The following is a 57,671-nucleotide window of genomic DNA, read 5'->3' as shown; positions in this document are numbered from 1 at the left end:
GGCGGTGGTCTACGCCATGGTGGCCAACGTGTCGGTGGGCAAGCTGCTCTTCGGAGGGATCGTCCCCGGATTCCTCATGGGTGCGGTCATGATGCTCTATGTCTTTGTCTGGTCTATCCGTCATAACGGGCCCAGGCTGGAGTGGCAGGGCTGGCGCTATTATCTGACCCACCTGCTCCATTCCTTTATTTCCTGCATCCTGCCCCTGCTGACCCCGGTGATCCTTCTGGGCGGCATCTACCTGGGTGTGGTCACCACCACCGAGGCCGCCGCAGTGGCGGTACTTTACGCCCTGATCCTGGGCGTGATCATCTACCGCACAATGGGGATCAAAGATCTGGCGGAGAGCCTGCAAAGCGTCTTTATCGCCAGCGGCTCGGTATTGCTCATCATCCCCGCCTCCAAATGCTTTAGCTTTGTGCTCACAGCGGAAAACCTTCAAGAGCGCCTTTTTGCGGTTTTCTCAAGCTTCGCCGGGGACAGCAAGTTCCTTGTGGCGCTGTGCGTGACGATCCTCTTCCTGATCCTTGGCTGCCTGAGCGACCCCAACGTGAACATTATGGTCTTTGTGCCCATGGTGCTTCCGCTGCTGAACAACGCTGGCTTTGACCCCGTCCACGCCGGCATCTGCATCATCATTATCGCGATGATCGGCAACATCACGCCGCCGGTGGGCGTGGTGCTGATGACCACCTGCAGCCTGCAAAAGCTGAGTATCGAACGGGTCAGCAGAGCCCTTATCCCATGGATCTTGGTACTGATGGCCGAGGTGGTCATTCTCTGGGCCTGCGAGCCGTTGGTCACCTTCCTGCCCAATCTGCTGATGGCGTCGCCCGTAGCGGGCTGACCCGGGAGGCGGATATGGACAATATCGTTATTACACTAGATATCGGCAGTACCTTTATCAAGGCTGCGGTCTTTGACGTGGCAGAGGAGAAGATCCTGTATACCGAGAAGTGCCACACGCCAGAGAAGCGGCCCCACCCCGATCCCACAGTATTTGAAAACGACGCCCAGGCCCTGCTGAAGGCGGTGAAGGAGACCGTCCGCCGCTGTGCCAAGGCCCATCCCGATGCGGGAGGACTGCTCATGTCCACCCAGCAGCACGGGTGTGTGCTATGCCATCCCGGCCTGGCAGCAGATACCTATATCTCCTGGCAGGACACCCGCTGTCTGCGGACAGATCCAAAGACAGGGAAGAGCTACCTGGAGGGGCTGGAGGAGCTGCTGCCCACTAGTGTTATGGAGAATACCGGCGTACCGGTAAAGCCCGCTCTGGCCCTGTGCAACCTCTACGCGCTGTTCCGCGGGGGAGACCTGGACAGGGGCGCGGAGACCAGCGTCTACACGCTTGGGGCCTATCTCATTGAAAAGCTCACTGGCAACAGCATCTGCCACATTACCAACGCCGCCCCTATGGGTTTTGCCAATATTCTGGAGGGCACATGGCGCCGCGATATCCTGGCCAGAGTGGGGCTGGATTTTTTCCGCCTTCCCCGGATCACCAGGGACTTGGAGTGCTGCGGAGTCTATCGGGACGGCGAGGTGGAGCTGAAGGTATACCCCGATGTAGGGGACGTGCAAACCAGCGTCTACGGAACAAATGCCAAGACCGGAGACATGGTGGTGAACATCGCCACCAGCGGTCAGCTGCTCTACCTCACCGATCAATATATCCCGGGTACCTATGAGATCCGGCCTTACTACGACGGCAATTACTGCAATGTGATCTCCCGGATGCCGGGCGGGCGCAACTTTGACGTGCAGATCGATTACCTTCGGGACGTGGGGGAGCGCATCTTCGGTCAGAGTCTCTCCCGGGAGGCGGTGTGGGAGCGCATCCAGGCCCTTGGCTCCGACTGGCGGGAGGACGGTGGCCTGACGGTGGATTGCAGCTTCTATGAGCTGCCCGACCGGCTGGCGGGAGGCTCTATCGGGGGCATCGATCACGTAAATTTGACGCTGGAGCACGTGATTCATGCCACCGCCAAGGACTTCGGCCGGCAGTACCGCCGCTTTGCCGAGTTGCTGTGCGACTATGCCCGGTTCTCCGGTTCCCTCTATCTGACCGGCGGCGCGATTCTAAAGAATCCGATCCTCCGTCAGGCTGTCACCGAGGCCATGGGCGCCCCCCACACGGTGGCCGCCTCCGCCGACGAGGTGTACGGAGGTCTTTTTAAGCTGGCAAAAAAATGTGTTTATGGGAGAGAGTGATTATGAGTTTTAAAGAGCGTATTCAAAACAATGAAATGGTGCTGGGCGCGTTTCTTTCCGAGATCCCAGCGCCTAATCTGACCCGCCTGATGCAGGCTGCGGGTCTGGACTATGTGGTCGTGGATTGCGAGCACGGCTATTTCGACTATTCTCAGGTGGCCGCCCTGGCCGCTGTGGCCGGCGGCGTGGGCTTTCCCCTGATCGTCCGGGCCCCCCATATTTCCAGAGAGTGTATCCAGAAATACCTGGATGCTGGTGTGGATGGGATCTTGATCCCCATGCTGAATACGCCCCAGCAGGCCGAGGAGCTGGTGCGCTTTGGCAAATATGCCCCCCAGGGGGAGCGGGGCATTTCCACGATGCGGCCCCACAGCAATTACAACCCCGGCAAGCTGTCTGAATATACGCAGAAGGCCAACGGCCGCACCATGTTCTTTGCCCAGATCGAGACCGTCCAGAGCGTGGAGAATGCCCAGCGTATCGCCGCCGTAGATGGGATCGACGGCCTGTTTGTGGGCCCCAACGATCTGGCCTGCGCACTGGGTTGTACCGGCAATTTCGACACGCCGGAGATGGAGGCGGCCCTGGCAAAGGTAGTGGCCGCGGGTAAGGCCGCGGGCAAGCCCACCGGCGTCATCGCATCCAATCCCGCTTTTCTGCGCCACTGGCAGGCCCAGGGAATGACCTTGTTCAGCTGTGACAGCGAATTGGGCTTGCTAAAGAAAGGAATTCAGGCTATGATAAAGGATGTGAAAGGGACGAAGTAAACGGATAGAGAGGGGGCAGGAGCAGGTATGTGGGATGTGATATGGAAGGCGGCGTCCTTTCTGCTGGTGATCTGCGCAGGGTATTTTCTTCGTCAAAAAGGGGTTTTCGGCCCCAAGGAATATACTGTGGTACAGCGGATCGTGATGAACCTTACCATTCCGGCCTCCATTGTTGTCAGCTTTAACGGCTTCCAGATGGATCTGTCTCTTTGGGGCGTGGCGGTGCTTGGCCTGGGAATGAATCTGGGTATGATCGCGCTGGCGGCGCTGTTTTCCCATCGAAAGAGCCGGAACGAGAGAGTGCTCTACCTGATGAGCTTCTGCGGCTATAATGTGGGCTGTTTTGCGCTGCCTTTTCTGCAAAACTTTTTAGGGGCTTACGGGGTGGCGCTGGCGTGCCTGTTCGATATGGGCAATTCCACCATTGCCACCGGCGGCGGATATGCCATCGCTTCCAACATAGTGGACAGAAAGACGGGCGCGGGCTTTTCCCTGAAGAAGATGGTAAAAAAGCTTTTCCATGTGGTGCCCTTTGTTACCTATCTCTTTATGATCGTCTACACAGCGGTGGGGCTGAATGTTCCGCAGACGGTGGTCACCCTGCTGACGCCGGCCGCCAACGCAAACGCCTTTGTCTCCATGCTCTTTATCGGCATGATGGTGGACTTCCGCATGGAGCCGGGAGATGGGTTCAAAGTCTTCAAAGTGGTGATCAGCCGGGCGGCGGTCAGCATCCTGTTGGCGGCGGGGCTCTATTTCCTGCTCCCAGTGGGACTGGAGACCCGGCGGGTACTGGCCATTCTGGCGCTGTCGCCCATTGCGGTGCTCTCGGCCAGCTTTACCGATGAGTTGGGCGGCCCTGTAGCCATGGCGGCGTCAGTGAATTCCACCTATGCGCTGATCAGCGTAGCGGCCATGTCGGTGCTGGTGGTGCTGTTCGGCATATCCTGAATCAAACAAAAAGGGCGCGGAGCCTCCGCGCCCTTTTTCGTTGCCTCTGGGGTCGATTTGTGTTACCATAGAGACACAATCAAGTGGAAGGGAGGCGCCTGCGATGGTGCTGGATACCCCGCTTCAGTCCTTTCCCGGCGTCGGCCCCGCCAAGGCCAAGGCCCTGGCCAAGCTGGGCCTGGAGACAGTGGGCGATCTTTTGACCTACTGGCCCCGCGCCTATGAAGACCGCACCAAGATCTATCTCATCGCCCAGGCCCCGGAGGCGGAGCCGGTGTGCGTGTCCGCCCTGGTGGCGGAGACGCCCAGCGTCTCCTATATCCGCAAGGGCCTCAACATCACCAAGTGCAGGATCGTGGACGGCTCCGGAGCCGCCCAGGCGGTCTTTTTCAACCAGGACTATGTCCGCCGGGCCCTGCGGGCGGGGGAGAGCTATATCTTCTACGGCCGGGTGGAGGGCGCGGGAAACCGCCGGCAGCTGACCAACCCGGTCTTCGAGCGGGAGGACAGGATCCGCTTCACCGGCCGCATTATGCCGGTCTACCCCCTCACCGCCGGGGTGAGCAACAACCTGCTGGCGGGACTGGCCCTCCGGTGTGTGGAGGACTGCGCCGGACTTTTGCCTGACGAGCTGCCGGGCGCGGTGCGGCAGGAGCATACCCTTTGTACCATGGAGTACGCCTGCCAAAACCTCCACTTCCCCGTGGATCAGGAGGCGCTGGCCCTGGCCCGGCGGCGAGCGGTCTTCGAGGAACTGTTCACCCTCTCCTGCGGCATGGCGTTTCTCCGCTCCCGCCGCGCCGCCCTGACGGGCCAGGTCTTTCCCGGCCGGGCGGTGGAGGAATTTCTGAAGCTGCTGCCCTTTGTGCCCACCGGGGCCCAAAAAAGAGCCATGGAGGAGCTGTTGGCCGACCTGACTTCCGGCCGGGCCATGAACCGGCTCATCCAGGGCGACGTGGGCTCCGGCAAGACGGCGGTGGCCGCCTTTGCCGCCTGGCTGGCCCACGCCGGGGGCTTCCAGAGCGCTATGATGGCCCCCACGGAGATCCTGGCCCACCAGCACTATGAGACGCTGCGGGAACTTCTTGCCCCTGCGGGTATTAAAGTTGGGCTTCTTACTGGAAGCCTGACATCAACAGAGAAGAAGACCATGTATGCGTCCTTGGAAAGCGGATTTATTGATCTGGCCGTTGGCACCCATGCGCTATTGTCAGAAAAAGTGGGCTATCAAAACCTGGGCCTGGTCATCACCGACGAGCAGCACCGCTTTGGAGTGGGTCAGCGCTCCGCCCTCAGCTCCAAGGCCCAAAACCAGCCCCACGTGCTGGTCATGTCGGCCACGCCCATCCCCCGCACCCTGGCTCTGCTCATTTACGGCGATCTGGATGTGACCATCATCGATGAGCTGCCCCCGGGCCGCACCCCGGTGGAGACCTATCTGGTGGGGGAGGACAAGCGCCAGCGGATGTACGGCTTTGTCCGCAAGCAGGTGGCCGAGGGCCGCCAGGTGTATATTATTTGTCCCGCCGTGGAGGAGGGGGAGGCCGGTGAGCTGAAGGCGGTCACCGCCTTTGCCCGGGAGCTTTCTGAGCAGGTCTTTCCCGACCTGCGGGTGGCCTTTGTCCACGGCAAGCTGAAAAGCAAGGACAAGGAGGCGGTCATGTCCGCCTTCGCCCGGGGCGAGGTGGACGTGCTGGTGTCCACCACCGTTGTGGAGGTGGGGGTGGACGTACCAAACGCCAGCCTCATGGTCATTGAGAACGCCGAGCGGTTTGGCCTGTCCCAGCTCCACCAGCTCCGGGGCCGGGTGGGCCGGGGCCGGTGGCAGTCCTACTGTGTGCTCATCAGCGACAACCGCGCCCCGGAGACCCGGGAGCGGCTGCGCTACTTCTGCCAGACCACCGACGGCTTCAAGATCGCGGAGAAGGACTTGGAGCTCCGGGGCCCCGGCGACTTCTTCGGCCAGCGTCAGCACGGCCTGCCCGTCCTGCGCGCCGCGGATCTGGCGGGGGACACCCGGGTGCTCAAGGAGGCCCAGCAGGCCGCCGAGGCCCTTCTGCGGGCCGACCCCGCCTTGGCCGACCCGGAGAACCGGCCGGTGATGGAAAAGATCCGCCGCCTCTTCCGGGAGGAGGGGGACATTTTCAATTGAGCCGGCGGCGTGCCCTGGGGAAGGGGAACAGGATAGGAAAAAGGGAGGCGACGGGTATTCCGTCGTCTCCCTTTTTGTCTTTTGCGCTCAGAAAATGCTTCCCACCCCGGTGAGCTTTTCCAGCAGGTCAGCGCGGAAGATGCTGTCTTTGGGGCTGAGGCTATTGAAGGTGACCCCGTCGTCCCCCGCCCTGCCGGTGGAGTGGATATACCAGTTATCTCCCATGTACATGGCCACATGGCCGGGGAAGAAGAGCAGATCGCCGGGGCCGGCATCCTTCAGGTCGATGGGGTGGATGGGGAAGCCCTCCTTGATGGAGGCGTCCCGCCAGATGACGATGCCGTTCAAAAGATAGCTCATGGACACCAGCCCCGAGCAGTCCACGCCCAGAGGGGTCTTGCCCCCCCAGCGGTACTGGGTGCGGGTGAAGAGGTGGGCGGTGTCCACCAGCCGACGGCGCAGCTGCTGCTCCGGCAGATCGATGGGCTTGTCGTAATAGACATCCAGCCAGCTGGAGCGCACATAGCCCTCCTGGCCGTCGGGAAGGGTGACCATCTGCCAGCCGGTGGGCGCTCCGGTCTCAGGATCCGTCTCCGGGGGCTCGGTGACGGCCACCACCGCTCCCAGAGGCAGGGTGACCAGGGGCCAGGACTGCACCTTGGGCGCGGCCATCACATCACAGGTGCTCTTATGGAGCACCACCTTCTTGGGCAGGGCCTCCCAGTCCTTGGCGCTCCGGTCGCCGATCACCAGCCCGTGCACCGGGGCGTAGCCCTCGTAGCGGTAATGGGTGCGCACCTTCCAATAGCCGGGCGTGGTCTGCTCCAGCACCTCCAGCACCATGCCGAACAGGGCCTCGTCGGCCAGCTCGCAGTCGCAGCGGGGCTGGGTCATGAGGGGGCAGATGGGGGAATTGACAATGGCCTTCATACCCGAACCTCCTTATAGGTGTCGAAAATGGCCTTGGAGAGCCGGCCGATGAACCGCTTCTGGCCGCTGTCGCCGTCGGGGCTGGGGCCCTCCCAGGTGAATACCCCCAGAAAAAGAGGCGGGGTGGAGGACAGGAACAGGCCGCAGTCGTGGGCCACGCCGTCCAGCCCGCCGGTCTTATGGGCGAAGAGGAGCTCATCGGCGATATAGCGCAGGGCGGAACTCTGACTGCGCTGGCGGCAGAGGATGGAGATGGCCGTGCGCCGCAGGTTGGGGTTGAGGATGCAGTTATCCCGCAGCAGGCAGTAAAGCCGCCGCTGGTCGGCGGCGCAGGTGATGTTGTCGAAGCCCTGGCCGGCGGCCTCAAAGTCCAGCATCTTCCGCTGGCACAGGGTATGCTTGAGCCCCAGCACCAGAGCGGAGTATTCGTTCACCGCGTCGAAGCCCAGGATATCCAGGATCACGTTGGTGGCGGTGTTGTCGCTGTTGACGATCATCCAGAAGAGAAGCTCCTGGAGGGTGCAGCGGCAAGGGCCCTCCTCAAAGACCGCGGTGTCGGGCAGGATGGCCTGCTGCGGCACCTCCAGCATATCGTCCAGGGCCAGCAGGCCCTGGCGCACCTGCTCCAGGGCGGCCAGGAGAATGGGGGTTTTGATGAGGGAGGCGGAGGGGAAGACCACCTCCTCCATCCTGGCGTGGAGGGGGGCGTCGGACAGGGTGTCCGCCACCAAATAGGCGCATTTTCCGGGGAAGGCGTCGGCCTGGGCCTGGAGCCAGGCGTCCAGCTCCTTGGGCGCCATCATACGCAGACCTCCAGCGTTTTAGCCTCGGCGTCCATTGCTACCACCGCCCCCATGGGCAGGGAGAGGGTGGGCAGCACATGGCCCGCCGGCAGGGCGGAGAGCACCGGCTTGCCCGCGGGGAGCACCACCTCCCGGAGGATCTCCTCCAGGGTGAGGGTGCGCTCGGGATGCTCGGGCACGCAGTTTGTCCAGGCCCCCAGCAGGATACCGGCGCAGTCGTCGAACTTGCCGGCGTTGCGCAGCTGGGTGAGCATCCCGTCGATGCGGTAGGTCTTCTCGTCGATGTCCTCCAGGAAGAGGATCTTCCCCCGGGTGTTGATCTCCCAGGGCGTGCCCAGGCTGTCCCGCACCAGGGACAGGTTGCCGCCGCACAAAACGCCCCTGGCCATGCCCGGCGAGAGGGTCTCCGCCCCCGGCAGCAGGGGCATGGGGCCGGTGAGGGCGCCGAAGAGGGCCCGGCGGAGGTAGGTGGCGGTGTACTTGTCCAGGCCCTGGTACCACTCGGTGGAGGGCATGGGGGTGTGGTAGGTCACGAACCGGCAGCATTGGTTGAAGGCGATGTGGAGGGCGGTGACGTCGGAATACCCGGCAAAGAACTTGGGGTGCCGGGCGATGTCCCGCAGGTTCAGCAGGGGCAGCAGCCGATTCGCCCCGTAGCCGCCCCGGATGCACACCACGCCCTGGATATCCGTGTCGGCGAAGGCGTCCTGAATGTCCTTGGCCCGCTGGGCGTCGTCGGCGGCAAAGTAGCCGTGGCGGTTAACATAATAACAGGAAGGGAAGACCACCGGCTCCAGGTTAAAGGCCTTCACCGCGTCGATGGAAGGCTGGAGCCGCTCTTCCGGCACAGCGGATGCCGGGGCGACAAGCGCCACGCGGGCGCCGGGATAGAGAGAGCTTGGAGTTAACATAATATTATCACCCGTCTAAACGTTTCCGGTACCCGTCCAGCTCCCGCCGGCTGCCCCGGACAAAGTGGCCCGGCTCCAGTTCCTCCCAGAGGGGCGGGTCACTTTCAGTATACCCATGGAGGGTGGGGTCGTAGACCACCAGCTGCTTTTCCCGTTCGCTCTCCGGGTCGGGCATGGGAATGGCGGAGAGGAGGGCGCGGGTATAGGGATGGAGGGGGTGGGCGAAGAGCTGTTCGCTGGCGGCCAGCTCCATGAGCTTGCCCCTGTAGATGACCCCGATCCGGTCGGAAATGAAGCGAACCACGCTCAGGTCGTGGGCGATGAAGAGGTAGGTCAGCCCCCGCTCCTTTTGGAGCCGGGACATGAGGTTTAGAACCTGGGCCCGGATGGACACGTCCAGGGCGGAGATGGGCTCGTCGGCGATGATGAACTGGGGCTCCATAATGAGGGCCCGGGCGATGCCGATGCGCTGCCGCTGGCCGCCGGAGAACTCGTGGGGGAAGCGGCTGGCGAACTCGGGGAGAAGGCCCACATCGCTGAGGGCCTTGGACACCTTCTCCTGCCGCGCCTCTTCGCTGAGATGCTCTCCCAGGGCGTAGAGCCCCTCGGAGACGATGTAGTCCACCTTGGCCCGCTCGTTGAGGGAGGCCATGGGATCCTGGAAGATCATCTGGATGTTCTGGATGATGCGCCGGTCGGTCTCCCGGCTCACCTTACCGGAGATGACCTCGCCCTGGTACTTGACCACGCCGCCGGAGACCGGATTGACCCGGATAATGGCCCGGCCGATGGTGGTCTTGCCGGAGCCGGACTCGCCCACCAGGCCGAAGGTCTCTCCCTTGTAGATGTCGAAGGAGACCCCGTCCACGGCGGTGAAGGGGTGCCGCTTGGTGCCGAAGGTGACCTGGAGGTCTTGTACCTCCAGAAGTTTTTCCCGTGTCTCAGCCATGGGGATAGCCCCCCTTCTGCCGCAGCTGGCGGATGTGCTCCGGGGGCTCCACCTTGGGGGCCCTGGGATCCAGGAGCCATGTCCGGGCCTTGTGGGTGGGGGAGACCTCGAAGAAGGGAGGCCGCTCCACGAAGTCGATGTTCAGCGCCTGGGGATTGCGGGGGGCGAAGGCGTCTCCGTGCACCTCGTAGAAGAGGTTGGGCGGGGTGCCCTGAATGGAGTAGAGCTCTTGGCCCTTTACCCCCAGCTGGGGCAGGGAGCTGAGCAGGGCCCAGGTGTAAGGGTGCTTGGGGTCGTAGAAGACCTCTTCGCACTTGCCCACCTCCACGATGTCCCCGGCGTACATGACGGCGATGCGGTCGGCCACATTGGCCACCACGCCCAGGTCGTGGGTGATATAGACGGTGGTGAGCTCCAGCCGCTTCTGGAGGGCCTTGATAAGATCCAGGATCTGGGCCTGGATGGTCACGTCCAGAGCGGTGGTGGGCTCGTCACAGATGAGCACCTTGGGCCGGCAGGCCACGGCGATGGCGATGACCACCCGCTGGCGCATACCGCCGGAGAACTCGTGGGGATACTGCTTATAGCGGCGCTCCGGCTCGTCGATGCCCACGGCGGAGAGAGCCTCGATGGCGGCGGCCTTGGCCGCGTCACCCTTCAAGTCCTGATGGAGGCGCACCGCCTCGGTGATCTGGTCGCCGATGGTCTGGAGGGGGTTGAGGGAGGTCATGGGATCCTGCATCACCATGGCGATCTCCTTGCCCCGGATGGACAGCCACTCCTTTTCCGTGGCGTACTGGGTCAGATCCTTGCCGTCGTACCAGATGTGGCCTCCGGCGATGAAACCGTTGGCGTCCAAAAGTCCCATGGCGGACTTGGTCAGCACGCTCTTGCCGGAGCCTGACTCGCCCACAATGGCCAGGGACTCGCCCCGCATCACGTCCAGGGAGACCCCGCGGATGGCGTTGAGCACCTGCCCCCGGAGGGTGAAGCGGATCTCCAGCTCCTCAAAGGAGAGGATGGCATTTTCATTTGGCATAAAAAGGGCCTCCTCTCAGTTCACGTGATTCTTGGGATCGGCGGCGTCGGCAAAGGCGTTGCCAATGATATAGAAGGAGATGGTGATGGTGGCCAGAATGACGACGGGAATGAACAGCTGGTAGCGCAGGGCCGCCTCGCCCATGACCTTGCGCCCCGCCTCCACCAGGTTGCCCAGAGTGGGGGTCTCCAGGGGCACGCCCAGGGAGATGTAGGTGATGAATACCTCATTGTTGATGGCCGCCGGGATGGCCAGGGCCATGCGCATGGTAATGATGCTCACCAGGTAGGGCAGCAGGTTCTTGGTGATGATGCGCCAGGTGGAGGTGCCCAGGCACCGGGAGGCCAGGTTGTAGTCCCGGTCCCGAATGATGACCACCTGGTTGCGGATAAACCGGGCGGTGGCCAGCCAGGAGGTGATGCACATGGCGAAGATCATGGTGCCCATGCCGGGGCGGAGCACGTAGGACAGGATGATGACAATGAGGGTCTGGGGCACATTGTCAAAGATGTTATAAAGCTCGGTAAAGAAGAAATCCAGCTTGCGTACATAGCCCCACAAAACGCCCATCAGGATCCCCAGAAGGGCGTCCACACAGGCCACGGCGAAGCCGATGAACAGGCTGTTGCGGGTGCCTGCCCAGATCTGGCTCCACAGATCCTGGCCGATGGAATTGGTGCCGAACCAGAACTCTTCCCCGGGGGCGCGGTCGGTGGCCCGGGAGACCTTCATCACCGGGTTGCCGTTCTCATCCAGCACCGGCTTGCGGGTGAACAGGTTGATCTCCGCCTGCTCCACATAGTAGATGGTGTTGGGCTCCCGGTCATAGGGGATGAGAGGCTCCAGGAAGGTGAAGAGCAAGGTGGCCAGAATGACGCACAGAAAGAACATGGCCACCCGGTTCTTGCGGAAGGCCCGCAGGGTGGAGCGCCAGTAGGAGTAGTCGGAATAGCCGCCCCGCTCTCCGGCGTCGGGATCGTAGGGGGCAAACTGGAACAGCTCCTCCTGGGAGAACTGCCGCCGGGTCTGCTGCTCCAGGCTGTTGGACAGGGACTGGGTCTTGCTGTCCTTGATGCGGAAAAGCGCCATTACCGACCACCTTCTTTCTTGCCCAGCGTAATGCGGGGATCCAGCACAGCCATGAGGATATCGCCCACCAGAAGTCCCAGGATGGAGATGGCGGCGTAGAGGAGCACCAGGGTCTGCACCAGCGTGTTGTCCTGGAGCTGGATGGCGTTGACCAGCAATCCGCCCATGCCGGGGATGGAGTAGAGGCTCTCCACATAGAGCGAGCCCATCAATGTCAGGATCACCGAGGTGGGGATGAACTGCACCAGGGGCACGAAGGCGTTGCGGAACACGTGCTTCCGGGAGATCTCCGAAGTGGGCACGCCCTTGGCCCGGGCCAGGCGCACATAGTCCTTGTTGCTCTCGTCCACCATGTACCGCCGCAGCCACATGGCGTAATATGCGATATTGCCCAGAGCCAGGGAACAGATGGGCAGGATCCAGGTCAGGGGCCGCTTGGCGTCAAAGAACATGGAAAAACCGGGCAGCTGGGAACAGTAGAACTGGATGAAGATGTAATAGATGGCGGCGGGGATGGCCTGGATGACCACCACGAAGACGGTTCCCAGCTTGTCTCCGATCTTCCACCTTGTCCGGGTGGAGCGGGCCATGAGGATACCCAAGGGCAGACCGATGGCCAGCGCCAGCGCCAGGGAGGTCAGGCCGATGGCCAGGGACAGGGGAACCTTGCCGGCGATGATCTCCACCACGTCTACGCCCACCCGGTACTTGTGGGAGACCCCGAAATCCCCCTGGAGGGCGCCCTGCCAGAAGTGGAGCAGCTGGACGGGGAGAGGGTCGGTAAGGCCCAGCTGCTGGAGACCTACCTGGATCTGAAGGGTACTCATCTTCTCAAAGTTCTGGAAGTAGCCCTCGATGGGCATGAGCCGCAGCAGGGCGAAGACGATGGTGATGATGATGAGCAGGGTCAGCAGCGAGCGCAAAAGCCGCTTGCCGATATATTTCACCATAAGGGATGCCTCCTTCAAGTGGGAGTGGGAGATGAAGCAGATAAATCCGCCTCCCGGCAGGCCGGGAAACGCATTTATGCGCTCCATCCGGGGCGGGCGCATAAAACACGGGGAGGGAAGGCCGCCCTTGGGCGGCCTTCCCCTTCCTCGTTGAAGAGCTTACAGTTATTGCGCGGCAGAACGTTGGGCTTACTGCCCAGCAGCCTCCAGAGCGGCGGCGCGCTCGGTCTGCCACTGCTCGTTCAGGGTCTCGAACTGCTCCATGTTCATGGGGGTGTCCAGCAGGTGCTGGTACTTGAAGCGCTGGAGCGCCAGACCGTAGGGGGCGTACTGGCCCTCGAAGGGATTGAGGCGGGTGGCCACGTAGCCGCTGGTGGAGATGGAGAAGGGCACGATAATGGCGTGGTCGATGAGGTGCGCCTCAGCCTCGGCAAAAGCGGTATAGCGCTCGGCGAGCTGATCCACGGCGGTGAGGCCCTTGGCGGTTGTGATGAGGGACATATACTCGTCCACAATGGCCTGGGTCTCGGCGCTCTTGTGATCCATGTCGGTGGAGGTGTGCATGAAGTTATAGGTGTTGTTGCCGGTGCCGGTGGGGGTAAAGGGATTGGTCCAGGTCTGGGGATCGGCGTAGTCGGCGCCCCAGTTGCACTTCATCAGACCGAAGTCGCCGGCCCGGCGGACAGAGGCCAGGAAGCCGGTGGAGGGGCCGGCCTCCACGATGATGTCGATATAATCGGTGCCCAGCACGCCCTCCAGCTGCTGCTCCACGATCTGGCACTCCTTGTCCCAGTTGGTGGTGGCGGGGTTATAGCGCATATAGACCTTCACGGGGAAGGTGGCGCCGGCGGCGGTGAGCTCCTCCATGGCCTTGGCCTTGTAGTCCAGGGCGGCGGCGGTGTCGAAGCTGTCCCGCTCAGAGATAGCCTTGAGGGCGGGGTACTGGGTGAAGTCCAGGCCCTCGGCGGAGGCGAAGGTGGCGGGGGTGACGGTGTTGTTCACCAGGGTCTCGGGATTCTGGGGATCCTGGATGGCCAGGGCATTGACCCGGTCCAGGGCGTGCATGATGGACTGGCGGAAGTTCTCGTTGTTTACAGCCAGGATCCAGTTGTCAGGCTCCAGAGACTCGTCAAAGCGGGGCTCGAAGTTAAAGGTATAGAAGTAGGAGTAGTCCACGCCAGGACGGCTGGGAGAGACCATCTCGTACTTGGCGTCGTCCTGGAGCCAGGAGGTCAGCAGGGCGGCGTCCAGTTCGGTGTAGTCCACCTCGCCCCGGACGAACTGCTCGGGGCCAAGGGTGGAGGCGGTGGAGTTGTAGCGCCACTCCATCCGGTCAATGAACACGTTGTCCTTGTCCCAGTAGGTGGGGTTCTTCACCAGGGTGCGGTGATCCTGGGGGGCGAACTCCGCCATGAGGAAGGCGCCGTTGTAGAGGATGGTGTCGGGGCCGGTGGCGGCGCCGAAGGAGTCGCCCATCTCGGTGAGGAAGGGCTCATAGACGGGCATATAGCTGTCGTAGCTGAGCACGGAGGGGAAGTAGGAGCAGGGCTGCTCCATGGTGTAGACCAGGGTGTAGTCATCCACGGCCTTCACGCCCACGTCCTCAAACTTCACCTCGTCCACGGGGGTGATCTCATTGCCGTCGGCGTCCACGGTCTTGGTGCCGTTCTCGCTCTCCAGCAGATAGGCGGTGTACTCGTAGTAAGCCTGGGCGTTTTTCACGATGCCGTCGTACATATACTGGTTGCTGGCCTCATTGGCGGCGGTGTTCACCCACTTGGCGGCGGTCACCCAGTCGTTGGCGGTGACGTCGGCCACCTCGTTGCCCTGATAGTCCACCCACTTCACGCCTTTGCGAATGTGGAAGGTCCACTCAGTGTTGTCCTCGTTGGGCTCCCAGCTCTCGGCCAGGGAGGGGATCATCACGCCGTAGTTGTCATATTCCACCAGGCAGTCCACGCAGTTGGCGGACATCTGGAAGTCGTTCTGGGTGCCGGTGTACAGGTAGTTAAAGGTCTGCACCTCGCTGGAGTAGAGGTAACGGTAGACCGCCTCGCCACCGGCGGCCTGAGAGGCCGCGGGATCGGCGGCGCCGCTCTCGGCAGGCGCAGGATCCTTAGAGCCGCAGGCGGCCAGAGAGAGGGCCATGGCGGCGGTGAGGGTCAGAGCTAACAGTCGGTTCCTTTTCTTCATTGTCATTCCTTCCTTTCTTGGATATGTATCGTAAAGAGGTAGTGCCTCATTGCACTTACGGGAAAATGGGCTTAGCGCCAGTTGGTGCAGGGGATGTCCCGCACGCCGACGCCGGGGTCGGCGGTCATGGTGATGCGGGCACCCTCAAAGCGGGGGCCGCCGGGCATGGGGGGCGTGGCGCACAGGGAGGGGCCGTCCAGGTCGGCCATGGTGATGACCTCCTGGGCCGCGCACAGGTGGGCCGCGGCGGCCACCGACACCTGGCTTTCCAGCATGCAGCCGATCATACACTTGACCCCATGCTGCTTTGCCAGCTGGCAGATATTCAGGGCGTTCCAGATGCCGCCGGTCTTCATCAGCTTGATGTTGATATAGTCGGCGGCGTGGATGGCGATGAGGTTGGCCGCGTCGGTGGGGGAGAAGACCGCCTCGTCGGCCAGGATGGGGGTGTCCACCTGACCGGTAACGTATTTCAGTCCGGCTATGTCCAGGGCGGGCACCGGCTGCTCCACCAGCTCAATATCCAGGCCCTTGTCCTCCATGGCCTTGATGATGGCCACGCTCTCCGCCGCCGTCCAGCCCTGGTTGGCGTCCACCCGGAGCTTGATCTCCGGGCCCACGGCCTGGCGGATGGCGGCGATGCGCGCCACATCGGCGGCACCCTCCTTGCCCACCTTGACCTTCAGGATGTGGAAGCCCCGGGCCACTGCCTCCAAACTGTCCCGCACCATTTCCTGGGTGGGGTTCACCGAGATGGTGATGTCGGTCTCGAAAGCGGGCTTGGCCCCGCCCAAAAGCTGGTAGAGGGGCTTGCCCTGCGCCTTGCCCCACAGGTCATAGAGGGCCATATCCACCGCCGCCTTGGGGGTGGTGTTGTGCACCATGCAGGCGTTGAGCTTCTCCATGACGGCGGGCAGGTCGTCCAAGTCCATGCCCAGAATGGCGGGCTTGATGAAATCCTGGATGGCGCAGAGAATGGAGCCTTTGGTGTCCCCGGTGATGACGGCGGTGGGGGGGGCCTCGCCATAGCCCATGGAGCCGTCCTCGCCGATCACTCGGACAACGATATCCTCCAGCCGCTCCACAGTGCGCAGGGCGGTCTTGAAGGGATGGGCCAGGGGGAGAGAGAGCTCTCCGACCTGGATATCAACAATGCGCACGCCGATTCCTCCCAATTCACGGAAAGATAGTAAAAAAATAGATACTTTTCCTATGAAAAGCATCCATGGAATGAAAAAGCAATATTTTGCTTTGCCAGACCCGAATAGCGCTCCACAGATACTGTGACAGTCCGGCGGGTATTTCCCGACGGCCCGGAATAACAGCGGCAGGCACCGTTGCGCTCCCTCGGCAGTCCTCCCTTTCTCCTCCCGCGGCTGCCTGTCCCAGGCGGGAGGATACTCTTAAGAACTGCACCTCTATCAGGCTGTTTAATTAAGTAGTATGCTATCACACAGGATGAAAGTTGTCAAGAAAAACCTTGCAAAATGGGAGAGACGGTGTTATAGTCCCATTTATGGGACACCCTGTTTTCTATGATTTGGGGTGGAAAGGCGGAAAGGAGGTTTTCCCATGTCCAAAAAAGGCGGGCAAAAAGCCAAGCTGCTGCGGATCTGCCAGCTGCTGCTGGAGCGTACCGATGAGGAGCATCCCCTGTCCACCCAGGAGCTGATCCGGCTGCTGGCGGCGGAGGAGATCTCTGCCGAGCGTAAGAGCATCTACGCCGATATGGAGCTGCTCCAGGAGCTTGGCGTAGACGTACAGCAGAGCAAGGGCAAGGGCTGGTTCATCGGCGCGCGGGAGTTTGAGCTTCCCGAGCTGAAGCTGTTGGTGGATGCGGTGCAGTCCTCCCGGTTCATCTCCCGCAGAAAGAGCGACGCCCTCATCCGCAAGCTGGAGAGTCTGACCAGCAAGCACCAGGCCAAGCAGCTGCGCCGCCAGGTCTATGTAGACCGCCGGGTGAAGACGGACAACGAGGGGGTCTACTACGCCATCGACAAGCTCCATGCGGCGATTGCCGCCAACCGGACGGTGACGTTTCAGTATTTCGACTACAATGTCAAACGGGAGAAGGTCTTCCGCCGGGAGGGAAAGCGCTACGCGGTCTCCCCTTACGGTCTTATCTGGGCCGATGAGAACTACTACCTGGTGGGCCGGGAGGAGGGCGGAGAGGAGTTGCGCCATTACCGGGTGGACAAGATGGCCGCCCTGACGGTCACAAGCCTGCCCCGGCGGGAGGACGGCCGGCTCCGGGACTTCGACTTGGCGGAGTATGGCCAGCGGCACTTCCATATGTTCTCCGGCCGCCAGGCCCAGGTGCGTCTGCGGTGTCCTGACCGCATGGTGAATATCATGCTGGATCGCTTTGGCCAGGAGGCCATGCTCATCCCCGACGGGGAGGGCCATTTCGCCCTGACGGTGGACGCGGTGGTGTCTCCCCAGTTCTACGGCTGGCTCTTCGGCCTGGGCGACGGGGTGGAGCTCACCGCCCCGGCCTGGGCGGTGGAGGAGTACCGGGAGATGCTCCGCAGGGCCTTGGGGGAGAAATAGGGGAAAGGAAAAGGCGGCCCCATCCGGTGGGATGGGGCCGCCTTTTTGGAGGCCCCAATCTTGTTACCAAATTGTCATTTTTTGCTTGAACAACAAAAATGGTTCTGATATAATGTAAAATATTCATAAATATCAGGGGTTAAAGCCCCTTTTTAAGACCTGCTGGAAAGGAAGAGAGATATGAAAAAGCGTCTGTTGTCCCTGACGTTGGCTCTGGTCATGACCCTGAGCCTGCTGCCCGCCGCGGCTTTCGCGGCGGCGTCTGGAGAGACCTCCGCCCAGCCGGAGTGGGGGGTAAGCGATGAAGGGGACGGAGAACCCACCGGGCCCGTCGATCCCGACCCTGTGGAGCCGGATCCCTCGGAGAGCCCCGACCCCGCTCCCACGCAGTCTCCCGACCCCGCTCCCACGGAGAGCCCCGACCCTCCCATTGCGGTGCCCAAGGTCTTTCTGAACAAGAGCATGTTTGAGGTGGATACGGCGGATGTGGTCTACACCGGCCAGGCGCAGCAGCCCAGAGTGGAGGCCAAAAACGCCGGAACTTCTCTCAATACCGATATCCCGCAGCTGAACAGGGACTACACTGTGTCCTATAAGGACAATATCAATGCGGGCACCGCCACCATCACCATCACCGGCATGGGCGACTACTACTATGACACGCAGCCCCTGACCTACACCTTCCAGATCACGCCCAAGCCCCTTGTCATCACCGGCGCGTCGGTGGCGAATAAGACCTATGACGGGAAAACCGACGCCACCGTTACCTCTGTGCTCTTTGACAGTGCGCTGACCAAGGCCGACTATGTGGCCACCGCCGCCTTTGCCGACGCAAAGGCGGGGCAGGGGAAGATCGCCACGGTGACGGTGACCTTGAAAAACAAGAACTATTCTCTGTCGGCAAAGACCTTTCAGACCACCGCCAATATTGCCAGAGCTGTCCTGTCCCGCCTTCAGGCGGCGGCGGTTTTGAAGGAGATGGCGGGCTCTACCGCCGCTGTGGAGCTCTCCGCCCTGCCCCTGCCCAAAGGGGAGACCTTTACCTTTACGGTGGCATCCAGCAGCAACGTCACCGCCGAGGTGAACGGTAAGACTCTGACCCTTACCACCCCGGACAGCATCAGTGGCAGCACGGCCGCCGTCACCGTAACCGGCGAGAGCGAGAACTACACTGCCACCGTCAATGTGGCTGTGACTTACACCGACAAGACCCCCGTTGTCCTCTCGGGCCTCCGGGTGGCCGGAAAGACCTACGACGGCAAGCCTGTTGCCTATACCGGGACGCTGACCGTCACCGACCAGGAGGCCAATAAGCCCGTTTCGGTGGACGCCGCCGCGGTGCGCTATGAGTGGTTCTCTGCCTCCAATATGGGCGCGGCGCTGGCTGAGGCGCCCACGGACGCCGGAGACTATGTGCTGCTGGTCACGGTGGATACCGCCAAGATACCTGTCGCCCCGGATCCGGAGCCTGCCCCCGATCCGGAGCCTGTTCCCGGCCCCGGGGAGATGACCGGGCCCGACGAGGGCGGGGAAAATCTCCCCGCCGCCCTGTCGGATGGGGAGGAGTATTACGGCGTTGCGTCCCTGCCCTTTGCCATCTCCAAGGCCGTCGTCACCGTCAAGGCGGACAGCAAGAGCATCAAGGTCAACGCCGCATTGCCCGCCTTTACCTACACCGTCACCGGCCTGGTGGGGGTGGATCAGCCCGATGACGCCTGGCAGACCAAGCCTGTGGCTGTCAGCGCCGAGGCCGACGCCTCCGAGGCCGGGACTTACAAGATCACGGTCACCCCCGGCGTGATGAAGGCCGACGTCGCCAAAAACCACAGTGTCAATTATGTGGATGGTACCCTGACGGTCAGCAAGAGCTCCAGCTCCGGCGGCGGAGGCGGCTCCTCCGGCAGTTCCTCCTCCGGCGGCAGCTCTGGCTCCTCCACCCAGTATGCCGTCTCTGTGCCCAAGCAGCCGGACAACGGCAAGGTGACCCTCTCCGCGGAGAAGGGGAAGACCGGCAGCACCGTCACCCTCACCGTTACTCCCAACGAGGGCTATCGGCTGGATCAGCTCACCGTCACCGACAAAAACGGCAAGACGCTGACCCTCACAGACAAGGGCGGCGGGAAGTTTACCTTTGCCATGCCCGCGTCCAAGGTGGAGGTGTCCGCTGTTTTCGTCAAGGAGGAAAAGAAGGCGCAGTCCACTGCCGTCACTTCCGCCGAGCCCATCACCAAGCGTTTCAACGACATCAAGGAGACCAACTGGTACCGGGACGCGGTACAGTATGTCTACGACCGGGGCATGATGAACGGCATGACCCCCAAGAACTTTGAGCCCGCCGCCTCCGCCAGCCGGGCCATGCTGGTGACCATCCTCTACCGCATGGAGGGCGAGCCGGAGACCCAGGGGGCCGGCTTCAGCGATGTGGCCGACTGGATGTACTACGCCGACTCTGTGGCCTGGGCCACGAAGAAGGGTATTGTCACCGGCCATGAGGACGGCACCTTCCAGCCCGACAGCGAGGTCACCCGGGAGCAGATCGTCTCCATGCTCTACCGCTACGCCAAAATGAAGGGCTATGACACCGCCAGGGGGACTAAGAGCACGACCTTTACAGACGGCGCCGTCATCGAGCCCTACGCCCAGGAGGCGGTGGAGTGGGCCGCCAGTATCGGCCTGGTCAACGGCTACCAGGACGGCTCCTTCCGTCCCGGCGGCAAGGCCGCCCGGGCCGAGGTGGCCGTGATCCTCACGCGCTTCTGTCAGGATGTGGCGAAGATCGAAGACTGAGCGGGAACAAAGGGACACGAACAAAAGCGCCGGAGCAAAGGCTCCGGCGCTTTTTCTGTGCATGTTACTCCCAGGTCTTCCAGACGTCTGGCTCGTAACCCACAGTGGCCTGCTTTCCGTTGCGTACCACCGGGGTTTTGATGAGCCGGGGATCGTCAAAGAGCTTTTCCAGCTTGTCGCCGTCGTAGGCCAGGTACTTGAGCAGGGCGGCGTCCGGATTCTTCCAATCCACCAGGGCCTCCAGCCCCACGGCCCGCGCCACGCTCTGGAGCTCCTTCTGGCTCATGCCGTAGCGCAGAATGTCCACCGCCTGGAATTTTACCCGCCGCTCCTTGAAGTACCGCTCCGCCTTCTTGGTGTCGAAGCATTTGCTCTTGCCGAAAATTTGAATATTCATGGAAAACACCTCGACTATACTCTACCTGAAATCTTTCCGAATGTAAAGGGCCGCCTTGCGCATAATAAAGAACATCACAAAACTGGACAAGGTGGTGTTCCCCATGAAAGCGGTGATTTTGGCGGGGGGAGAGGGCAGCCGCCTGCGGCCCCTTACTCTGGGCCGGCCTAAGCCTATGACCCCGCTGTTCGGAAAGCCTGTGCTGGGGCACATTTTAGACCTGCTGCGCCGCTATGGCGTCAGGGACGTGGCTGTCACCCTGCGCTATCTGCCCGCCGCCGTGACCGACTGGTTCGGGGACGGCGCGGAGCAGGGCATGAAGCTGACCTACTTCATCGAAGAGGAGCCTCTGGGCACTGCCGGGGGCGTGAAGAAGTGCATGGATTTCCTGGGGGAGGAGGATTTTCTGGTGGTCAGCGGCGATGCGGTGTGCGACCTGGATCTAAGCCAGTTCGTGGCCCTCCACCGCAGCCGCCGCTCCGTGGCCTCCCTGGCCCTGTGCCGCCGCGCCGAGCCCCTGGAGTACGGCCTGGTGCGCACCGACGCCCAGGGCCGCATCCTGGGCTTTGTGGAGAAGCCCAGCTGGGGCCAGGTGGACACCGAGCTGGTGAATACCGGAGTCTATATCCTCTCCCACAAGGCCATGGAGCTGGTGGAGGACGGGGCGGAATGTGACTTCGGGAAAGACCTCTTTCCCAAGCTCCTGGCCCGGGGGGAGACCCTCTGCGGCTGGGAGGTGCCCGGCTACTGGCAGGATATGGGGGACTGCGGCGCCTACCTGGAGTGTGTCCACGACGCTCTGGAGGGCAAGGTGACGCTGGACTTGGACACAGGCCGGGGCCCCCGCCCCGCCGGGGTAGAGGTAAGGGAGCCCTGCTGGATCGGGACACGGGTCAGCCTGGCGCCCGGCTGTATCGTGGGGCCCTATGCCGTGCTGGGGGAGGGCTCCACCGTGGCCACCGGGGCGGTGGTGGAGCGCTCCGTCCTGCTGGGGGCCTCGGTAGGGGAGGGGGCGGAGGTGGCCGGAGCCATCCTGTGCAAAAATGCCGCCGTCCACCGCCGGGCCATGGTGAATCCCGGCGCAGTGCTGGGGGAGGAGGCCGTAATAGGCCCGGAGGCCATCGTGGCCTCCGGGGTGAAGCTGTGGCCCCGCCGCCGGATCCCCGAGGGGGGCAAGGCCACTGCCTCCCAGGTTACCGCCGGGGAGACTGTCCCTTTGAAATTCTCCGGCGGCGGCGTTCTCCGGGGAGACATTGGGGAGGAAGTGACTGTGGAGACCATGCTGGCGCTGGGCATGCTCCTGGGAGAAAGCGGCCAGGTGGGCGTGGGCTGGTCGGCGGGAGAGGCTGCCGCCATGCTGGGCCGGGCCGCCGGGTGCGGTGTGGCCGCCGCCGGGGGGACGCCTCTGGTCAACGACGCCCCCTGTCCCTCCGCCGGGGCCTGGTTGGCGAAGACCTACCAGATCCCCGTGAGTATTTTTGTCAGCCAGGACGGCGACGCCGCCGAGGTGCGCATCTTCGGCCCTGACGGCCTGCCCCTGCGCCGCCCGGAGCAGCGCAAGCTGGAGGGCGGGCTCCTGCGCGGAGAGGGGAGCCGCGCCCCGGCGGCCAGGGTGGGGGCCTTTGAGACCATCACCGGCGTCCGCTCCAGCTATGCCGCCGAGGCCGCCGCCCGGGCCCGGCTCACCACGATCCCCTTGCGCCCTGTGTCGGTGTGGGTACCCAAGACCGGCGGGGAGAATCAAGTCCTGGCCGCCGCGCTTACCGCCATGGGCTGCCAGGTCAGCCGGGGGGAGGGGCGGGGAATGCCCACCTTCTCCGCCGATTGGGGCGGCTTCCGCCTCACCGCCTGGGATGAGACGGGGCGGCCCATCTCCTCCGACCACCTGCTGGTGCTGCTGACCCGCATTGAGCTGGAAAACGGCGGCGGGCAGGCCGTCCTGCCTGCCTGGGCTCCCGCGGCGGCGGAACGGGTGGCAGAGAGCTTCCGGGGCCGTCTTCTCCGTCTGGGCCGGGACGGAGAGGAGGCCCAGCGGCTGTGGCAGGAGCTGCCCTGGATGTGGGACGCTGTCTTTGCCGCCTGCCGGGTCTGCGCCCGGATGGGCCTTACCGGAGAGACCCTTGCCGCCCTGAACCATGATCTGCCCGCCTTTGCCACTGTCCGGGGAGAGGTGGGCCTCCGCTCCGGCCGTGGCCGGGTCATGGGGGCCGCGCTGGCCGACCCCGCCGCCCGAAGCCAAGGGGAGGGGGCCAGGATCCAGGTGGGGGAGGGCTGGGTCTATGTGATCCCCAACTCCCGCCGCCAGGCCCTGCGGATCATCGCCGAGGCCACCACCCTGGAGGCCGCCCAGGAGCTGTGCGGTCAATATCAGGAAAAGCTGCGCGCGCTGGACGAGAGAGAATAAAAAGAGGCAGGATGGGGTTCCATCCTGCCTCTTTAAAAATAGAGGTATACTTTTCCGGTGGAGTGTGTTATAATACTATAGTTCACGCTCCCGAGGAGCGTTTTTAGCGGCTTTTCGCGCCAGTGTGAGGCGCTTGAATAGAAAGCAAAACTGGACAAATGGAGAAGCAGCTCCCGTTCACCGGCGATACAGGGCCGACGTGCGTCAGGGGCTTTGTTTTGGCGCGCCCGCCGCTCCTTTTGTCCTACATATCAACCAGTCCTGTAATGAAAAAGGAGTGTAAGCATCAACTTATGGCAGAAAAACTGAAAATCATCTCCCTTGGCGGTCTCAATGAGATCGGCAAGAACATGACCGTCTATGAGTACGGCGGCGACATGATCGTGGTGGACGCCGGCATGGGCTTCCCCGACGACGACATGTACGGCATCGACGTGGTCATCCCCGACTTCACCTATCTCATCAAAAACCGGGACAAGATCCGGGGCGTCTTCATCACCCATGGCCACGAGGACCACATCGGCTCCCTTCCGTACCTTCTCCGGGAGCTGAATGTGCCGGTCTACGCCACCCGGATGTCCGCAGGCCTCATTCAGCTCAAGCTGGAGGAGCATCACCTGCTGGGCAAAACCAAGCTCATCACCTGCGAGGCGGGAGAGACCGTGAAGGCGGGCCGGTTCAGCGTGGAGTTTATCCATGTCAACCACTCCATTGCCGATGCGGTGGCCTTTGCCATCAAGACCCCTGTGGGCCTGTGCCTCCACACCGGCGACTTCAAGATCGACGCCACCCCCGTCTCCGGCGGGATGATCGACCTGGCCCGGCTGGGCCAGCTGGGGAAGGAGGGGGTGCTGGCCATGCTGTGCGACTCCACCAACGTGGAGCAAAGCGGCTTTACCAAGTCCGAGCGCAGCGTGGGCGCCAGCTTCGACGCCCTCTTCCGGGGCTGTGAGGAGCGTATCATCATCGCCACCTTCGCCTCCAACGTGGACCGCATCCAGCAGATCGTCTCCGTGGCCGCCCGGTACGGCCGTAAGGTGGCTATCACCGGCCGGAGCATGGAGAACGCCATCAAGGTCTCCACTGAGCTGGGATATATGAGCATACCCGCCGGCACACTGGTGGACATCAACCAGATCAAGGGCCTGCCCAAGAACAAGGTGTGCATCGTCACCACCGGCAGCCAGGGGGAGACCATGTCCGCCATGACCCGCATGGCCTTCAACACCCACCGCCAGGTGGAGATCCAGGCCGGGGACCGGGTCATCTTCTCCGCCTCCGCCATTCCCGGCAATGAAAACGCCATCGGCAATGTGGTCAATGAGCTCTACCGCAAGGGGGCCGAGGTGGTCAACGAGCGGGCGGGGGCCCTCCATGTCTCCGGCCACGCCTGCGCCGATGAGCTGAAGATCATTCACGCCTTGGTGAAGCCCCGGTTCTTTATCCCCGTCCACGGGGAGCAGCGGATGCTGAAGGTGCACGCCAAGCTGGCCCAGGAGATGGGGATGGATCCCCGGAACATCGTCATCTCCGACATCGGCAAGGTCATTGAGCTCAGCCACAACGCCGTGCGCATGGGCGGTGTGGTGCCCGCCGGCCGGGTGTTTGTGGACGGCTACGGCGTGGGCGACGTGGGCGCGGTGGTGCTCCGTGACCGCAAGCATCTGGCCGAGGACGGCATGATCGTGGTGGTGGCCTCCGTCTCCGCAGAGGACGGCGGGCTCCTCTCCGGGCCTGATATCATCACCCGGGGCTTTGTCTACGTCAAGGAGTCCGAGGGGCTGATGGAGGAGCTGAAGACCGTGGCCCTGGAGGCTATGGAGCGCAGCGTCCGGGCCAACGGCCGGGACTGGACGGCAGTGAAGGGGGACATGAAGAACGACATCTCCGGCTACCTCTTCAAAAAGACCCGCCGCAACCCCATGATCCTGCCGGTCATCATGGAAGTATAAAGCGAGAAAGGATCTGCCTGTTTTCATCAGGCAGATCCTTTTTATTGCTCCTTTTGCGGATAAGGTTTGCTCTCATCGGTGAGTTCAGCCAGATAGTCCATACTGGTTTCCAGAGCCGTAGCCAGTCGGCGGCATTGTTCAAAAGACATGTTTCGCCGTCCGGTTTCGATTTTGGAATAGTCGCTCTGGTCGATCCCTGTCAGCATCTGCATCTTCAATTGCGTATAGCCCCGAGCTTTTCGAAGGTCTCTCAATCTTGGCATAGTATCACCCAGTCATAGTATGTCAAATTGACCTATTTATTTTAGGACTATTTTGACCTATAATCTTTTCGGGGTGATAACGATGGTCTTTATGGATCCGGATAAATTTGAAACAGCATATGCCGAGTTTTGGGAGAGCCAGGAATGTACAGAGTTGGACAATATATGACCTTATAAAGGCAGCGTTTTCCGCAGGCTGCCGCGCGGCTGGAGCGATACCGCCGACCCGGCAGGTGATGGTCTTCGTTAAGAAATAAATTACCGCATGGGTCAATTAATGCTCACAACAGCTGCTTTTCTTCAAAAAATGGCCCCGCCTCTCCAGAGAGGCGGGGCCATTGGCTTTTTACTTGTGGGGCACACGCCAGATGTTGTCGGCGTAATCCCGGATGGAACGGTCGGCGGCGAAGATACCGGAGCGGGCGATGTTGTAGAGGCTCATCCGGTTCCAGGCCTTGGGATCCCGGTAGGTCTGGCCCGCCAGGGCCTGGGCGGCCCGGTAGCTCTCGAAGTCGGCCAGCAGGAGGTATTGGTCGGCCAGGCCGCCGTTGCCAAAGAGGAGGCCCTTGGCCAGCTCGGAATAGCTCACGTGGTCGTCAAAGCCGGCAGAGAGCTGATCCAGCACTGCCTTAAGGGCGGGGTTGCGGGTGTAGTACTCGTAGGAACTGTACCCCCGGCGCATGAGATCCTCCACCTCTTGGGCGTTGAGGCCGCACAGGAAGATGTTCTCGTCTCCCAGCACCTGGTGCATCTCCACGTTGGCCCCGTCCAGGGTGCCGATGGTGACGGCGCCGTTCATCATGAACTTCATGTTGCCGGTGCCGCTGGCCTCCTTGCCGGCGGTGGAGATCTGCTCGGAAAGCTCGCTGGCGGGCATGAGAGCCTCCGCCATGGAGACCCGGTAGTTCTCCAGGAAGAAGACCTGGAGCTTATCCTTGCACACAGGGTCGTTGTTGATAGTGTTGGAGACGGAATTGATGAGGTGGATGATGTCCTTTGCCACCACGTAGCTGGGGGCGGCCTTGGCGCCGAAGAGGTAGACCTTGGGGGTCATCTCAAAGTGGGGGTCTTCGTGCAGCCGCTGCCACAGATAGATGATGTGCAGCACATTGAGAAGCTGCCGCTTATACTCATGGAGGCGCTTGACCTGTACGTCAAACATGGCGTTGGTGTTGAGCTTGACGCCGTTCTCCCGCTGGATCCAGGCGGCGAAGCGCTCCTTGTTGGCCTTCTTGATGGCGGCCAGCCGCTCTAGCACCGCGGCGTCGCCGGCGTACTTCTCCAGCTCCTTCAGCGCCTCGGGGTGGAGCAGGTACTTGTCCCCGCCGCAGCACTCCCGGATGAGGGCGTCCAGCTGGGGATTCACCTCGCTGAGCCAGCGGCGGTGATCCACACCGTTGGTCACGTTCTGGAACTTGGCGGGGAACATCTGATAGGCGTCGTGGAACACGTCGGCCTTGAGGATGTCGGTGTGGAGGGCGGACACGCCGTTGACGGCGGAGCAGGCGCACACGCACAGATTGGCCATGCGCACCTCGCCGCCCCAGACGATGGCCATTTTCTCCACCTTGGCCATGTTCCCCTGGAAGAAGGCGGTGAGCTGATCCTGATACCGGCCGGAGATCTCCAGAATGATCTGCCACAGCCGGGGCAGCAGCTCCTCCACCAGATCCTGGGGCCAGCGCTCCAGGGCCTCAGAGAGCACGGTGTGATTGGTGTAGCAGACGCTGCGGCTGACAATGAACCAGGCGTCGTCCCAGCTGTAGCCCTCCTGATCCAGCAGAATGCGCATCAGCTCGGGGATGATGAGGGTGGGATGGGTGTCGTTGATTTGGAAGACGTGCTTCTCATGGAAATTCCGCAGGGTGCCGTATTCCGTCTTGTGCTTGCGGCAGACCGACTGGATGGTGGCGGAGGAGAGGAAATACTGCTGCTTCAGGCGCAGGGACTTGCCCTCCCGGTGGTTGTCGGCGGGGTAGAGCTGCTTGGAGATGATCTCGGCATTGGCCTTTTTCTCCAGGGCCTTCAGGTACTCCCCCTGGTTGAAGAAGTTGAGATCCACCGGCTCGGTGCTCTGGGCCTCCCAGAGCCGGAGCACATTGGCGTGGCGGGTGCCGTAGCCCGCGATCTGCATGTCCTTGGGCACCGCCAGCACAGGGATGTAACCGGTCTGTTCCACGCCGTGGGTGCCGTCGGGGTACCACACGTCCTTCACCGTGCCGCCGAAGCGGACTTCCTCGGCCTCGTCGGCCTTGGTGATGAGCCAGGCCCCGCCCCTGTCCAGCCAGTTGTCGGGCAGCTCCTCCTGCTTGCCGTCGATGATCTTCTGCTTGAAGATGCCCAGCTCATAGCAGATGGAATAGCCGGTAAAGGGGATCTCGGCGGTGGTGGCGGCGTCCAGATAGCAGGCGGCCAGCCGGCCCAGGCCGCCGTTGCCCAGGCCCGCGTCCGGCTCCTCCTCAAACAGGTCGGCGGCGGAGAAGCCCAGGGCCTCGATGGCCTCGGTGAGGGGCTTTTCCAGCCCCAGATTGTAGGCGTTTTTCCGCAGGGAACGGCCCATGAGGAACTCCATGGACAGGTAATGCACCTGCCGGGCGTGGCTCTCCTGGAGCTTTTCAGAGGTCTCCAGCTGCCGCACGGAGATGATATCCCGGATCACCAGGGCACAGGCCAGGAACATCTGCTGGGAAGTGGCCTCGCCCACATCCCGGCCAAAGTTTCGGCGCAGCTTGCCGGTGATAAGCTCCATCAGCTCTTTTTTCGTGTATTTACGCAAGAAAAGCACTCCTTCTCTTCTAAATGGCGCTATGGGAAAAGATGGAAACGTTTCCATCCGAAACAGATTTCACTATACCATATTGTGACCGGGTTGTCAATCATTCATACCTCGCTGGCGGCCCCTTGCGAAAGGGAGGAAAACTCTGTATAATAGGCATAAAAAAGGGGGGTGGGGAAATGAAAAGCGACAGCCTGCGAAGAGGGTGGAGCTACGGTCTTCTCAGCCGGTGCCGGGGGGAGCTGATGGGCCTCGCCCTGCTGTGGATCCTGCTCTTCCACACCTACGCTCTGGCGCCTATTCCCATCGCGCCCATAGAGTGGCTCAAGTCTGTGGGCTTTGTAGGGGTGGACATCTTCCTCTTCCTCTCCGCCCTGGGGCTGGCGCTTTCTCTGTCCCGGCGGGAGCAGAGCCTGAAGGACTACCTCTTCCGCCGCTTCGTGCGCATCCTGCCTACCTATTGGCTGGTGGTGGGGGTCTACGGCCTGATCCTCCGCGCGGCGGGCCGCACCAGCCTGCGCACAGTGCTGTGGAACCTGTCCACCCTCTTTTACTGGTGTCACATCCCCAACACCTTCAACTGGTATGTCCCCGCCCTGCTGGTATTCTATTTGCTGACCCCTCTCTTTTTCCGGCTTTTGTGCCGCTGTAAGCGGGGGGAGTGGCTGGTAGCGGCGGTCTACTGCCTGACGCTGCCCCTGTCCACCTGCCTGGGGCTGTGGGGGTACGGCTATGTCAATGACTTTGTCTACCGCCTGCCGGTGTTTTTCCTGGGACTGCTGGTGGGGCTTTCCATCGCCCGGGGGCGGGAGCTGACGCTGAAAGCCCTGGGCGGCTGGCTGCTGATCGCGCTGCTCTCGCCTCTGCCGGGCTGGTTTTTCCCCCGGATCGGGATCTACTTCTCTCCGGTGCTCACCTTTGCCCTGGTGTGCGTGCCCCTGTGCCTGCTGGGGGCCAAGGCCCTGTCCCTGCTGAAGGATGAGAACCCCCTGCGCCGGTTTCTTCGCCTTTTGGGGGAGTGCAGCTTTGAGATCTACCTGTTCAACGTCATCTTTGTGCTGGAGTACGGGTTTTTCAGCTCCTTCCTGGATATCGGCCGGGGACGGCTTTTCTACTACGCCGTCACCACGGCGCTGGACGTCGGCCTGGGCGTCGGCCTTCACAAACTGCTGGCCCCCCTGACCCAGCGGCTGCTGGGGGAGAAGAAGCCCGAATAAGGCGCCGCGTGAAAGGAAAAAAGCACAGGCCGCACATTTTGTGCGGCCTGTGCTTTTTTCGTTTTGTTGTCTTTACCACACGGCCACCTGGCCGTCGGTGCGGGGCTCGCAGGCGCCGCAGAGGATGCCCTGGTCGTCCCGCCAGATGATCTCGCCCCGGCCGAAGCCCAGGGGATCGGCCTTGACCACGATGTCGTGGCCGGCCCGGAGCAGGGCCTGGGCCAGGTCGTTGGGGAAGGTCTGCTCCACCTCGATGGTGTTCTTGCCCACCCACTGCCAGCGGGGGTGATCCAGCGCGGCCTGGGGGTTCATGCCGTACTCAATGGTGTTGAGCACCACCTGGAGGTGGCCCTGGGGCTGCATGAAGCCGCCCATGACGCCGAAGGGGCCAATGGGCTTGCCGTCCTTGGCCAGGAAGCCGGGGATGATGGTGTGGTAGGGCCGCTTGCCCGGGGCCACGCAGTTGTCCGAAGCGGGATCCATGGAGAAGTTGTTGCCCCGGTTCTGCATGGCGATGCCGGTGCCCGGCACCACCACGCCGGAGCCGAAGCCCATATAGTTGGACTGGATATAGGAGATCATCATGCCGTCTCCGTCGGCGGCGCACATATACACCGTGCCGCCCCGGACGGGATCGCCCGGCTCAGGCAGCCGGGCGGTGGAGCCGATGAGGGCGCGGCGCTGGGCGGCGTACTCGTCGCTGAGCAGCCGCTCCACCGGAGTGGACATGAACTTGGGGTCGGCCACATACCGCTGGGCGTCGGCGAAGGCCAGCTTCATGGCCTCCAGCTGCAGGTGGGTGCTTTGGAAGGAGTCCACCGGCCCAAGCTCCAGCTCCTTGAGGATGTTCAGCGCCATGAGGGTGGAGATGCCATGGCCGTTGGGGGGGATCTCGTAGACGTCGTAGCCCTTGTAGTTCACCGAGATGGGCTCCACCCACTCGGGCTTGTAGGCCGCCAGATCCTCCTTGCGCAGGAAGCTGTCGTACTTGCGGAAGTATGCGTCGATCTGATCGGCCAGAGCGCCCCGGTAGAAGCTCTCGGCCTTAGTGGCCCCGATCTCCCGGAGGGTGGCGGCGTGGTCCTTCAGCACCAGCACGTCGCCGGTGGCGAGGGTTTTCCCGCCGGGAAGGAAGGTATCGAACCAGCCCTGCACGGTGGGGTCGCTCTCAATGGCTTTGTTGAACTTTTTAAGGTTCCGGGGCCAGCCGCTGCCTACGGAGGTCTGGAGCACATAGCCCTCCTCGGCGTACCGGGCGGCGGGCTCCATGAGCTCGGCGAAGGGGAGTTTGCCGAACCGCTCCGACAGGGCAGCCCAGCCGGCGGGGGTGCCGGGGACGGTCACGGGCAGCATACCCAGCACAGGCATCTCCTTGAAGCCGCGCTCCTCCAGGGCCTCCCGGGTCATGGCGGCGGGGGCGGGACCGCTGGCATTGAGGCCGTAGAGCTTGTCCTTGACCCAGACCAGGGCAAAGGCGTCGGAGCCGATGCCGTTGGCGGTGGGCTCCACCACGGTGAGGGTGGCGGCGGTGGCGATCATGGCGTCAACGGCGTTTCCGCCTTTTTTCAGGATCTCCAGACCCGCCTGGGCGGCCAGGGGGTTACCGGTGGCCACCATGCCCCGGCGGCCGTAAACCACGCTGCGCCGGGAGGGATAGGGGTAGGAGAGGGGGTCAAATCGAAATTCCATTCCGGGATCCTCCTTACAGGATGTTGGCGAAGATTCCGGCCACAATGATGGACAGAGTGGTAACAGAGGCCAGGCCGGCCACCACGAAGCGGGGCATGATCTTGGCCAGGACGTACTCCTTCTCCTCCTCGGTATCAGAGAGGGCCAGTGCCACCTCGTTGGAGATAAGGAAGGTGGAGGGGAAGCCCAGCATCTGGCACATGGCAATGCCGAAGGCCAGGCTCCGGGAGCCCATGACCTTCCAGCAGGGCAGCACACAGACGATGACGAGGGAGGCGATGATGGTGGCGGCGAAGATGACCACCACATAGAAGGCCAGAGTGGCGATGTTCTCCATGGAGATCTTGGCCAGGGCGGGGATGATGGCGGCGAAGACCACCATGGTGATAAAGCCGGAGGTCTTGCCCTTGTCCAGCACCTTGGGGGGGATGAGGCCCAGCTCGCACAGCAGCACGGACAGGACCAGGGCGATGATGCTGTAGTTGATGGGGGTCACCGTGCCCAGCCAGGCGGAGATGAGGCCGCCCAGCACAGTGATGAAAATGCAGGCGTTGGCGGTGTAGAACCGGTCATGCTTCTCGTAGAATTTGACCTTCTTGCTCTCGGCAGCGGCTTGGGGAGCGGCGGAGAGGGTGATGCCCTGGGCCTTCTTCTCCCGGTAGTCGGCCAGGAGGTTCCGGGCCTCGATAAGGCCGCAGCGGGAGACGATGGGGGTGCCCACGAACTTCTGCACCGCGAAGACCACGGCGGGGAGCATGGCGGCCAGCTCCAGACCCTTGGCGTTGGCAGCCTCGGTCATGATGTTGGTGGCCACCAGGGCGCCGTTGATGACGGGGATGCTCACCAGGGCGGCGTCCCGGCCGATGAGGGGGATCACCAGCAGGATACCGATAATAGCGGCGATCATGCCGATGACGGAAGTGACCACAGTGCGCCACTCGTCGATGAGCTGGCGCAGGTTGATCATGGTGCCCATGTGGAACACCAGCATGGGGGTGGCCCAGCTGGCGGCGGCGGTGAGGCCGGCCTGGTCGATGATATCGGCGGGGACGATCTTGAACAGGAACAGCAGCAGGAAGCTGATGAGCACCACGAAGATGGACGACAGCTTCGCCTTGGTCCAGATGCCCAGCCAGTCGCCGATGACGAACAGGGCCAGAACGATGGAAAAGTAGGTTAGGTATCCAAGCATAATCATATTCCTCCTATTTATATTTTCCCTCTGCTTGAATGAAAAATATGCTCAATATTATTGTAAAGATATGGACGCAATAAATCCAATTCCCGCTAAACATGAATGATAAAAAAATATTATCATTTCTCCGAAAAGTGTGTTATACTAATAAAGACAGGAGAGATGAAAATGGAACTATACGAGCTGCGTTATTTTATAAAGGTGGCCGAGCTGGAGCATATGACCCGGGCCGCCCATGAGCTGAACCTGTCCGAGCCGGCCTTGAGCCGGGTGATCCGGAAGCTGGAGGAGGAGTTGGGAACCAAGCTGTTTACCCGGCGGGGGAGAAGTATCGTTCTGACCGAGAGCGGCAGCGCGCTGCTCTCCCGGGCCCACGAGCTTCTGGCGCGCGCGGAGGACATCCGCACGGAGCTTCAAGGGATCCAGCAGATCCGCCAGCCGGTACGCCTGGCCTCCCGGGCGGCGGCCAGCCTGCTGCCGGAGCTGCTGGAGCGGTTCCACGCCGATTCCCCCGATGTGGTGGTCAATGTCATCCAGAACGACAACGCCATCATCCGCAACCAGGAGTACGACCTGATGATCGGCGGCACCATCATCCAGCCACCCAAATCCTCCAGCGCCGTTTTGCTGGAGGATCCCTTCCGGGTGTTGGTTCCCAAGACCCATCCCCTGGTGGGGGAGGGGGCGATCGAGCTGAGGCGCCTGGAAGGGGACAACCTCATCGGCGTGTCCCCCAACCGGTTTATCGGCTCGATCATCGACCAGACTCTGGAGACCTTCCATGTCCATATGAAGCGCTGCATCTACAGCGACGATCCGCTGATGATCCGCAATCTGGTGGAGCGGGGACTGGGGGTGGCGATCATTCCCGCCTACACCCTGCGGGATATCGATAAGCAAAACTTATGTGAGCTGGCCATATTGGATCCCTTTCCCTCCCTCCATCTGGTGCTCTCCTGGAAGCCGGAGACCTATCAGCTGGAGCCTGTACGCCGGTTTCGTAAATTTGTCATCGAATACTTCCGCCGCCTGGCGGACTCCGGCGAGCTGGAGCGGCCCATCCCGTAAAAAAGCCCTGCGTCCAAGGGACGCAGGGCTTTTTTGCTGAAAGGGAAGGAAGGCGTTTATTTTCCGGTGACCCAGCCGTAGACCTCCTGATAATCTTTGGCGGAGCGCCCCCAGGAGAAGTCGGTGGTCATGGCGTTTTTCTGGAGCTTCTTCCAGGCCTTGGGGTCGCTGTGGTAGAGCTCCACCGCCTGGCGCACCACCCACATCATGTCCCCCTTGTCGATGTTGGTGAAGGTGAAGCCGGTACCCTCTCCGGTGAACTGGTTCCAGGGCTGCACGCTGTCCCGAAGACCGCCGGTCTCCCGCACCACGGGCAGGGTGCCGTAGCGCATAGCGATCATCTGAGAAAGGCCGCAGGGCTCCGCCACCGAGGGCATGAGGAACAGGTCGGCGCCGCCGTAGATGGCGGTGGAGAAGGCGTCGGAGTACATGATCTGGGCGGAGAACCGGCCGGGATACTGCCAGGCGGCGTTGCGGAAAGCCTCTTCATACCGCCACTCCCCGGTGCCCAGGACTACCATTTGGGCGCCGGCGGCCATGATGTCGTGGATGGCGTCCACCACCAGGTCGAAGCCCTTGTGGCTCACCAGCCGGGACACACAGGCGATGACAGGCGCGTCTGCGTCCTGCTCCAGCCCCGCCATCTGCTGCAGGGTGGCCTTACAGACCTTTTTGCCGGCCATCTGCTTGGCGCTGAAGGACTTGGCCAGTCCGGGATCGCTCTGGGGATCGTAGCGCACATCGTCAATGCCGTTGAGGATGCCCCGGATCTTGTGCTCGTTGTCGGCGACGACCCCCTCCAGCCCGTGGGCATAGAAGGCGTACTTCAACTCCCCGGCATAGGTGGGGGAGACGGTGGTGACATAGTCGGCGGCGTAGATAGCGCCCTTCATCAGGTTGATGTCGCCGTAAAAGGAGAGCATCCGCTCGTGGAAGTAGGAGCCGGGCAGGCCGAACAGGTCTTCCAGCAGATCCCGCCCATAGCGGCCCTGATACTCGATATTGTGGATGGTGTAGACGCTCTTGGCGCCGCGCAGCTCTGGCACCCGCTGCCGCTCGTCCAGCAGGTAGATGGGTACCAGGGCGGTCTGCCAGTCGTTGCAGTGGATCACGTCAGGGCAGAAGCCCACATGGCCCGGGGTCTCAATGACGGCCCGGGAGAAGAAGGCGTACCGCTCGGCGTCGTCATAGTGGCCGTATACGTCCCAGCGCTTAAAGTAGTACTCGTTGTCCACGAAATAGTAGGTGACCCCATCCCGCTGAAGCTCAAAGATGCCGCAGTACGGGGTGCGCCAGGCCAGATGGACGTGGAAGTTCATCAGATAGTTCATCTGCTCCCGCCACTCCTGGCCGATCTTCTCGTAGAGGGGCAGGATGACCCGCACGTCGTGGCCCAGCTTGGCCAGGGCCTGGGGGAGGGAGCCGGCCACATCGGCCAGTCCGCCGGTCTTGATAAAGGGGGCCACCTCAGAGGAGGCAAAAAGGATGTTCATAAAGTTCTCCTTTTACACAATTTCGTTCTTGGCGATGACCAGGGGATAGGTGCCGTGTCCCATGAGCATCCGCCCCGGGCAGACCCGGACATTCTTGTCGGCGATGGCGTAGCGCAGCACCGCCCCCTCCTGGATGGAGGAGCGCTGCATCAGGATGCAGTTTTCCACCGTGGCCCCCTTCTCCACCCGCACCCCGCGGGCCAGGATGGAGTTGATGACGGTGCCCTCGATGCGGCAGCCGTCGGAGATGAGAGAGTTGACGCTCTTGGATTCGGGGCCATAGTAGGTGGAGGGATTGGACTGATCCTTGGTTTTGACGGGCCGGTCGGTGCGGAACAGGTTGGCGCGGATGCCGGGATCCAGCAGAGCCATGTTCTGCTGGAAGTAGCCCGCCACGCTGGTGACCCGGGCGATGTAGCCGTCAAAGCGGAAGACCCGCATATCCAGCTTGCCCAGGCTGGCCAGGAGCACCCCCTGGCTGAAGGAGGGCACATCGTGGGCGGCGCACTGATCCACCAGGCTCATCAGCAGGGACTTGGACAGGATGTAGACCTCCAGAGAGGCCACATCGCCCTTCACCTGGGTGGGGGAGGCGGCCACATCGGTGATCCTGCCCTGGCCGTCCACGGAGAAGTAGTTGCACAGCTTGGGGTCGGTATAGGTGGTGCCGGAGCAGATGGCGGTGATGTCCGCCCCGGACTTGATATGCTGCTCAAAGGCCTCGGCAATGGGCAGGTTGGCCGCCAGGTCGCCGGAGGCCAGCACCACGTAGTCCTGGCGGATGGTCTTCAGGTAGGAATACACGCCGGCCAGAGCGTCCATGCGGCCCCGGTAACGGCCGCCGTGCTTGCCGGAGAAGCTGAAGGGGGGCAGGATCCGAAGACCGCCCCGCTTCCGGGCCAGATCCCAGTCCTTGCCGGAGCCCACGTGGTCAAGGAGGGACTGGTAGGAGGTGTACACGATAAGGCCCACATCGTCGATGCCGGCGTTGACCATATTGGAAAGGGCGAAATCCACCAGGCGGTAGCGACCACCAAAGGGGATGGAGCAGGTGTTTCTCAGCTGGACCAGCTCCCGCAGGTCGGGGTTCTCCCGGTAGGCGAAAATGATCCCATGAAGGTCGTTCATGCCTTCACCCCCTTGATGTTTCTGGTGATCATGGCGGCGGGCTCTACCACCGCGCCGTCACCCACTGTAATGTCCTGGGCCACCACGGCGATGCCCCAGTCCTCGCTGCCGGATTTGTCGGCGCCCACATGGGCCCCCTGGCCGATGGTGGAGCGCTCGGCCACGATGGCGTATTCCACCACCGCGCCCTTCTTCACCACCGCGCCGGGCATGAGGATGGAGTAGCGCACGGTGGCGCCCTCCTCCACGGTGACAGAGTGGAACAGCACCGAGTTATCCACTGTGCCGGAGATCTCGTCGCCGCTGGTGGCGATGGAGTGGGTCAGGCTGCCGGTGGCGCCGATGAATTGGGGGGGCCGCACCGAGGTGCGGGCGTAAATAGGCCAGTCGGGATCATAGAGGTCGAAGCCGGACTGGATGGGGGAGAGCAGATCCATGTTGGCGTCCCAGAGGGAGTCGATGGTGCCCACATCCTTCCAGTAGCCGGTAAAGCGGTAGGCGCTCATAGTCTCTCCGGAACCCAGCATGGCGGGGATGATGTTCTTGCCGAAGTCGTTGGAGCTCTTCTCGTCCTTCTCGTCGGCGATAAGGTAGTCCCGCAGCTTGCTCCAGGTGAAGATGTAAATGCCCATGGAGGCCAGGTTGCTCTTGGGCTTTTTGGGCTTTTCCTCAAACTCATAGATCTTGTCGTTCTCGTCCACATTCATGATGCCGAAGCGGCTGGCCTCCTCCAGGGGCACCTCCATCACCGAGATGGTGCAGGCGGCATTGGTGGCCTTGTGATGCTCCAGCATCTTGGAGTAGTCCATCTTGTAGATGTGGTCGCCGGAGAGAATGAGCACGTACTCCGGGTCATACTGCTCCAGAAAGCTCAGGTTCTGATAGATGGCGTTGGCGGTGCCCTTGTACCAGGTGCCCTTCTCGTCCTCCTGGACATAGGGGGGCAGGATGTGGACGCCGCCGTCCATCACGTCCAGATCCCAGGGCTGGCCGCTGCCGATGTAGGCGTTGAGCTCCAGGGGCTTATACTGGGTGAGCACACCCACCGTGTCGATGCCGGAGTTGACACAGTTGCTGAGAGGGAAGTCGATGATGCGGTACTTTCCGCCGAAGGGGACGGCCGGCTTGGCCACTTTGCTGGTGAGGGCCTTGAGCCGGCTGCCCTGACCACCGGCTAAGAGCATGGCTACACATTCCTTTTTCATTTTATCACCTCGTTGTTGATGGTGCCCAAAAATCACGCGCTGTCGTCCGCGTGGTTTTCACACAGTCATTTGGCCGTTTTCTTCGCGGCCTTCCTGCCGGCCTTGCCGCCCGGCTTTTTGGCCGCCGTTCCCGTCGGGGCCTTTTTCCGCGGGGCGGGGCTGCGTTTGGCGCAGCGGTAGATCACCCCGGACATGGGGGGCAGGTCGATCTCCATGGACTGCTCCTGCCCGTGGCAGGCAACGGCCTGGGAGGAGACCAGGGCCTTGTCGCCCAGGCCCCCGCCGCCGAACTCCTCGGCGTCGGAGTTGAGCAGGCACTGATATTTCCCCGCCACAGGAACGCCCACCCGGTAGCCCTTGCGGTGGATGGGGGAGAAGTTGCACGCCACCACCAGGAACTCCCCCTTGGTGCTCCAGCGCAGGAAGGCGGCGGTGTTGGCCTGGGCGTCGTCCGCCTCCAGCCATTGGAAGCCCTTCCAGTCAAAGTCCTGCTCCCAGAGCTCGGGGTGGGCCAGGTACAGCTCGTTGGCCGCCTGGACGAAGGCCCTGAGCCGGCGGTGACGCTCGCCGTCTCCGCTCTCGTCCTCCTGCTCCAGCAGGTGCCAGTCCAGAGAGTGCTCGAAGTGCCACTCGTTCCACTGGCCGAACTCGCTGCCCATCATCAGCAGCTTTTTGCCTGGATGGGTGAGCATATAGGTGTAGAAGGCCCGCACGCCGGCATAGCGCAGGGGGTCGTCTCCGGGCATCTTGTTGAGCAGGGAGCCCTTCATATGTACTACCTCGTCGTGGGAGAGGGGGAGCACGAAGTTCTCCGAGAAGGCGTACATAAAGGAGAAGGTGATGTCCTTGTGGTTGTACTGCCGGAAGTAGGGATCCAGCTTGATATAGTGCTGGATGTCATTCATCCAGCCCATGTTCCACTTCAGGTTGAAGCCCAGTCCCCCCTCGCTCACCGGGGCGGTGACCAGGGGCCAGGCGGTGGACTCCTCGGCGATCATCAGCACGTCGGGATGGGCGGAAAAGATCATGGTGTTCAGGTGCTGGAGGAAACTCACCGCCTCCAGGTTCTCGTGGCCGCCGTGGACGTTGGGGATCCACTCGCCCCCCTGACGGTTGTAGTCCAGATAGAGCATGGAGGCCACTGCGTCTACCCGCAGGCCGTCCACGTGGTACTGCTCCAGCCAGAACAGGGCGGAAGAGGTGAGGAAGGAGCGCACCTCGTTGCGGCCGTAGTCAAAGACCATGGTGCCCCATTCCTTGTGCTCTCCCTTCCGGGGATCGGCGTACTCGTAGCAGGGCTCCCCGTCAAAGTGGTACAGGCCGAAGCCGTCCCGGGGGAAGTGGGAGGGCACCCAGTCCAGAATGACGCCGATGCCCGCCTGGTGGCACTGGTCGATGAGCCACATCAGGTCGTGGGGCACGCCAAAGCGGCTGGTGGCGGCAAAGTAGCCGGTACACTGATAGCCCCAGGAGGCGTCCAGGGGATGCTCGGTGAGGGGCATGACCTCGATGTGGGTGAAGCCCATCTCCTTGACGTAGGGGATGAGATACTGGGCCATATCCCGGTAGGAGAGGAACTCGTCTTCCCCGGTGCGCCGCCAGGAGCCCAGGTGGATCTCGTAGATATTGAGGGGGTTGGTGTAGACCGGATGGGTCTTGCGGTACTCCATCCACTTGTCGTCGCCCCACGTATAGCCCGCCAGGTCGTAGAGCTTGGAGCCGTTGCCCGGCCGGGTTTCGGCGTGGAAGGCGAAGGGGTCGGACTTGGCCAGCACCCGGCCGTCGTGGGTGTGGACGGCGAACTTATAGGTGTCGTAGCGTTTCAGACCGGGGACAAAGACCTCCCAGACTCCGCCGCCGATGGGCGCCAGGGGACACTGGGCCTCCTGCCAGCCGTTGAAGTCACCCATGAGGTGGACTTCCTTGGCGTGGGGCGCCCACACCCGGAAGCGGTAACCCTCTGTGCCGCCCTGGACGGCGGGATGGGCGCCCAGAAAATCCTGGAGGTGGGTCTCGCCGCCCTGGAGGAAGCGGGCTAAGGCCGGATGGCCGGTATCTTGGGTGTTCATTGGCATAAAATGACCTCCCGTTGGGATTTGGTAAAAATAGACAGAAGAAAAATTTCCAAAATCAGGAAATCATAAAATGTACACAAAGAGGAAAAAACTACCGCCCTGATTTGTGTAAATTATACAACCATCCGAAGGAAAGGTCAAGGGCAGATTGTCCGGAATGGGAAAAAGAGAGGCCGGCGCAAGCTGCCAGCCTCTCTTTTTATCAGGTTTTTTCTGGGCCGTCCACGTGGTCGGTCTCGTCGCTGACCCGGCGCTCGAAGTCTTCGGCCATGGTGCGGTGGGGCCGCTGGGTGATGATCTCCCGCCAATCCCCCAGCCATTGGCGCAAGACCTTGAGCCCTGCCTCGGACAGGGGGAAGATCTTCTCCTCCTCGATCTGGGAAAATTCGTAGGCCCAGGGGCCCTCCCACACCTGGGCGGTGAGAATACAGTCGGCCTCCTCCTGAGCCAGGGAGGGCACTACCCGGTAACGCAGGCGGCCGTCACTGGCCGTCCAGGGATTGCCGTTGAGGAAGTGGGACAGGACAGGGAGGAACAATTCGGCCATGGATATGCCTCCTTTTCGCTTTAGTATGTATTCAGGGGGATATCCCCGTCATTTTGGCCCTTTTCAATGGCCCGGATGACCATGTCATAGCCGTAGGTCTCGTCCACCTGGATGTGGACGACATCCCCCAGCTTTTTCCCCATGAGGGCCTTGCCCACCGGAGATTCCAGACTGATCAGGCCGTGGAGGGGATCTTTGCGCATGGTGGTGACGATCTGGAACTCCTCGGTCTCGTTGTCCTCCGGGAGAAAGACGGTGACCTTGTCGTAGAGGGCCACGCCATCCCCCTTGGGGCGCTCGTCCACGATGTGGGCAGTGCGGATCATATTCTCCAGGTAGCGGATGCGGCTCTCGTTCCGGTTTTTTTCCTGCTTGGCCGCCTTATACTCAAAATTTTCGCTCAGATCGCCGAAGGCCCGGGCCACCTTGACGGCCTCCAGCAGCTTGGGCCGCAGGACGATGCGCCGCTCGTCCAGCTCCTTTTTCATCAGCGCGATGTCCTTGCGGGTCAGTTCGTTATGCATCGTATCAACTCCATGTGAATTTATCGGGAGCCCCCACCAAGATTTTGGCCGAGCAGGGGGGGAGGGTGAGCCAGGTGCGGCCACCGTCGTTGTTGTAGATGGCGTCGCCGTTCAAAACGTCCTGGAGCACCGGCTCCGAGTGGGGAAATTCCAGAGAAAACGCGTCATGGGACAGGTTGAGCAGGACATAGACCCGCTGCTCGCCGGTGGCCCGTCTAAAAACCAGCTGCTCGTTTTTGATGACCACGTTCTCATAGCCGCCATAGCGCAGGGCGGGGAAGGCGGCGCGGATGGCGGAGAGCTTGGCCAGGTGGGCGCACAGGCTTTGATCCCGCTCCAGCATCTCGGAAAGCTCCAGGCAGGGGCGCAGAGGGGCGTCGCTGCCGTTTTGCTTTTTGCCCTCCAGCGCCCACTCGCCGCCATAGTAGAGGGAGGGGGCGCCGGGCATGGTGTAGAGCAGGGAGTAGAGGTTGTTCAGGTGGGCGGGATCGCTCAGCGTAGAGGCCAAGCGGTCTACGTCGTGGTTTTCCGTGAAGTTATACAGGCACAGGCTCTGGTAGATGCCGCCGGGGCCGAACTGGCGGTTCAGGGAGTGGGCGATCTCGAAATAGTTCTTGCTGTTGTGGGCCGACCACAGACCCTTCCAGCACTCGTAGTTGGTCACCGAGTCCAGCGTGTCCGGGTTGGCCCAACGGGCGTAGTCACCGTGGATGATCTCTCCCATGAGCCAAAAGCCGGGATCCCGGCCCTTGACAAAGGCGCGCAGGGTGCGGAAAAAGTCCATGTCCACGCAGTCAGCGGCGTCCAGGCGCAGGCCGTCGATGTGGAAGGCATCCATCCACATGCCCACCGCCCCCAGCAGGTGCTCCACCACCGCCGGGTTGCGCAGGTTCAGCTTCACCAGCTCATAGTGTCCCTGCCAGCCGGTGTACCAGAAAGGGTCGCCCATGGGACTGGGGCCGCCGAAGTTCAGGTCGTGGAACCAGGAGCAGTAGGGAGAGCTCTGGCCGTGCTCCTGCACGTCCCTGAAGGCCCAGAACTCCCGCCCCACATGGTTGAACACCCCGTCCAGAATGACCCGGATGCCGTTTTGGTGGAGCTCGTCGCAGAGCCTGGCGAAGGAGTCGTTGTCCCCCAGGCGCCAATCCACCTGGTAATAGTCCCGGGTGTCGTAGCCGTGCCGGGAGGAGTGGAACAGGGGGCCCAGATAGAGGGCGTTGACCCCCAGCTCCTTCAGGTGGGGGATCCAGTCGGAGAGCTTGTCCAGCCGGGGAACGGGGGCGGGCTCGGTATTATACTCCGGGGCTCCGGCAAAGCCCAGGGGATAGATGTGATAAAAGACAGCGTCTTGGCTCCAATGGGACATGGATTCGCCTCCTTAAGGGAAATACCCTCTCATTATACGCCTAATTTCCCGGAATGTAAAAATGAATTTATCCGATTTTTGCGGAGCTTGGATGTATCGAATCGTCAAAGCGGCGGGGGCGGGGAGAGAGAAAATAGAGTCCACAAAAGAAAAAGGAGGGGAAGAAATGACGGAAAAGGAACTGCGCCATAGCGTGGCGGACATCCTCTGCCAGTGGCAGGGGGCCAAAAAGGGGGACGACAGGCACCGGCACATCATCGACGTCTACAACTCCCACAGGCCCCTGCCCCGGGGCGTGCGGATGAGCTATACCATGGACTGGTGCGCCGCCGCGGTGTCGGCGGCAGGCATTGCGGCGGGGCTGACGGACATCATGCCCCCGGAGTGCTCCTGCGGAGAGCTCATCAAGCGCTACAAGGCCCTGGGCCGGTGGGTGGAGGACGACGCCTACCGCCCCCAGGTCGGCGACCTGATGCTCTACGCCTGGGACGACGACGGCAGGGGAGACTGTGCCAAGGCGCCCAACCATGTGGGCATGGTGGTGGATACCGTGGGAGAGACCATCTGTGTGATGGAGGGAAACATGGGCTCGGACAGCCGGGTGGGGCTGCGGGAGATGCGGGTGGACGGCAGGTACATCCGGGGCTACTGCTGCCCCGACTATGCCGCCGGGGCGGCCCGGCGGGAGACGGAGGAAGAAAATATGAAGATCTACAGGTATGTGGCGGAGATGCCGGCCTGGGCCCAGGCGGCGGCGACCAGGGCCATCAATAACGGGGTGATCAAAATGGATGAGACCGGAGCGGCGGGGGTCTGGGAGCAGAACCTCCAGCCCCTGGTATGGATGGACAGGCTGGGGCTTTTTGGCGGCCCCGGCGGAAGAGCGTGAGGGGGCCGGGGCGATGGAAGCTGTCATTGCGGCGGTCATCACAGGCTCGATGACCCTGGCGGGGGTGCTCATTGCCAACAGCAGAGCCCAGGCCGTCACCGATACCAAGCTGGAGGAGCTGACGAGGGAGGTGCGAGCGCACAACAACTTTGCCCAGCGGGTGCCGGTTCTGGAGGAGCAGATCAAGGCGGTGAACCGCCGTCTTGCCAATTTGGAGGACGACCATAAATAGATGGAGGGGAACAGGATGGATCAATATTGGAAAGCGTGGTTCCGGGCGGCGGGCGTCCGGGCGGTGAAAACGGTGGCCCAAACCGCCGCCGCGACCATCGGCACAGCGGCGGTCATGGGGGAGGTCAACTGGCCGGCGGTGGTCAGCGCCTCGGCGGTGGCGGGGATCCTGTCCCTGTTGACCAGCATGGCGGGACTTCCGGAGGTAGAGTGAAAAAAAGAGGCCGGGGAGCTGGACTCCCCGGCCTCTTTTTTTGCCCGGACGCCGCAATGAAAGGCCGGCGGCGCGCTTCCGGACAAAATAAATGGGCAGCGTGTAAGCCACGCTGCCCATGTGATCCCGTTTATACAGAGGAGAGGATCAGATCCAATCCTCCTCGTACATATTTCTATGGAGCTTGACCATCTCAAACACTCCTTTCTGGTTAAATTCTAAATCATATTATGCCCATTGTCAAGAAAATTCTACTGCACCCCGGCGGGAACCAAACTTTTTTCGAGAATGGTGACCGCTACGCCGTCCTGGGTAAAGATCCAGTCGTTGAGCTCGATGGAGGCGGAGGGGGCGTCGTCGTGATGATTAAAGGAGGAATTTCCGTCGTCAATAAAGCCGAAGGCGCTCAGGGCGACCCGGTATTGATCCTTGTTTTCCCCATCCATATCGAAATGGAATTTGAATTTCCGGCAGGGGGCGCTGACCCGGCAGATGTAGGATTTGTCGTTTTTGGGCACGACGGTGGTGTATTCCACCTCCACCACAGCCGGCTTTGTGGGAGTCAGGGAGAGGGTGCGGGCGTACAAATGCTTCATGGTCGCGGTATATCCGCTTTTTTTGGGCAGCGGATCGGTGAGCTTGGTTTTTTCCGAGCGGATGTCGTCCTCCAGACTGCAGTCCCGGCCGTTTACCTTCAGAAGAGAGACCTGCAGAAAGTCCTGATTTTCGATCTCGGGAAAAGAGGTGATGCACAGGGGAAAATCGGAAAGGGTCATGGGCTTGTAGGACAGGATGCTGGTTTTCTTCAAAATGGTCTTTCGAATGAAATCTCCCTCAACGGAGCACCGTACACTATATTCGCAGGAGGTGAAGTAGTAGTCCGCTTTCAGGGACTGGTTGTTTATTTTCCTGCGGATACTGGCGTACATATCCCCCTTTGCGGGGTCAGAATCAAAATACACGGCGGACTCCAGGGTCTGCAGCACATCTCCCTTCTGCTCGTCGGTCAGGGAGTCGAAAAGCTGGGGCGTGCGCAGCACATCGCCGGTCAGCAGCTGCTGGCACAGCGTGTTTTTTCCCCGCACCTCAATCAGCGGCACGGAGATGATGGAGGTGGACAGCACGGAGATCAAAACGATCAAAATATTTGCGATGATCTCCAGCGCCACTCCTCCGCCGCCGTTCCCCTGGGCATACAGGCAGCAGAGGTATAGGATCAGGGCGAGAATGTCGCCTCCGATCAAGCAGCCCATCCCGATCAGGGAGGTTTTATACTTCTCCAAGCCCTTCATACACGATCGCCTCACACCTTCTGTTGGATATTATTATACACCGACGGCAAAAAATGTAAAGAAGTTTTGAAACCGGTCGATTTTCGCCGCCGGGCAGTTGCTGTCCGGTGCAGACAGAATAAAAACCCCGGAACCTTTACGGTTCCGGGGTTTCCTGTTTTGGTGCACGAGGTGGGACTCGAACCCACACGTCCTTGCGAACACCGGCACCTGAAGCCGGCGAGTCTACCAATTCCACCACTCGTGCGTTCTATTGCGCCGTTCAGCGCAAGAGATATGTTACCATAGCCGCCCTATTTTTGTCAAGCCCTTTTTCGGCACTTTTTTGGGAAGAGGCTCACAAGGCGGAAAAGTGCTCCTTCAGCCTCTGGAAGGTCTCGGCGCTGACGTCGTGCTCCACCCGGCAGGCGTCCACGGCGGCCTGGGCTTCGCTGACGCCAAGCTCGGTAAACCAGAGGGTGAGCAGACGGTGCCGCTCGTAGATGCGCTCGGCGATCTCCCGGCCCTTGTCGGTCAGCTCAATGGCGCCGTCGGCGTCCACGGTGATCTCCCCGTCCTCCCGGAGCAGCTTCATGGCCCGGCTGACGCTGGGCTTGGAAAAACCCAAGCGGTGGGCTACGTCGATGGCGTGGACAAGCCCGGTCTCCTGCTTGAGCGCCAGAATGGCCTCCAGATAGTCCTCGCCCGATTCCTGGATCTTCATGTACACGCCTCCCTTTCCTGTTTTTTCATCATACCACAGAAGCAGGAAAAAAACAAGGGCGGTGATTCCAAAGCTGGTAAAAATTATGTAAACTAAATTCCGGCTGTTTTATTGACGGCGAGGCGGGGATGGGGTAGAATGGGAGGGAAAACTGCCGCAACCGCAAGGAGTTTATCCATGAAAAGATATCTCGCTTTTTTCTGCGCCCTTGTCCTGCTGATGGCAGGGGCCGGGCCCGTCCGGGCCGCCAAAGAGGCCAACTACATATCCGTTCAGTTCCACGACGAGGCCCTGGGCCGCTATGAGGAGCCCGCCCAGGCACGCCGGGTGGCGGTCAGCCTTAACGGCGAGGCGCTGGAGCTGGATGTGCCGGGGGTCATCCGCACGGTGAACGGCTGGGACGGCCGCACGCTGGTGCCCGTGCGGCCTGTTGCCGAGGCGCTGGGGGCCACGGTGCTGTGGATGAAGGAGACCCGCCAGGTGGTCATCTTCAACGATGCGGACACCATCGTACTCACCCTGGGCTCCGCCACAGCGGTGGTCAACGGCCAGAGCGTGGCTCTGCCCGGCGCTGTGCCGGCCTGCGTGGCCAAGTATGACGGGGTGGAGCGGACGCTGGTGCCCCTGCGGTTTGTCTCCGAGCAGCTCCACGCCCAGGTGGACTGGAGCAATGCCGACTTTGCTGCCTCCATCACCGCGCCCTGGCTCATACCGGAGCCGGAGGGGCCCAAGGCCGCCGACGGACTGCTCCTGCGCGTGGAGAGCGACGACAACGCCCAGAGCATCACCCTGCGGCTGAACCGGGAACCCCGGTACACCATCGTTGATTTGGGCGACCGGGTGGCCATCGACTTGCAGGGCTTTGTCATCGGCACGGGGAAGGACGGCAGTATGGCGCCGGAGAATCCCACGGTGGAGCGGGTGCGCTATGCCCAGCACGGCACAGACCTTTATCCCGACTGGGCCGGCACTACCCGGGTGGTGCTGGATCTGGCCAAGGGCTGTTCCATGGAGGAAAACCTGCTCATCATGACGGACAGGCAGCGGCAGTCCATTATCATCCAGACCTTCCCCTCGGAGACGGGCCGGCCCCCGGTGTCGGTGGAGGAGCCGGAGGACGCCATGGCCTTTACCGTGGTTCTGGACGCGGGCCATGGGGGCAGCGCCTCCGGGGCCGTCTATGAGGAGGTCATGGAAAAGGACCTCACCCTGCCCATCACCCTGCGGGTGGGGCAGCTGCTGCGGGAGAAGGGCTACAATGTGGTCTTTACCCGGACTGGGGACGAGTACATGGATCTCTATGACCGCTGTGACATCGCCAACGCGGTGCGGGGGGACATCTTCGTCTCCATCCACGCCAACGCCAGTGTCACCAACCGGGCCTTCCAGGGCACCTTTACCTACTCCTATCCCGGCAGCAAGGAGGGGGAGCGGCTGGCGGGAATGATCCAGTCGGCGGTGTGCGCCGCAGCGGGCTCCATCGACCGGGGCCTGCTCACCAACGATTACGTGGTGCTGCGGGAGACCTACATGCCCGCCGCCCTGCTGGAGACCGGATTCATGTCCTGCCATGAGGAGCTGGTGAAGCTGGTGGATCCGGCCTATCAGGAGAAGCTGGCCCAGGGGACGGCCAAGGGGATCCAAGCCTATCTGTCCACGCTGCCGGCCAAGACGGCGGAGAGCATTGAGGCCAAGGAGGCCGACTACCGGGCCAGAGATGAGGCGAAAGCGGCCAAGGCCCTTATGAGCCCTGAAGAGTGAAAAGGAAAAAGAGGCCGCCCTTCCCGGTGGGAAGGGCGGCCTTTTTTTATAGGCAAGGGGTACGGCTTACGCGTCCAGCAGCTGAGCCAGGATGACGGCCACCTGGCCCCGGGTGATGTTGGCGTTGGGCTCCAGCCCAGCGCTCTCCACCAGGGCGGCGGCGTCGATCTCCGCACCCAGGTACTGGGCCAGGGCGGCCAGCTCGTTGGTCAGGCCCTCGGCGCCATAGACGGCGAAGCCCAGATAGGCGCCGTAGCCGGTGATGTTGCCCGCCTCGTCATACTCGGGCTCGCACATGTCGGGCCAGATGTTCTCAATGAGCCAAGCCACGCTGGGGGCGGCCCAGTCGGCCACCTCGCCGTGGACGAGGGTGGTGTCCACGTTTGTCAGGTCGGCCCCGCAGGCCCGGGCCAGGATGACGGACATCTGATCCATGGTCAGGGTGTCGCCGGCGTTGAACTTGCCCTCGTCGTTGCCCTGGAAGATACCCTTCACGGTGAGGGGGGTGACGGCGTCGACCACGTCGGCGGGAATGACGTCCTGGTCGGCGTACTCCCGGATGACGGCGACGGTGCAGTCATTGCTCACCTCGGCGGGGGTGGCGTAGGGGTCGGTGTAGGGGGAGGTGACGGTGACCTTCACCTCGTTGCGGCCCACGGAGAGGGCCTGCTCGCTGTCAGCGAAGGTCACGGTGGCCTTGGCGTTGTAGGTGGGGACGGTAACGGCGCCCACGGTGGCGGTGTCATAGGTCACGGCGAAGGCGTCGTCCTTCACCGCGGCGCTCTGGTGGAGCAGGGCGCCCAGCACGGCGTTGCGGTTGATGACGTTGATGTTCTTGGCGTTCTGACCGGCGGAGAAGTCCATGCTGTCGCCGGGGCCGGGGTAGAGGAAGGTGTTGCAGGCGATGTGATAGACCGCCTCGTCCTCCAGCTCCTGGCCGTTGAGCTTGACGCTCTCCACCTCGCCGTTGGCCTCAAACTCGCCGGCGGCGTAGGTCACGTCCAGGCCGTACTGCATGAGGCTGGTGTACTTGCCATACTGGCTCTCGCCGGCGAGAAGGGTCTTGATGTCCTTGCCGGTCATGTCCATGGTGACGATGTAGTTATCAAAGGGGGCCACGGTGTAGAGAAGCCGCAGGGCCAGCTCGTCGCCGGGCTCCACCACGGTCTCGCCGATGTTGCGGATGCCGCCGGTGTTCTGGAAGTAGGCCACGATGGGCTCACCGTAGACCTCGTTGACATAGTACCAATTCTGGCGGAGATACCACTTCTGATAGTTGAAGCGATCCTCCCCCTCGGCATAGCTGAAGTGGGCGTCGGCAGTGCCCCGGGGGGCGTCCATGAGTATGGTGAGGATGTCGTTATACTCGTCATAGACGGCCTTGAAGGCGGCGTCCTCGGGCTGGCTCTCCCGGGTGGTCTCGTCGGTGCCGAAGAGGGAGACCGTCTCCTCTCCGTCCTTCATGGTGATCTGGGTCAGAGGATGGAGAGAGGGGGTGACGGTGACCTTGTCGCCCTCCACCTTGATATTGAGCTGGTCGATGAACCTGCCGTAGTTCTGGGCCTTGACCACGGCCGTGCCGTCAATGACGGCCAGGCAGGGGGCGGTGGTCTGGCTGCCCATAACGCCGTCCAGGCCCTTCACGCCGGCCTCCTTACAGGCGGCGTTGACAGCCTCAATAAAGGGGCCGATGCCGCCATTGACGGTGGCGTCCAGGTCATAGGGGGCGTCCTGGACACTGGCCACGTGGGCCAGCGCGATGACCACGTCGCACTTCTCCTCGCTGCGGAGCAGCTTGGCCATCTCAATGCCCGCTTCGGTGGCGGGGCGGAACTCGATGCCCTCGGTGTTCAGAGCGGAGATGGCGGACATATTGTCCTCGCCGATGACGCCGAAGAAGCCGATCTTGACCCCGTCTACGGTCTGGGTGGCATAGGGGGTAAAGACCCGCTGACCGGCCTTGTCCCCCTGGGTGTAGTAGACGTTGGCGTTGAGGAAGGTAAAGCCGCCTTCGGTCTGCCAGGTGTTGAAGACCTCGTCCCGGGTGTCGATGTTGGACCAGTCGAAATCGTGGTTGCCCACGCTGGCGTACTGGACGCCCATGGCCTTGAGCATCTCATTGACCGGCTTGCCGTGGTTGGTCTCGGAGATGGCGGAGCCGGTGTAGATGGTGCCGCCGGTGACCACGATGGGGTTGGCGGCCTCAGCGGTCAGAGCCTTCATGGCTCCAACGACACGGGCGCCGCCGGGGTTGCCGGTGGGCTTGCCGCTGTCGTCCAGAGCGCCGCCGAAGTCGCCGATGCCGAAAATGTTGATCTCTTTGACCTCGGCCGCCTGGGCGGTGAGGCTGGCGGGAACCAGGGCGAAGACCATGGTCAGGGCCAGCAGGGTGGATAAAACGCGTTTTCTCACATTACATTTCCCCTTTGTAAAAATTTTTGGCAGTCGCAGCTAAGTTAAATTTACCTTCTTTTATGGAATTTGTCAATATGGCGCAAGGGCGGGGAAATGGGTTTTCCCTACGGCGGGAAGCGGTAGCGGAAAAAGTAAAATTTGACCCGGCTCACAAAGTCATGAGCCGGGCCATGTCGGTGGGGAGGGGAGAGGCGAAGGACAGCTTTTCTCCGGTGAATGGTTGACATAATTCAAGCTGAGCGGAGTGGAGGGCGGGGCGGGGGATCAGGTCGGCGTCCTCGGTGCCGTAAAGGAAATCTCCGGCCAGGGGATGGCCCACATAGGCCATGTGGACCCGGATCTGGTGGGTGCGGCCGGTCTCCAGCACCAGCCGCACCAGGGAGAACCGCGCGCCCCGATCTGCCACCGCGTAGTGAGTCCGGGCGCGCTTCCCGTCGGGGCGTACCTGCTGGCGGATGTAGGAGTCGTCAGTCCGGCCCAGGGGAGCGTCGATGACCCCTGAGAGGGGGGAGGGGCAGCCCTCGCACACCGCCAGATACTCCCGCAGAAAGCTTCCGGAGTGGAGCTGGGCGGTGAGGGCGTGCTGGGCGGCAGGGTGCTTGGCCACCACCATGAGCCCCGAGGTACCCTTGTCCAGCCGGTGGACTGGGTGGAAATCGGCGGCCAGGCCGATGGTTTGATAATAGTGTACCAGCCGGGCGCCCAGAGAATCCTCCCAGCTGCCGGCGCAAGGGTGCACCGCCAGACCGGCCGGTTTGTCCACCACCAGCAGGTCATCGTCCTCATAGAGGATCTCCACAGGCCCGTCGTTGGGGGTGATGCCGGAGGGGGCTTTGTCGTCCGCCAGGATGGCCACCACCTGGCCGGGATGGACGAGATAGCTGGTGTAGATGTCCTCCCCATCCACCAAAAGCCCGTGCTCCCGGCGCTTGGCGCGGCGGACGGCGGAGGTGGACAGCCCGTGCCGCCGCAGAATGGCGTCCACCCGTTTGCCTTCCTCTTCCGGTGTGACGGGAAATTCCAGATACCGCATGGGGGACGCCTGCCTTTCTTTTGGGGGTTTCCTCATATTTACCACAGTTGGGCGGGGAAGTCAATAAAACAGCCGCCCGGCGAAGAATCGCCGGGCGGCTTTGCGGTGGTTGTGTATAAACTGAGAAAATCAGAGCTCCACAGAAATGGCCTGCTCCTTCACAGCGTGTTTCTCGGCATAGCCGGTGAGGATCAGGGTCAGGGCGCCGTCGCCAGTGACGTTGCAGGCGGTGCCGAAGCTGTCCTGCAGGGCGAAGATGGCCAGCATCAGGGCGGTGCCGTCGCCGTCGAAGCCCAGCACGCCGGTGATGAGGCCCAGGGAGGCCATCACCGTGCCGCCGGGGACGCCGGGGGCGCCGATGGCGAAGATGCCCAGCAGCAGAATGAACAGGATCATGCTGCCCGGATTGGGAAGCTGGCCGTAGAGCACCTTGGAGACGATCATCACGAAGAAGGTCTCCGTGAGGGCGGAGCCGCACAGGTGGATGTTGGCAAACAGGGGGATGCCGAACTCCACCATGTCGGAGCGCAGAACCGAGCTCTTCCGGGCGCAGTCCAGGGCCACAGCCAGGGTGGCGGCGGAGGACATGGTGCCCACAGCCGTCAGGTAGGCGGGCCCGTAATGCTTGACGACCTCAATGGCGTTCCGGCCGGAGTAGGCGCCGGCGAAGCCGTAGAGGACAGCCATCCAGATGTAGTGGCCCGCCATGACGATGACGATGGCCAGCAGGAAGGCGGGGAACTGCTTGGTGATGGTGCCGTCGTAGCTCAGGCCGCAGAAGGTCAGGGCGATGAAGAAGGGCAGGATGGGAATAACGATCTTCTTCACCACGCTCAGCACGATGTTCTGGAACTCCTGGAGCACCGCGGTGATGGTCTTGGCCTTCGTCCATACGGCGGCCAGGCCGATGAGGACGGAGAAGACCAGGGCGCTCATCACGGGCATGATCTGGGGAATGTCCAGCTGGAAGGCCACGCCGGGCAGCTCCTTCAGCCCCTCCATGGTGGAGGCGATGGGCAGATGGGGCACCAGGATGTAGCCGGCCACCATGCTCATAAGCGTGGCCAGGACTGTGCTGACGTAGGCCACAATAATGGCCACCACCAGCATCCGGGTGGCGTTGGAGCCCATCTTGGTGATGGAGGGGGCGATGAAGCCGATGACGATCAGGGGCACACAGAACATAATGAGCTGGTTGAGCACGTACTTCAGGGTGACCACAATGGTCATGACGCGCTCAGGCAGAAACAGACCCAGAAGGATGCCGACTACGATGCCGATGAGGAGCTTTAGAGGCAGACTCATGCCTTTCTTCTCAGTAGCCATAAAAAATTTTCCTCCCGTCGAATGTTGGATCCAGTTGGATCCAGATGTTAAATGACCCGCGGCGCTCCTGCCGCGGGGGAAAGGATCTCTTCCCCAGCATACGTGGGGCAAAGCTGTCCCATGCGTATGGGCGCTGAAATCCGACTTTCAGCGTCCGTGCAGGGGAAAGAGTCTCACTGGGGATCGGGCTGGCCGGTCATGATGCGCAGGATCTCCTGGTCGGTCTCCCGCATGCCCACACGGCCCAAACGGCCCACGTTGTCAATGGTGTTCTCCACACCCTTGGTGACGATGCCGTCGCCGCCGTAGAACTGCTGACCGTCCAGGATCATCTGCCAGCCCATGATGCCGGCGTCCACCGAGGCGGCGATCTTGGCCGCGCAGGAGGCCTTGGCCCCGTCGCAGACCATGCCGGAGATGGTGGCCAGGGCATTGACCAGGGTGTGAGAGATCTCCCGCAGGCCGCCGCCGTTGAGCCAGGCGATGGCCGCGCCGGCGGCGCACCCGGCGCAGACTGCGCCGCAGTAGGCGCTCAGCCGGCCGATGCCCGTCTTCATGTGCACAGCCAGCAGGTCGCTGAGGGTGACGGCCCGGAGCATCTTCTCCTGGGAGACCTTCAGCTCCTTGGCGTACTCGATGACAGGAACTGAGGCGGTAATGCCCTGGTTGCCGCTGCCGGAGACGATGATAACCGGCATCTCACAGCCGTTCATCCGGGCGTCAGAGCCCGCGGCGGCCATGTACCGGGCGCGGAACTTCACGTCCTCGCCATAGTTCTTCTTCAGCACTTTGCCCACATTGGCGCCGTAGTCGTGGGTCATGCCCTCCTGGGCAATGGCGTAGTTGTACTCGATCTGACGCTCCACCATCTCACGGACGTCTTCCACATCCATGGTCTCGATGAAGTCCACGATGGCCTCCACCGACAGACAGCCGTGGTCGGTAAGGCCCTGGGCGTCTCCGGCGACGGTGGTCTCTCCGGCGGACTGGAGCACCACACCGTTCTTCTCAATGAGGACGATGTTGGTGTGGTAGTCGCTGATACGCAGCTTGACGCTGTCGCTGCCGGCGGTCATGGTGAGGATGATGTCGAATACCACATCGCCCTCGGCGGGACGCACCTTGATCTCATGGGTGTCCATGTAGGCGCGGATGGCCTTTTTCTGCTCGTCGGAGACCTCGGCAATGACCTCAAGGACTTTTTCAGAGCGTCCGGCGACAATGCCCGCGGCCGCGGCGGCCTCAATGCCCTTGAGTCCACCGGTGTTGGGCACCACCACGCTTTTGACGTTCTTGATGATATTGCCGCTGGCTTCCACCAGCACCTTTTCCGGCTCTTTGCCCAGCACCTCCCGGGCCTTGGCGGCGCCATAGGCCAGCGAGATAGGCTCGGTACAGCCCATGGCGGGGATCAGCTCCTCATGGAGGATCTGGACAAAGTTGTGGTATCTGGGATCGGTTCTTTCCATACTTTTCCCTCCTTTCTCATTGATCTGGCGGTTTTGCGCCACACAACAAAACGCACCGCCGACCGAAACATATTCGGCATAAAACATTGTAACACGCAGAGAAAGTGCTGTCAAGATTACAATAAATGTCCAAAATTATGCGAAAAAATTATACATATTGCACATGCGAAGGGAGCGGGATAGAAAAGGAACTTTGCAAATGGAGAGAAATAGAGTATAATGTGAGCAGGAAAAGTTCACTGTGATGGGCGAGGTGCTGTTCCATGGGTGAAAAACTGGGCGTCTATATCCACATCCCCTTTTGTAAGGCCAAGTGCGATTACTGCGATTTCTACTCCCTCCCCGACCGGGAGGGGGCTATGGACGGCTATCTGAAGGCCCTTACCGCCCATATCAGGGAGGCGGCGCCCCTGGCCAAGGGCTGGCAGGTGGATACGGTCTATATCGGCGGGGGCACCCCCACCGTCTTTGGAGGCAAGCGGCTGACGGCGCTGATCAAGGAAGTGAAGCGCCGCTTTGAGGTGACCCGGGATGCGGAGATCACCTGTGAGGCCAACCCCGAAAGCGCCGACCGAAAGCTCCTGTCCGCCATCCGCCGGGCGGGAGTGAACCGGCTGAGCCTGGGGATGCAGTCGGCCTGCGATGGAGAGCTCCACGCCGTCCACCGGCTCCACGACTTTGCCCAGGTGACCCAGGCGGTCTCCGACGCCCGCCGGGCCCGGTTCAAAAACCTCTCCCTGGACTTGATCTACGGCCTGCCCGGCCAGACCATGGCCAGCTGGCAAAAAAGCGTAGAGGCCGCTCTGGCGCTGGAGCCGGAGCATCTGTCCTGCTACGGGCTGAAGGTGGAGCCGGGCACAGCCCTGGACGGACGGGTCACCCGGGGGGAGATCCTCCCTGACGACGACCTTCAGGCCGACATGTACCTGTGGATGGTGGAGCGGCTGGAGGCGGCGGGCTATCCCCAGTATGAGATCTCCAATTTCGCCAAGCCAGGCTTCCAGTCCCGGCACAACCTGAAATATTGGATGGGCAAGCCCTATCTGGGCTTTGGAAGCGCTGCCCACTCCGACTTTGGCGGCCGCCGCTACTCCTTCGTGCGGGATCTGGACAAGTATGTGGGCGGCATCCTGGGCGGCGGGAGCGTCATTGACGAGTCGGAACTCATCCCCCGGCGGGAGCGGGGGGGCGAGTACCTGATGCTGCGCCTGCGCACCGTCCGGGGCATCGAGGAGTGGGAGTACCGCCGGGAGTTCTCCATGAACTTCGACCCCCTGGAGCAGAAGCTGGAGGAGTACGAGCGCCAGGGCTGGGCGGCCAAGCGGGATCGCCGCTGGCACCTGACGGCCAGGGGCTTTCTGATCTCCAACCAGCTCATCGGCGACCTGATGGTCATTCAGGAGGCGGCCACCCTGGAGAACACCCTGCCCAAGCTCCGGGCGGAGGGGACGTTTTTGAAGGAGAAATAAGACGGGGACGGGGCCGGGAAGAGAGCCCCGCGGGGGAAGTGAAAAATTTCCCATTTGGCCCCCGGCCGTTTACACATTCGGGGAAATATGCTATGATAGAAAGCGTGCCGGGGCAAGCCTGGTGCGCTTTCTTTCTGCTGATAGGAGGAACCATGAGACACTGGAAGAAAAGACTTTTCGCGGCGGGTGTGTGCCTGTCGCTTTTGACGGGACAGGCCGCCCTGGCCTCAGACGCCCTGGGACATGACCTCCACACCGCCAGCCGGCCCCTGTCGGAGGGCGCGGCCCTGCATACCGGCTGGTTCTGGAGCGATACATATTCCGACCTGCGCACGGAGCGGTATGTGACCTACCTTCCCAATGAGGCGGTCACGCCCACAGTGGCATACGGAGACAATGTGCTCCAGCGCGCCACCCTCACTGCCATGGCCCAGAAGCTGGAGGCCGCCGGCAAGCGGGTGGTGGAAGGCTCCAACGGCGACTTCTATGTCCTCACCACCGGTCAGCCCCTGGGGCTGGTGGTCACCGGGGGAATCCTGCGCTCCTCCTCATCCTACCATTCCGCCGTGGGCTTTCGCGCCGACGGCACCGCCTTTGTAGGCACGCCAAACCTTCAGATCACCGCCACCCTCTTCGGGATGCCGGTCACTGTTTTCGGCGGGGTGAACAAAGTGCGTCAGATCCGCTCTGTGGACGGGGGCGGCCTGACCCTGCTCACAGAGGACTTTGGGGAGAGCACCCAGAACACCTCTCCCGGCGTAGACGTGATCCTCCACCCGGTGGAGGAGGGGGTGGGAGAGACGGTTCCCGCTGAGGAAAACCCCTCCGGCCAGGTGCTGACGGTCTCCAAGGAGCTGCGCATCGGCGGACGGGTCAATTGTGTGGTGGACTACGTCACTGAGGCCGCCGGGGCCAATCCCATTCCGGAGGGCTCCTTCGTCCTCACCATGAACGGCCAGGACGACGAGGGCACCCTCAACATGCTCCGGGCCCTCCAGACGGGGGACGAGGTGACCATCGACGTCACCAGTGCGGACGCCCGCTGGAATGAGGCGACAGAGGCCCTGGGGGCCATGTACCGCCTGCTGGACAACGGCCAGCTGGGCCCCAACCTCTCCGCCGAGCGCACCGCCCGCACCGCAGTGGGTGTGAAGGCGGACGGCACGGTCATTTTCTATACCATCGACGGCAAGCAGCCCGGCCTGAGCGTGGGAGCCACCTGCACCCAGGTGGCCATGCGCCTTCTGGAGCTGGGCTGTGTGGAGGCGGTGGGCCTGGACGGGGGCGGCTCCACCACCCTGGGGGTCACCGCCCCCACCCAGAGCGCCATGACGGTGGTCAACAGCCCCTCTGACGGCGCGGAGCGGAAAAATTCCACCGCCCTGTTCCTCACCACCGAGCTCAAGCCCACCGGGGAGCCGGGGGCCCTCTGGCTCACCCCTGGCGATGCCCTGCTCCTGTCCGGCATGGACGCCGCCTTTTCCGCCGCCTATCTGGACACCGCCTGGTACGCCATGGAGGGAACGCCCCGGGAGGCGGTCTATACCGCCGACGGCCCCGGCGTGCTCACCGCCGACGGTCATTTCGCCGCCGGAGCGGCGGGCTCCACCACGATCACCGCCACGTCCGGGGCCCTCACCGGTCAGGCCAATGTGACCACCGTGGCCACCCCCGACCGCATCCAGGTCATCAATGAGGCCACCGGCGGCGTTTTGGGCGCCATCTCCCTGGAGCCGGGGGAGACCATCTCCCTCACCGCCTCCGCCCTCTGGCGGGGCCTGACCCCGCTGAGCCGGGACGAGTGCTATACCTGGGAATGTGACCCGGAGGTGGGAAGCGTCACCGCCGACGGCCTCTTCACCGCCGCCGGGAAGAGCGCCTCCGGCGAGCTGCGGGTCACCGCCGGCGAGCGGACGGCCGTCCTGCCGGTGAATGTGGCGGGCCACATCCTGCCGCTTATCGACTTTGAGGGGGAGGAGAGCCGCTTTACCTCCACCGATACCGTCACCGCCGCGCTGGAGACCGATCTGGCCCAGGTGCGCACGGGCCGCCGCAGTCTGCGGCTGGACTACGTCCTGGACGCCACGGGCTCTGCCGGGGTGGACACCGAGCTGACCCTCTCCGCCGGGGAGAACCACCTGGGCCTGTGGGTGAAGGGCGACGGCTCCGGCAGTGCGCTCTTTGCCGCCTTCACCGATGACAGTGGAGAGGAGCTCCTGGCCCCGGTGTGCACGCTGGACTTCACAGACTGGGAGCACATGCTGACGCCCATCCCGGAGGGGGCGCGGAAGCTCAGCGGCCTGCGCCTCATCTATGGCGGCGGCGAGAAGGCCGCGGGCACGGTGTGGCTGGATCAGCTCACCACCGCCAACGAGGCTCTGGAGGACTTTACCGCCCCCACCGTCAGCCTTACCGTTCAGGGCGGCAAGCTCACCGCCTCGGTCAGCGACAACGTAGACCGCGGCCTCTCCAAGGCCAACATCAAGCTCACCTATGACGGCTGGGGGATGGACTTCCAGTGGAACGCCGCCTCCGGTACCCTCACGGCCACCCTGCCGGAGGCCGGGGAGGCCACCCACCGGATCACCGTCACCGCCGTGGATGCCAGCGGCAATGTGGGCCAGGGCACCCGGGAGCTGCTGGGAGACAGCCCCGACCCCTTCGGGGACATGAGCGACCACTGGGCCCTGCCCTACGCCAAGTACCTCTACCAGCAGGGCATCACCACCGGCGTGCCTGTGGGGGAGGAGACCTGGTATAACCCCGGCGAGAACATCACCCGGGCGGAGTTTTTCACTATGGCGGCCCGGTGGATGCGCCTTGACCTGGGCGAGTATGAGGATGTGGAGCTTCCCTTTGTGGACGCCGCCCAGATCCCAGAGTGGGCTGTCCCGGCGGTGAAGGCCATGTACGCCGAGGACATCGTGAAGGGCAGTCTGGAGCAGACGGGACTCTACGCCTACCCCAACGCCACCATCAACCGCGCCGAGGCTATGACCATCCTGGGCCGCACCCAGGGCAAGGGCCGGGCCGAGGCGGAGGTGGACGGATTCACCGACGCCGCGCTGATCCCCGATTGGGCCCTGAGCTACGTGAAGACCCTGGTGGGTCAGAAGGTGGTGGGGGGCTATGAGGACGGCACCCTGCGGCCCCTGGCCTTTATGACCCGGGGCGAGGTGGCCAAGGTGCTGCGTACCCTGTGGTAACTTGAAAAGAGCCGCGGCAGCGCGGAAAGGGGAAGAAAAAACGCCCCCCGGGGACCTGGTTCCCGGCGGGCGGTTGCGG

At 62.4% G+C, this 57,671-nt stretch carries 44 protein-coding genes, 1 tRNA gene and 1 riboswitch (1 of these 46 running past the window's edge); of the genes, 17 read left to right on the top strand and 28 right to left on the bottom strand.

Annotated elements, in window-relative coordinates; genetic code table 11:
- The 5 genes in view from NFR87_RS02230 to recG are tightly spaced (at most 40 nt apart) and all read left to right on the top strand, a layout consistent with a single transcriptional unit that may run on beyond the window.
- A protein-coding gene (locus NFR87_RS02230) for a TRAP transporter large permease (RefSeq protein ID WP_251445728.1) crosses the window boundary here: on the top strand, positions 1 to 847 show its 3' portion. It extends 464 nt beyond the left edge of the window; the window shows 847 of its 1,311 coding nt (coding positions 465-1,311); its start codon lies off the left edge, out of view; it ends in the stop codon at positions 845 to 847.
- 14 nt (positions 848 to 861) lie between these two features.
- Entirely contained in the window at positions 862 to 2,214 is a 1,353-nt protein-coding gene (locus NFR87_RS02225; RefSeq protein WP_251445725.1) for a sedoheptulokinase, read from the top strand.
- Between the two features lie 2 nt (positions 2,215 to 2,216).
- Complete coding sequence (locus tag NFR87_RS02220; protein ID WP_251445722.1) at positions 2,217 to 2,981, top strand: HpcH/HpaI aldolase family protein; 765 nt, start codon at positions 2,217 to 2,219, stop codon at positions 2,979 to 2,981.
- A 27-nt stretch (positions 2,982 to 3,008) separates the two neighbouring features.
- Positions 3,009 to 3,932 (top strand): AEC family transporter, encoded by a 924-nt coding sequence (locus NFR87_RS02215; protein WP_251445719.1) that lies wholly within the window; start codon positions 3,009 to 3,011, stop codon positions 3,930 to 3,932.
- Between the two features lie 40 nt (positions 3,933 to 3,972).
- Positions 3,973 to 6,084, top strand: coding sequence for an ATP-dependent DNA helicase RecG (gene recG, locus NFR87_RS02210; protein ID WP_338147029.1), 2,112 nt, complete (start codon positions 3,973 to 3,975; stop codon positions 6,082 to 6,084).
- Between the two features lie 87 nt (positions 6,085 to 6,171).
- Here the strand turns inward: recG and NFR87_RS02205 are convergent, their stop codons facing one another.
- From NFR87_RS02205 to NFR87_RS02165, 9 genes are all read right to left on the bottom strand, one after another.
- Entirely contained in the window at positions 6,172 to 7,014 is an 843-nt protein-coding gene (locus tag NFR87_RS02205; protein ID WP_251445714.1) for a C40 family peptidase, read from the bottom strand.
- Positions 7,011 to 7,817 (bottom strand): serine hydrolase, encoded by an 807-nt coding sequence (locus tag NFR87_RS02200; RefSeq protein WP_251445711.1) that lies wholly within the window; start codon positions 7,815 to 7,817, stop codon positions 7,011 to 7,013. The genes NFR87_RS02205 and NFR87_RS02200 overlap by 4 nt, the downstream gene beginning before the upstream one ends.
- A complete protein-coding gene (locus NFR87_RS02195; protein ID WP_251445709.1) occupies positions 7,814 to 8,728 on the bottom strand; it encodes a S66 peptidase family protein in 915 nt (304 codons plus the stop codon). The genes NFR87_RS02200 and NFR87_RS02195 overlap by 4 nt, the downstream gene beginning before the upstream one ends.
- A 7-nt stretch (positions 8,729 to 8,735) precedes the next feature.
- The gene (locus NFR87_RS02190; RefSeq protein WP_251445706.1) at positions 8,736 to 9,677 is read right to left on the bottom strand and encodes an ATP-binding cassette domain-containing protein; all 942 of its coding nucleotides are present in this window, start codon (positions 9,675 to 9,677) and stop codon (positions 8,736 to 8,738) included.
- Positions 9,670 to 10,716 (bottom strand): ABC transporter ATP-binding protein, encoded by a 1,047-nt coding sequence (locus NFR87_RS02185; RefSeq protein ID WP_251445703.1) that lies wholly within the window; start codon positions 10,714 to 10,716, stop codon positions 9,670 to 9,672. Before NFR87_RS02185 ends, NFR87_RS02190 begins: the two co-directional genes overlap by 8 nt.
- Before the next feature lie 15 nt (positions 10,717 to 10,731).
- Positions 10,732 to 11,805 carry an ABC transporter permease gene (locus NFR87_RS02180; protein ID WP_251445700.1) on the bottom strand — a complete coding sequence of 358 codons (1,074 nt, stop codon included), beginning with the start codon at positions 11,803 to 11,805 and terminating at the stop codon, positions 10,732 to 10,734.
- A complete protein-coding gene (locus NFR87_RS02175; RefSeq protein WP_251445697.1) occupies positions 11,805 to 12,755 on the bottom strand; it encodes an ABC transporter permease in 951 nt (316 codons plus the stop codon). The genes NFR87_RS02180 and NFR87_RS02175 overlap by 1 nt, the downstream gene beginning before the upstream one ends.
- Before the next feature lie 189 nt (positions 12,756 to 12,944).
- Complete coding sequence (locus NFR87_RS02170) at positions 12,945 to 14,948, bottom strand: peptide ABC transporter substrate-binding protein (RefSeq protein ID WP_251445694.1); 2,004 nt, start codon at positions 14,946 to 14,948, stop codon at positions 12,945 to 12,947.
- Between the two features lie 71 nt (positions 14,949 to 15,019).
- A complete protein-coding gene (locus NFR87_RS02165) occupies positions 15,020 to 16,108 on the bottom strand; it encodes a dipeptide epimerase (protein WP_251445691.1) in 1,089 nt (362 codons plus the stop codon).
- Between the two features lie 97 nt (positions 16,109 to 16,205).
- Positions 16,206 to 16,377, bottom strand: a riboswitch (Lysine riboswitch).
- A 143-nt stretch (positions 16,378 to 16,520) separates the two neighbouring features.
- On the opposite strand from NFR87_RS02165, the gene NFR87_RS02160 reads away from it, so the two are divergent.
- Together NFR87_RS02160 and NFR87_RS02155 are read left to right on the top strand one after the other, a co-directional pair.
- Positions 16,521 to 17,498, top strand: coding sequence for a helix-turn-helix transcriptional regulator (locus NFR87_RS02160; RefSeq protein WP_251445688.1), 978 nt, complete (start codon positions 16,521 to 16,523; stop codon positions 17,496 to 17,498).
- 180 nt (positions 17,499 to 17,678) lie between these two features.
- Entirely contained in the window at positions 17,679 to 20,285 is a 2,607-nt protein-coding gene (locus NFR87_RS02155) for an S-layer homology domain-containing protein (protein ID WP_251445685.1), read from the top strand.
- A gap of 64 nt (positions 20,286 to 20,349) precedes the next feature.
- Here NFR87_RS02155 and NFR87_RS02150 read toward each other — a convergent pair whose 3' ends face one another.
- Positions 20,350 to 20,682 (bottom strand): arsenate reductase family protein, encoded by a 333-nt coding sequence (locus tag NFR87_RS02150; RefSeq protein ID WP_251445682.1) that lies wholly within the window; start codon positions 20,680 to 20,682, stop codon positions 20,350 to 20,352.
- Between the two features lie 103 nt (positions 20,683 to 20,785).
- Between NFR87_RS02150 and NFR87_RS02145 the strand changes: the two genes are divergently transcribed.
- Positions 20,786 to 23,086, top strand: a complete 2,301-nt coding sequence (locus NFR87_RS02145; protein ID WP_251445677.1) for a sugar phosphate nucleotidyltransferase — start codon at positions 20,786 to 20,788, stop codon at positions 23,084 to 23,086.
- 293 nt (positions 23,087 to 23,379) lie between these two features.
- Positions 23,380 to 25,038, top strand: coding sequence for a ribonuclease J (locus NFR87_RS02140; protein WP_251445674.1), 1,659 nt, complete (start codon positions 23,380 to 23,382; stop codon positions 25,036 to 25,038).
- Between the two features lie 41 nt (positions 25,039 to 25,079).
- Here NFR87_RS02140 and NFR87_RS02135 read toward each other — a convergent pair whose 3' ends face one another.
- Together NFR87_RS02135 and NFR87_RS02130 are read right to left on the bottom strand one after the other, a co-directional pair.
- Complete coding sequence (locus tag NFR87_RS02135) at positions 25,080 to 25,301, bottom strand: helix-turn-helix domain-containing protein (RefSeq protein WP_277613116.1); 222 nt, start codon at positions 25,299 to 25,301, stop codon at positions 25,080 to 25,082.
- Between the two features lie 346 nt (positions 25,302 to 25,647).
- On the bottom strand, positions 25,648 to 28,086 hold the full coding sequence (locus NFR87_RS02130; protein ID WP_338147027.1) for a glycogen/starch/alpha-glucan phosphorylase: 2,439 nt from the start codon (positions 28,084 to 28,086) through the stop codon (positions 25,648 to 25,650).
- A 170-nt stretch (positions 28,087 to 28,256) separates the two neighbouring features.
- Between NFR87_RS02130 and NFR87_RS02125 the strand changes: the two genes are divergently transcribed.
- Positions 28,257 to 29,294, top strand: coding sequence for an acyltransferase family protein (locus NFR87_RS02125; protein ID WP_251445668.1), 1,038 nt, complete (start codon positions 28,257 to 28,259; stop codon positions 29,292 to 29,294).
- A 72-nt stretch (positions 29,295 to 29,366) separates the two neighbouring features.
- Here the strand turns inward: NFR87_RS02125 and NFR87_RS02120 are convergent, their stop codons facing one another.
- Positions 29,367 to 30,983, bottom strand: coding sequence for a gamma-glutamyltransferase family protein (locus tag NFR87_RS02120; RefSeq protein ID WP_251445664.1), 1,617 nt, complete (start codon positions 30,981 to 30,983; stop codon positions 29,367 to 29,369).
- Positions 30,984 to 30,996: 13 nt separating this feature from the next.
- Complete coding sequence (locus NFR87_RS02115) at positions 30,997 to 32,175, bottom strand: permease (RefSeq protein WP_251445661.1); 1,179 nt, start codon at positions 32,173 to 32,175, stop codon at positions 30,997 to 30,999.
- 171 nt (positions 32,176 to 32,346) lie between these two features.
- On the opposite strand from NFR87_RS02115, the gene NFR87_RS02110 reads away from it, so the two are divergent.
- A complete protein-coding gene (locus NFR87_RS02110; RefSeq protein ID WP_251445658.1) occupies positions 32,347 to 33,246 on the top strand; it encodes a LysR family transcriptional regulator in 900 nt (299 codons plus the stop codon).
- Between the two features lie 56 nt (positions 33,247 to 33,302).
- Here NFR87_RS02110 and glgA read toward each other — a convergent pair whose 3' ends face one another.
- The 7 genes from glgA to NFR87_RS02075 form a co-directional block, all read right to left on the bottom strand.
- Positions 33,303 to 34,739, bottom strand: a complete 1,437-nt coding sequence (gene glgA / locus NFR87_RS02105; RefSeq protein WP_251445655.1) for a glycogen synthase GlgA — start codon at positions 34,737 to 34,739, stop codon at positions 33,303 to 33,305.
- Between the two features lie 12 nt (positions 34,740 to 34,751).
- Positions 34,752 to 35,867, bottom strand: a complete 1,116-nt coding sequence (gene glgD, locus NFR87_RS02100; RefSeq protein ID WP_251445652.1) for a glucose-1-phosphate adenylyltransferase subunit GlgD — start codon at positions 35,865 to 35,867, stop codon at positions 34,752 to 34,754.
- Entirely contained in the window at positions 35,864 to 37,072 is a 1,209-nt protein-coding gene (locus NFR87_RS02095) for a glucose-1-phosphate adenylyltransferase (protein WP_251445649.1), read from the bottom strand. The genes glgD and NFR87_RS02095 overlap by 4 nt, the downstream gene beginning before the upstream one ends.
- A 65-nt stretch (positions 37,073 to 37,137) precedes the next feature.
- Positions 37,138 to 39,147, bottom strand: a complete 2,010-nt coding sequence (gene glgB / locus NFR87_RS02090; RefSeq protein WP_251445646.1) for a 1,4-alpha-glucan branching protein GlgB — start codon at positions 39,145 to 39,147, stop codon at positions 37,138 to 37,140.
- A 202-nt stretch (positions 39,148 to 39,349) separates the two neighbouring features.
- Positions 39,350 to 39,694 carry a hypothetical protein gene (locus NFR87_RS02085; protein WP_251445643.1) on the bottom strand — a complete coding sequence of 115 codons (345 nt, stop codon included), beginning with the start codon at positions 39,692 to 39,694 and terminating at the stop codon, positions 39,350 to 39,352.
- A gap of 20 nt (positions 39,695 to 39,714) precedes the next feature.
- Positions 39,715 to 40,218, bottom strand: a complete 504-nt coding sequence (locus NFR87_RS02080; protein ID WP_251445641.1) for a GreA/GreB family elongation factor — start codon at positions 40,216 to 40,218, stop codon at positions 39,715 to 39,717.
- Between the two features lie 4 nt (positions 40,219 to 40,222).
- Positions 40,223 to 41,584 carry an alpha-amylase family glycosyl hydrolase gene (locus tag NFR87_RS02075; protein WP_251445638.1) on the bottom strand — a complete coding sequence of 454 codons (1,362 nt, stop codon included), beginning with the start codon at positions 41,582 to 41,584 and terminating at the stop codon, positions 40,223 to 40,225.
- A gap of 166 nt (positions 41,585 to 41,750) precedes the next feature.
- On the opposite strand from NFR87_RS02075, the gene NFR87_RS02070 reads away from it, so the two are divergent.
- The 3 genes from NFR87_RS02070 to NFR87_RS02060 are packed head-to-tail and all read left to right on the top strand — an operon-like array spanning position 41,751 to position 42,918.
- Positions 41,751 to 42,473 (top strand): CHAP domain-containing protein, encoded by a 723-nt coding sequence (locus NFR87_RS02070; RefSeq protein ID WP_251445636.1) that lies wholly within the window; start codon positions 41,751 to 41,753, stop codon positions 42,471 to 42,473.
- A gap of 13 nt (positions 42,474 to 42,486) precedes the next feature.
- Positions 42,487 to 42,705 carry a hypothetical protein gene (locus NFR87_RS02065; RefSeq protein WP_251445634.1) on the top strand — a complete coding sequence of 73 codons (219 nt, stop codon included), beginning with the start codon at positions 42,487 to 42,489 and terminating at the stop codon, positions 42,703 to 42,705.
- Between the two features lie 15 nt (positions 42,706 to 42,720).
- On the top strand, positions 42,721 to 42,918 hold the full coding sequence (locus tag NFR87_RS02060) for a holin (RefSeq protein ID WP_251445632.1): 198 nt from the start codon (positions 42,721 to 42,723) through the stop codon (positions 42,916 to 42,918).
- A 251-nt stretch (positions 42,919 to 43,169) separates the two neighbouring features.
- Here the strand turns inward: NFR87_RS02060 and NFR87_RS02055 are convergent, their stop codons facing one another.
- The 3 genes from NFR87_RS02055 to NFR87_RS02045 all read right to left on the bottom strand — a co-directional run bounded on the left by NFR87_RS02055 (position 43,170) and on the right by NFR87_RS02045 (position 44,913).
- A complete protein-coding gene (locus tag NFR87_RS02055) occupies positions 43,170 to 44,210 on the bottom strand; it encodes a hypothetical protein (protein ID WP_251445630.1) in 1,041 nt (346 codons plus the stop codon).
- Positions 44,211 to 44,370: 160 nt separating this feature from the next.
- Positions 44,371 to 44,457 (bottom strand) — tRNA-Leu (locus NFR87_RS02050).
- A 90-nt stretch (positions 44,458 to 44,547) separates the two neighbouring features.
- Positions 44,548 to 44,913 carry a metal-dependent transcriptional regulator gene (locus tag NFR87_RS02045; protein ID WP_251445629.1) on the bottom strand — a complete coding sequence of 122 codons (366 nt, stop codon included), beginning with the start codon at positions 44,911 to 44,913 and terminating at the stop codon, positions 44,548 to 44,550.
- Positions 44,914 to 45,090: 177 nt separating this feature from the next.
- Between NFR87_RS02045 and NFR87_RS02040 the strand changes: the two genes are divergently transcribed.
- A complete protein-coding gene (locus tag NFR87_RS02040) occupies positions 45,091 to 46,674 on the top strand; it encodes an N-acetylmuramoyl-L-alanine amidase family protein (RefSeq protein WP_251445627.1) in 1,584 nt (527 codons plus the stop codon).
- Positions 46,675 to 46,740: 66 nt separating this feature from the next.
- Here the strand turns inward: NFR87_RS02040 and NFR87_RS02035 are convergent, their stop codons facing one another.
- The 4 genes from NFR87_RS02035 to NFR87_RS02020 form a co-directional block, all read right to left on the bottom strand.
- Entirely contained in the window at positions 46,741 to 49,086 is a 2,346-nt protein-coding gene (locus NFR87_RS02035; protein WP_251445625.1) for a bifunctional metallophosphatase/5'-nucleotidase, read from the bottom strand.
- 151 nt (positions 49,087 to 49,237) lie between these two features.
- Positions 49,238 to 50,122 carry an RluA family pseudouridine synthase gene (locus NFR87_RS02030; RefSeq protein ID WP_251445624.1) on the bottom strand — a complete coding sequence of 295 codons (885 nt, stop codon included), beginning with the start codon at positions 50,120 to 50,122 and terminating at the stop codon, positions 49,238 to 49,240.
- Between the two features lie 129 nt (positions 50,123 to 50,251).
- Entirely contained in the window at positions 50,252 to 51,448 is a 1,197-nt protein-coding gene (locus NFR87_RS02025) for a dicarboxylate/amino acid:cation symporter (RefSeq protein WP_251445621.1), read from the bottom strand.
- 173 nt (positions 51,449 to 51,621) lie between these two features.
- The gene (locus NFR87_RS02020; RefSeq protein WP_251445619.1) at positions 51,622 to 52,917 is read right to left on the bottom strand and encodes an L-cysteine desulfidase family protein; all 1,296 of its coding nucleotides are present in this window, start codon (positions 52,915 to 52,917) and stop codon (positions 51,622 to 51,624) included.
- A 263-nt stretch (positions 52,918 to 53,180) separates the two neighbouring features.
- Between NFR87_RS02020 and hemW the strand changes: the two genes are divergently transcribed.
- Together hemW and NFR87_RS02010 are read left to right on the top strand one after the other, a co-directional pair.
- Positions 53,181 to 54,386 carry a radical SAM family heme chaperone HemW gene (hemW, locus tag NFR87_RS02015; RefSeq protein WP_251445616.1) on the top strand — a complete coding sequence of 402 codons (1,206 nt, stop codon included), beginning with the start codon at positions 53,181 to 53,183 and terminating at the stop codon, positions 54,384 to 54,386.
- A 152-nt stretch (positions 54,387 to 54,538) separates the two neighbouring features.
- On the top strand, positions 54,539 to 57,592 hold the full coding sequence (locus tag NFR87_RS02010) for a phosphodiester glycosidase family protein (RefSeq protein WP_251445613.1): 3,054 nt from the start codon (positions 54,539 to 54,541) through the stop codon (positions 57,590 to 57,592).
- Positions 57,593 to 57,671: the final 79 nt, after the last annotated feature.

The organism is Vermiculatibacterium agrestimuris, from assembly GCF_943193085.1.
Lineage (GTDB): Bacteria > Bacillota > Clostridia > Oscillospirales > Oscillospiraceae > Vermiculatibacterium > Vermiculatibacterium agrestimuris.
Note: the sequence above shows the minus strand (reverse complement) of the source record. Positions and strands in the feature narration are given on the sequence as shown.

Excerpts from the sequence above, each read along its gene's own strand:
- NFR87_RS02065 (WP_251445634.1), top strand. The coding sequence starts at position 42,487 with ATGGAAGCTGTCATTGCGGCGGTCATCACAGGCTCGATGACCCTGGCG.
- NFR87_RS02225 (WP_251445725.1), top strand. The coding sequence starts at position 862 with ATGGACAATATCGTTATTACACTAGATATCGGCAGTACCTTTATCAAG.
- NFR87_RS02185 (WP_251445703.1), bottom strand. The coding sequence starts at position 10,716 with ATGCCAAATGAAAATGCCATCCTCTCCTTTGAGGAGCTGGAGATCCGC.
- NFR87_RS02060 (WP_251445632.1), top strand. The coding sequence starts at position 42,721 with ATGGATCAATATTGGAAAGCGTGGTTCCGGGCGGCGGGCGTCCGGGCG.
- glgA (WP_251445655.1), bottom strand. The coding sequence starts at position 34,739 with ATGAACATCCTTTTTGCCTCCTCTGAGGTGGCCCCCTTTATCAAGACC.
- NFR87_RS02220 (WP_251445722.1), top strand. The coding sequence starts at position 2,217 with ATGAGTTTTAAAGAGCGTATTCAAAACAATGAAATGGTGCTGGGCGCG.
- NFR87_RS02215 (WP_251445719.1), top strand. The coding sequence starts at position 3,009 with ATGTGGGATGTGATATGGAAGGCGGCGTCCTTTCTGCTGGTGATCTGC.
- NFR87_RS02045 (WP_251445629.1), bottom strand. The coding sequence starts at position 44,913 with ATGAAGATCCAGGAATCGGGCGAGGACTATCTGGAGGCCATTCTGGCG.
- NFR87_RS02070 (WP_251445636.1), top strand. The coding sequence starts at position 41,751 with ATGACGGAAAAGGAACTGCGCCATAGCGTGGCGGACATCCTCTGCCAG.
- NFR87_RS02175 (WP_251445697.1), bottom strand. The coding sequence starts at position 12,755 with ATGGTGAAATATATCGGCAAGCGGCTTTTGCGCTCGCTGCTGACCCTG.
- NFR87_RS02205 (WP_251445714.1), bottom strand. The coding sequence starts at position 7,014 with ATGAAGGCCATTGTCAATTCCCCCATCTGCCCCCTCATGACCCAGCCC.
- NFR87_RS02195 (WP_251445709.1), bottom strand. The coding sequence starts at position 8,728 with ATGTTAACTCCAAGCTCTCTCTATCCCGGCGCCCGCGTGGCGCTTGTC.
- NFR87_RS02040 (WP_251445627.1), top strand. The coding sequence starts at position 45,091 with ATGAAAAGATATCTCGCTTTTTTCTGCGCCCTTGTCCTGCTGATGGCA.
- NFR87_RS02150 (WP_251445682.1), bottom strand. The coding sequence starts at position 20,682 with ATGAATATTCAAATTTTCGGCAAGAGCAAATGCTTCGACACCAAGAAG.
- NFR87_RS02025 (WP_251445621.1), bottom strand. The coding sequence starts at position 51,448 with ATGGCTACTGAGAAGAAAGGCATGAGTCTGCCTCTAAAGCTCCTCATC.
- NFR87_RS02120 (WP_251445664.1), bottom strand. The coding sequence starts at position 30,983 with ATGGAATTTCGATTTGACCCCCTCTCCTACCCCTATCCCTCCCGGCGC.
- NFR87_RS02140 (WP_251445674.1), top strand. The coding sequence starts at position 23,380 with ATGGCAGAAAAACTGAAAATCATCTCCCTTGGCGGTCTCAATGAGATC.
- NFR87_RS02190 (WP_251445706.1), bottom strand. The coding sequence starts at position 9,677 with ATGGCTGAGACACGGGAAAAACTTCTGGAGGTACAAGACCTCCAGGTC.
- NFR87_RS02115 (WP_251445661.1), bottom strand. The coding sequence starts at position 32,175 with ATGCTTGGATACCTAACCTACTTTTCCATCGTTCTGGCCCTGTTCGTC.
- NFR87_RS02030 (WP_251445624.1), bottom strand. The coding sequence starts at position 50,122 with ATGCGGTATCTGGAATTTCCCGTCACACCGGAAGAGGAAGGCAAACGG.
- NFR87_RS02075 (WP_251445638.1), bottom strand. The coding sequence starts at position 41,584 with ATGTCCCATTGGAGCCAAGACGCTGTCTTTTATCACATCTATCCCCTG.
- NFR87_RS02200 (WP_251445711.1), bottom strand. The coding sequence starts at position 7,817 with ATGATGGCGCCCAAGGAGCTGGACGCCTGGCTCCAGGCCCAGGCCGAC.
- NFR87_RS02180 (WP_251445700.1), bottom strand. The coding sequence starts at position 11,805 with ATGGCGCTTTTCCGCATCAAGGACAGCAAGACCCAGTCCCTGTCCAAC.
- glgD (WP_251445652.1), bottom strand. The coding sequence starts at position 35,867 with ATGAACGACCTTCATGGGATCATTTTCGCCTACCGGGAGAACCCCGAC.
- NFR87_RS02095 (WP_251445649.1), bottom strand. The coding sequence starts at position 37,072 with ATGAAAAAGGAATGTGTAGCCATGCTCTTAGCCGGTGGTCAGGGCAGC.
- NFR87_RS02085 (WP_251445643.1), bottom strand. The coding sequence starts at position 39,694 with ATGGCCGAATTGTTCCTCCCTGTCCTGTCCCACTTCCTCAACGGCAAT.
- NFR87_RS02155 (WP_251445685.1), top strand. The coding sequence starts at position 17,679 with ATGAAAAAGCGTCTGTTGTCCCTGACGTTGGCTCTGGTCATGACCCTG.
- NFR87_RS02080 (WP_251445641.1), bottom strand. The coding sequence starts at position 40,218 with ATGCATAACGAACTGACCCGCAAGGACATCGCGCTGATGAAAAAGGAG.
- NFR87_RS02110 (WP_251445658.1), top strand. The coding sequence starts at position 32,347 with ATGGAACTATACGAGCTGCGTTATTTTATAAAGGTGGCCGAGCTGGAG.
- NFR87_RS02010 (WP_251445613.1), top strand. The coding sequence starts at position 54,539 with ATGAGACACTGGAAGAAAAGACTTTTCGCGGCGGGTGTGTGCCTGTCG.
- NFR87_RS02145 (WP_251445677.1), top strand. The coding sequence starts at position 20,786 with ATGAAAGCGGTGATTTTGGCGGGGGGAGAGGGCAGCCGCCTGCGGCCC.
- NFR87_RS02135 (WP_277613116.1), bottom strand. The coding sequence starts at position 25,301 with ATGCCAAGATTGAGAGACCTTCGAAAAGCTCGGGGCTATACGCAATTG.
- NFR87_RS02125 (WP_251445668.1), top strand. The coding sequence starts at position 28,257 with ATGAAAAGCGACAGCCTGCGAAGAGGGTGGAGCTACGGTCTTCTCAGC.
- NFR87_RS02160 (WP_251445688.1), top strand. The coding sequence starts at position 16,521 with ATGTCCAAAAAAGGCGGGCAAAAAGCCAAGCTGCTGCGGATCTGCCAG.
- NFR87_RS02170 (WP_251445694.1), bottom strand. The coding sequence starts at position 14,948 with ATGAAGAAAAGGAACCGACTGTTAGCTCTGACCCTCACCGCCGCCATG.
- NFR87_RS02055 (WP_251445630.1), bottom strand. The coding sequence starts at position 44,210 with ATGAAGGGCTTGGAGAAGTATAAAACCTCCCTGATCGGGATGGGCTGC.
- NFR87_RS02020 (WP_251445619.1), bottom strand. The coding sequence starts at position 52,917 with ATGGAAAGAACCGATCCCAGATACCACAACTTTGTCCAGATCCTCCAT.
- glgB (WP_251445646.1), bottom strand. The coding sequence starts at position 39,147 with ATGCCAATGAACACCCAAGATACCGGCCATCCGGCCTTAGCCCGCTTC.
- hemW (WP_251445616.1), top strand. The coding sequence starts at position 53,181 with ATGGGTGAAAAACTGGGCGTCTATATCCACATCCCCTTTTGTAAGGCC.